The organism is Ascidiaceihabitans sp., from assembly GCF_039986515.1.
Lineage (GTDB): Bacteria > Pseudomonadota > Alphaproteobacteria > Rhodobacterales > Rhodobacteraceae > Ascidiaceihabitans.
Map to the genome: position 1 here is coordinate 1 of NZ_JBDWQO010000019.1, position 56,291 is coordinate 56,291.

Consider the following 56,291-nt stretch of genomic DNA (forward strand, 5'->3'; position numbering starts at 1 on the left):
GACGCGGCGCAAGGCTGAAATGGCCATCTTCGAATACATCAACGGCTTCTACAATCCGCGTCGCCGCCACTCAGCACTGGGCTGGAAAAGCCCTGTCGCCTTCGAACGAAAGGTGGCTTAAACGAGCACTTGGGGCGGCACGAAACCGCGACAGGTCCAGTTTCAGCACTTCGCTTTCCACCCAGCCGACGCGGTTGGGGCCGAGCTGTACCCTTTTGGGAAACTTGCCTGCCTTTTCCAGTCGAGCCACGTGTTGTGGCGAATAAAGAACCAGCTCCTTCAGTTCGGGTTTTGATAGTATCCTCATCACAATGTCTCCTTAAGAAAGGAGCATCGCGATGCCCCGGTTGCGGTTACCCACGGGCCGAGGAATTTTAGGATACTGGAATCATGGCTGAACATGCAACGACACAGCAGCGCATGTATTGAGGTGGCCCAAAGGGTGGCTCAAAACTAAATACTCCACAGAACCAATTGAAATACATAATATTTTTATGTGAAGTGGTGCCCCCACACGGACTCGAACCGCGGACCTATTGATTACAAATCAATTGCTCTACCAGCTGAGCTATAGGGGCACTGGGGCGTCGTTTAAGGGAAGTTTTCGAACCGCGCAAGACGAAAAATGCACGGACTTTGATGGTTTTATTAACCTGTAAACCAGATATAAGAAATATTAGGTTCAGCAGGGTAAATTCACGCAAAATGCAACTGGTTCTTCACACTGGCGCACACTTCACCGAAGAAGAACGGCTCATGAAGTGTTTGTTGCGCAACACAAGCATGTTGTCGAAAAAAGGCGTCGTTGTCCCTGGTCCAAGCAGATACCGCAAATTGCTGAAAGAAATTCTGAATGCATTGCAAACAGCACCCGCCTCGGATGCTGCAAGGGACGTGGTTCTTGACGCAATCTTGGACGATGAAACGGCTGACCGGGTTGTTCTAAGCCATCCCTTTATTTTCGGAGCGCCGCGTGCGTCTGTGTATCGTGGGATGATTTTCCATAAAGCGCCTGAGCGGATGCAGCATTTTTGCGATTTGTTTCCACACGATGACATCGAAATGTTCATAGCGATTCGCAATCCGGCAACATTGCTGCCTGCGCTGTTACAACATTCGCCGAAACATGACATGGCCAGCTTCATCGGCGGGACCGATCCGCGCATGGTGCGTTGGTCGGAGACGTTGACAGCCATTCGCGAAGCGGCTCCACGCCTTTCTATCACTGTTTGGTGCAATGAAGACGCGCCTTTGATTTGGTCACAGATCATTCGCGATATGACAGGCCTTGAACACGGTGAAAAAATTACGGGCGGTTTCGATTTACTCAGCAGTATCATGAGCGATGAGGGCATGAAGCGTTTCCGAACCTACCTAAAAACCCACAAAGGCATGTCAGAAATGCAAAAACGCCGCGTTATAGCGGCGTTCTTGGATAAATTCGCTTTGGAAGACGAGATCGAAGAAGAGCTGGACGTCTACGGTTGGACAGAAGCCCTGATAGACGAGATGAGCGACATCTACGACGAAGACGTCCTGGAAATTCAGCGCATTCCGGGCGTTACTATGATAACGCCCTGAAACTGCACGATTACCCCATGCCCAAGGCTTCTTTGTACATTTCAAGCACCGCTTCTTCTTCGGCGATGTCGTCTTTGTCGCGTTTACGCAACGCAATCACCTTGCGCATCACTTTTGTGTCGTAACCACGTGCTTTGGCTTCAGCCATCACTTCTTTTTGCTGTTCGGCAAGGTCTTTCTTTTCGGCATCAAGCCGCTCTACCCGTTCGATGAACTGGCGCAATTCGTCAGCGGTCACGCGGTAGCTTTCGGCGTTTGTGGCGGTGTCGGTCATGGCCTTGGTTCCTTTGTCGAATAACTCTGTGGCAAGGGCTTCGGGATACCGCCCTGTCCCAGTCGGGGCAATGGGTGATCTTGCCCCAATGTATGATTTAGGATAGCCCGCCCGCATGGAAACAAAAACTCTATCTCTGTTCGACGGCATTATTTGGGGCGGCGCATGCGTCTCAATCGTCGGTTTGGTTGGCATTTTGTGGTGCATCGTAAAGGTGGCTCGCGCAAAACGTGCTGATCTAGACGATGAGGCGCTGCAATCGGTGATGCAAACTGTTCTGCCTATGAATCTCGGCGCTTTGTTTTTGTCCGTGATCGGGCTGATGATGGTCGGCGTCGGAATTGCATTTTCATAGATTTTGAGACGTCCATGGGCCAGTTGAATGGCTCTGGACAGAGTGTCGGTGGAATTGACGCAACCCGGGCTTGCCACCAAGAGGTCAGCATAAAACCTGCTTTCGCAATTCAGCAGATGTAACACCTTGTGTGACGCAAGCTTGGCCTGTGGTTGTTTCAGGTAGTCTATCGGGGCAGCTTTTTATTCTTGGTCAGGATCAACACCCGCAAGAAACAAGGGTTTTTGAACATTTGAGCAATCTGAGCTTGGGCACCATTTTTAGCAGCCGCTCTGACGGGTATGATCTTGGCGTCAAAAATCAGTGTGCAACTGGACACCCATCCGTCAGGGACTTAAAATACCGGAATGGATATACGTGAAATCACCCCCGCCTATAGTGTCGCGCCGCAAATCGACCTGAACGATTTCCCAGCGATCGCCGCCGCAGGGTTCAAAGCTGTGATTTGCAACCGCCCAGACCCTGAGATCCCGCCAAGCCATCATGCCGCCGAAATGCAAAAAGCGGCCCATGCAGCCGGTTTGGTCTTTTATAATCTGCCGTTGACGCATCATACGATGACGGCCGAAGTCATCGCCCAACACATGGCCTATGCGGAAGAAAACACACCCGTTCTGGCGTACTGTGCGTCAGGTACCCGTTGCACGGTTGCTTGGGCGTTGGGATCTGCGGCAAAAGGCATGGATATTTCAGAAATTCTGACAAAATCAAGTGCTGCAGGCTATGCACTGGATGCTTTGCGCCCATCGCTTGAAGTGGCCGCCGCCCAATCTTGAAAAACGTTAAAACTGCTTTTTCAAACGGTGCGCTGGGTCAGCCAACTTATGTGGCCCCGGTTTCACCTTGGCCGCAGCACTTATCCTGTTTTCGTCAGATCAGCGAGATCAGGAAGGCTGGCCAGATCAGGCAGATCGTCCAATTCAGGCAATGCATCTACTTCGGGCACCACATCGGGAAGAGTTGCTAAGTCGGGCAAATCGTTCAGGTCTGGCAATTCCGTCAATCCCGGGTCTTCTGCGGATGGCAGATCGTTTAAATCCGGTAATTCAAGTGCTGCTGGCGCCGCATCCGGTGTGGGTGCAGGCAGCGTTTCAATCATAGGCGGGCTCATATCCGGAGCGGCGGGTGCATCTCCACTTCGTTGTTTGGTTCCAGGCAATGCTTCTATTTCAGGCAGGTCCAATCCCGCACGGTCTGCTGTTCGGCGGCGTGGCTGGGATGCATAAATCGGTTCTTGTTTAAGTCGCATAGCGCGGGTGCCTTCGACTTGTCCCACAATTCCGCTGCCGATAACGCGCCCCGTCAATGTTGTGATATTTGCCTCTGGAAAGCCATTTTGTGGCAGTTGTAAGACGTGTCCCACCTTAAGGGCTTCCAAGTCCATCAAAGGCATTGTCAGTTTACAGACATCTACCCGCAACTCAGCAGGAACGGACAAAACAGCGTCACTCAAAGAAGAGGCCTGTTCGGGATCACCATCTGCATCCTGCGCACCCGCGTCAGAGGACATCGCATCGAAATCTTCAACCACGGGCAAGATAAGCACCATCTGCCCCTGTCGGACCCCACCGGCCATATCCAACGTCATCCGAATGACATGAAACTCGGGGGCCTCCAGCCACATGCTAAGAATGCGGGCTTCATCGGCCCGCGCCCCGAAAGCAAACCCCGACATCATGGCCTGTTCTTCTTTCATCTCCAGCTGGGGTGGCACGCGTTCAAACAAGGCATCTACCAACGGTGCGCACATCGCGGCATCGGTTGACGTCATTTTTCTGGCATCATCCAAGGGGGCCGAAACCAAAGACATCGTTTGTTGTTGGATTAACCCGCCAACAATATCCGCACCAATCACCACACCGCCACGCGTCCGGTTGGGACCATCCAAAGCGGCTAAAAGGGACTGTTCATCCAAAAGTTCCAAACAACCATCAAGGTCACGTTTTTCGGAAACGATACCAATCACTGACATCGACATATCGAAAATTTCATCGGCAATCTTTGCTACGGTCAAGCGCAAAGCCTTGGCTGCGGTCATCGCCCGCGCCTGATGCTCTTGCAGCCCGACAGACGCTTTGCGCCGCAGGATGGTTTGTGTTTCGCTTGAACCCATCGCCTCCGCCCGTTTTCCGCGGGATGCTGTTATGGCACCAGATAAACCACCATTCGTTACCATCGGATTTAAGCGGTTCATTTTAAGCAAATTTGTTTGCTCAAAAAATGACGCCTATTGTGCTGCCAAAGATTCTGCCTGGGGCAAACGCACGACAAAACAATTGCCATCAGGAATAGGTTCGTAAAAAATCGCACCTTGCAAACGAGTCATGATTTCGCGGCAAATTGCCAACCCAAGGCCTGCTCCCTTGCCTTCCTGGTCGTTAATTCGCGCAAATTTTTCAAAAATCACATCCCGGGCGTTTCCCGGGATTGGCGTTCCGTTGTCGCTGAAGCGCACGAATGTTCCGTCCGCGTCTTGTTCGACGTCTATTGTCAGTTCGGGTTGCGGGGCTGTGCAGTATTTATGCGCATTTGTAATCAAATTGATGAAAACCTGCGCAAGCCGGTCCAAATCAGTATGCATCACAACATTTTCGCGCGCCCGGTGCCGTGTCACGATCAGTTTCTGGCGTTGGCCCACGCCACATGTGACCACTGCGTGTTCAATCACATCGCCAAGTGACCCTACACTTTCATTAAGGCTAACCTGCCCGTTCTCCAGAACACTCAAGTCCAGCAAATCATCCAACAATCGCGTCAGGCGAATGGATTCGACATGAATAATTGACGCGTATTTTGTCTGTTCGGACGGGTCCAAACCATCTGTGTCACGCAAAATCTCGGAAAATGAGCGGATCGAGGTCATCGGCGTTCGCAGCTCGTGACTGATCTGGCTTAAAAATGCATCTTTTTGCACCGACAACTGCGTCAACTTGGCGTTGGCATTGCGCAGTTTCCGCGCTGTTTGGCTCAGTTCGGCCGATTGCTCTTCCAGCCTGTTGGAATATTCCAACATCTGCGCAGATTCGTCGGCCACCGCCATCAAGTCTTGCACCGACACAGTTGCCCCCCCCACAAGCTGGCCTATCATGGCGTGCGCGGTTGCGGCCCCGACCGATGCAGAAAGTTCGCGTTCCAATCGCTGCAAAAAGTCAGGTGTAGGTTCGGGCAAAAACCCTTGAACCCCTTGGGTCCGCGCCACATCCCGAAACAGGGTTTGTGCTTCTTTTGCCCCAAGAATACGCTGGGTCATAATCATCAAATCTTCACTTTCCGCCACCGACGCGGACCACCCCTTGGCCTGACCGGAATGCGCAAAAACATTCACGAATTGCGCCCCCTGCAACCGTTCCAACGGTGTTGGAAATGACACCAATGAACCCAGAATAAAGGCGATAATATTCAGCGCCATAGACCAGATAACTGCATGGACAGTGGGGTCGATCCCCTCAATGCCAAACAAGGCATGGGGTCGCAAAACATTCAATCCCAGCGCCCCCTGTTCGAACACCGCGCTGCTGATCAGACCATCACTGCCGAAACTGGGAAGAAACGACGTAAAGCTCCAGACGGCAAACCCCGTCACCAGTCCGCACATCGCCCCGATGCGGGTGGCGCCACGCCAAATGATACCGCCCAGCATGGCAGGCAAAAACTGTGCAACGCCGACAAATGAAATCAAACCAATGGCGGCCAAAGCCCCGCCGCCCCCCGACAAGCGATAGTAAAAGTAACCCAGTGCAATAATCACCAGAACTGACAGTCGCCGCGACAGGATGACCACGTGGCGCACGTCGCCTGACACAGTGGCCCCCTGCCCTTGTGCAGACAAATAAATCGGCATCACCACGTGGTTGGACACCATCGTAGACAAGGCCAAAGTCGCCACGATCACCATGGACGTGGCAGACGAAAACCCCCCCAAAAAGCTGAGCATCGCAAGTGTGTTTTGCCCCTGCGACAAGGGTACAGTCAGAACGAAAAAGTCAGGGTTGCTGCCTGCGGGCAAAAGATCCAATCCGACGACCGCGATTGGCACAACAAACAAGCTCATCAGCATAAGGTACAGCGGAAAGGCCCAAGATGCTGTTTGCAGGTGTCGTTCATCGTCGTTTTCAACCACGAGAACCTGAAACATGCGTGGCAGGCACAGGAATGCAGCCCCCGCCAAAGCCGTCAATGCCGCCCAGCGGCTGCCATCCATTTGCCAAGCTCCGATGGGGGACGCGTCGATACGCGCCATCATTTGCGACGGGCCACCGGCCACCCCCCACACAACAAAAACACCAACAGCCAGCAGCGCCAGAAGTTTCACCACAGCTTCCACTGCGATGGCCATAACAACCCCGTCATGGCGTTCGTTGGCATTGAGGTTGCGTGTCCCGAACAGCAAGGTGAACAAAGCCAAGCCAAGGGCGATCCAAAAGCCTGCCGATATCTGGTTCATGCCCGCCTGCGCGCCCGACGTCGCCGTTTCAAAAGGGTCGGCAAAAATGGACAATGACGTGGTCACCGATTGCAATTGCAAAGCAATATAAGGTGTGACGCCTAAGACAGCCATGATCGTCACCACGATGGCCAACGCATTGGATTTACCGTAACGCGACGAAATCAAGTCCGCGACCGATGTCGCGCGCTGCGCACGGCCGATCCGCACCAGTTTGCGCAACACCCACCACCAGCCAATCATCACAAGGGATGGGCCCAGATAGATCGTGACAAACTCCATCCCTGACCGCGCAGCGTAGCCCACAGCGCCGTAGAACGTCCAACCTGTGCAGTAGATGGACAAGGACAACGTATAGACCAGCGGTGATCTTAACCAAGGGCGGCGGCCCTTGGATGCGGCCCGTTCCGCCAAGAAAGCAATGCCAAACAAACCCGTCACATAAAGCAGACACACCCCGATCAGAAGATTGACGCTTGCCATCAGCTGTCGGTGTCCGGCGCATGGATGCGGGCCACATCATCACGTGTCATGCGCCACAAGGCAGCCGACAACACGATCAAACCAAGCCACACCCAAAATACGTATTTGATCGCACTGGACAGTGTTGTCTGCACAGGTTCACTGTCCAAAGCACCTTGCGGCCCTTCAGCCCAAAGCAATGGAACCATCCAAAGCAGTGCGCCCAGAACAGGGGTCAGCCGTATCGCGTCCATCATGCGGCGCTTGCGATAGCTGCGCCGATCCAGAAACACAGGCGGCGTATTCTTGTCAGCCATCAGCCGAATAAACCCGCATCAAATCGCGCACAGCGTTCAGCACTTCGGTGTTGGAAAAGGGTTTTGTCATGAAGCGGCTCACACCAGCCTCTTCGGCCAAGGCGCGATCTCGCATTTGTCCGCGTGCCGTCAACATCAGAATAGGCAAGTCCCGGAATGCATCGTCGCTGCGCAATTCTGTCAGGATATCCATACCACTTTTGCCGGGTAACATGTGATCCAGCACAACCAAATCCGGGGAAAGTTCGTGCACACGCGCCACAGCTGTTGCGCCGTCCACATGTGTGTCGACACGCCATCCGTCACGGCTCAGAAGAAAGCTCACCGCTTCGATGATGTTTGGCTCATCCTCTACCAGCAGCACATGCTTGCCCATCGCGGCGTCTCCTCCCCAAAAGAGCACGTTTCCATCAATTGAAACTATCGCCGCTTTTATGCGTCATGTCAAAACGCGTTAGAAGCCTTCGCTCAAGATTGAAGGCTCACGGCGCCCGGGGCAGGCTCTGCGGGCACACACACGGCATGTCGAGCCAACGTGCAAAGGCGTTTGGGTCCCGTTTTGGTGTCCGCCTTTACCTTCGTTCGATCCGCTTCCATGCTTTAAACGATCTTCGCGATTTAATGTTGCGGGCAAGATCAGCATCATGCCCTGCACCAAAGGCGGGGTGTTATACCCGGCAGGCTGCGTTTGTTCTGCCACGGCATAACACGAAAACTCTGCATTGTTGCGTCCGACCTGTTGAACGGCATGCGACACAAAGACCCCCGGCGTCGCGATCGCCTGAAACATTGGCCAAAGCGGACAAGCTGCCCCAAAACGCGGCAGTGCAAAATGGTCAATAGGTTTGCGCACAAGCAAACTGCCTGCCCTGTCACATGCAACAAATCCGGATACCAAATCCGGCAACGTGGCCAGTCGGCGCAAAATAACAGACGCAGGCGCATTGAAGTGATGCGCCAGCTGCAAGGGGTCTGGCCCCAGATCTGCACAAGCCTGTTGCAGTGCCCCCAGATCAACCAGACGCGCATCGCGTTGCATTTGCTTCAATATCCCCAAAGCAATGTGTCTACCCGCCATCGAGGTCAGCTGGATTGCGTCTTCGATCAAAGCTTCCGGGGTTTGTGCGCCACTTTCCAAAGACGCAAAATGATAGCCATGTTCGATCAAAAACGCGTCGACTTCTTCCTGCGGAGAACTGGCAAGATCCGACCCATCCTGACCATCCGTTGCATCCAGATACCCAACCAACGCTTTGGAACTGTCTGACAATCGCCGACTGTCTTGATCGATATTGTTGTGAAACCGGTCGCGCCACTCGTCTGAAATGTCTTTGCTTTCCGCCAGAATGGAGGCCGTTGACCGGATGGCAGCGGCCGTTGACAAAACCTCGTGCAGGGACGCGGCAAGTTGGGGATCATGGGCCAGACGGTCGGTCAAAGTTTCTATCGTGCGTTCCAACGCATTCACGCGGCGGTGTGCGCCTGCCAAAATTTCGGCCCACCCCGGAAACCGGCCCGCAAATTCGTCCGCACGGTCCAGTTCGGCGTCCGATATTGCGTTGCCCACGGCAGCTTCACGTAATGTGGCGATCAAAGCGGCCTCTGCACCTTCGCTGAGGGCTGCGGGTTCGACCCCAAGGGCTGACGCAATGTTGACCAGCAGTTTGCCGCCGATTCTCCGGCGATTGTGTTCAATCAAGTTCAGATAAGACGCGGAAATGCCAATTTCACGGGCCAAATCAGCTTGCCGCATGCCCGACATGGTCCGTCTTTCTCTGATCCTGCTTCCGGTTAGCCCTTCACGTGCCATTGCCTTCTCCACTCAAATCTTGCGTAAACCCTGCCTTTTCAACAACTTTCTGCAACGCGGCATAAAATTATTTACAAGGTATACCGAGGTATTGTGCAAATATTTACAAAATAATCGTGATTTTCAAGGGACTTATTGCGCAATTTACGCAAAGCAAGCGATAACCGCTTTGCATGTAAAATGCGTGCCCAGACACGGCTGAGGAGGCGTTGTCCGGGCTAATCAATCCATGGGAGGATATTTATGTCCAATTCAAAAATCACACGTCGCTCCGTGCTGAAGACTGGTGCAGTTGCTGGTGCGGGTCTCGCGCTGCCAACATACCTCAGCGCTGACGGCCACGCCTACACAAACGCGCCACAAGGCGACACTGTGACACTGGGCTTCAACGTGCCACAGTCCGGTCCTTATGCCGACGAAGGCGCAGACGAGCTGCGCGCATATGAGCTGGCTGTTGAGCACCTGAACGGCGAAGGCGACGCCGGGATGATGAACACGTTCTCGTCCAAAGCCCTTAAAGGCAACGGCATCTTGGGCAAGAAAGTGACATATGTCACAGGCGACACGCAGACAAAGTCTGACGCAGCGCGCGCATCTGCCAAATCCATGATCGAAAAAGACGGCGCTGTGATGATCACAGGCGGCTCTTCTTCGGGTGTTGCTGTTGCGGTTCAGGCGCTTTGCCAAGACGCAGGCGTCATCTTTATGGCTGGCCTCACGCACTCCAACGACACAACGGGTAAAGACAAGCGGGCCAACGGTTTCCGTCACTTCTTTAACTCATACATGTCTGGTGCGGCTTTGGCGCCGGTTCTGGCGGCGAACTACGGCACAGACCGTAAAGCGTACCACCTGACAGCTGACTACAACTGGGGTTACACCACGGAAGAAGCGGTTCGCTCTTCCACAGAAGCCATGGGTTGGGAAACAGTAAACGCGGTGAAAACACCACTGGCGTCCACTGACTTCTCTTCCTACATCGCGCCAGTTTTGAACTCCGGTGCTGACGTTCTGGTTCTGAACCACTACGGCGGGAACATGGTGAACTCGCTCACAAACGCCGTTCAGTTCGGTTTGCGTGACAAGTCCATCAACAACAAGAACTTCGAAATTGTTGTTCCTTTGTACTCTCGCCTGATGGCGAAAGGTGCGGGCGCCAACGTTAAGGGCATCTTTGGCTCTACAAACTGGCACTGGTCCTTGACGGATGAGGGTTCCAAAGCCTTCGTTAAGTCCTTCGGCACCAAGTACGGCTTCCCACCATCGCAGGCGGCGCACACATGCTACGTGCAAACAATGCTGTATGCGGATGCATGTGAACGTGCGGGCACATTCAACCCTTGTGGCGTTGTTGAAGCGCTTGAAGGCTTTGAATTCGACGGCATGGGCAACGGCAAAACGCTGTACCGCGCCGAAGATCACCAGTGCTTCAAAGACGTTCTGGTTGTGAAGGGTAAAGAGAACCCAACAAGCGAATTCGACCTTCTCGAAATCGTTGAAGTCACACCAGTTGAGCAAGTGACATACGCGCCAGACCACCCACAAGTGGCAGGCGGTTCCTTGGGTACATGTAACCCGGGCGCATAAGCGTAACACTTTGAGGGCGGGACTGGTTTCCGCCCTCTTCTTAAGCGGCATTTCAAAGCCGATCTTTCCCGATTTTCGGCCATAAAGGGCCGGTCTTTCGCTTCATGAGGGTGGCACCATGGACGCAATAGTCTTGCAAATTCTAAACGGTCTGGACAAAGGATCCGCGTATGCGTTGATCGCTTTGGGCCTGACCCTGATCTTCGGCACATTGGGTGTTGTGAACTTCGCACATGGTGCCTTGTTCATGATTGGCGCGTTCTGCGCGGTGACCCTCAGCCGCATCCTGACCTGGAGCCACATCGTGGTGGACGAAAGCCAAAAGGACTTCCTGGGCAACCCGCTCAAGGTCGAAGTCCCTTATCTGTATGACTGGTTTGGACAAGCCACCGGAGATGTCATCATTGATTGGGCCGTGCCACTGTCCATTCTGTTCTCGATCCCCGTTATGATTGCCATTGGTTTCATCATGGAACGTGGGTTGATCAAGCACTTTTACAAACGCCCCCACGCGGATCAGATCCTTGTGACATTCGGCCTTGCCATCGTTTTGCAAGAGGTCATCAAGTATTACTATGGTGCCAACCCGATCCCGACACCGGCGCCTGCCGCCTTTGCGGGATCCTATGATTTTGGATCGCTTTTGGGCTTTGATCCCAACACAATCATCTACCCTTACTGGCGTTTGGTTTACTTTGCCTTTGCCGCAGTCATCATTGGGGCCGTCTTCGCCTTCTTGCAGTTCACCACCTTCGGGATGGTGGTGCGTGCCGGCATGGCAGACCGCGAAACCGTTGGCCTGCTGGGCATCAACATCGACAAACGCTTTACCATCATGTTCGGCATCGCGGCCGCCGTCGCGGGGCTTGCGGGTGTCATGTACGCCCCCATCAATTCGCCCAACTATCACATGGGCATGGACTTTCTGGTTCTAAGCTTCGTGGTTGTTGTTGTGGGCGGCATGGGGTCGCTTCCGGGGGCTGTTCTTGCGGGCTTCTTGCTGGGCATTCTGGAAAGCTTTGCATCCATGTCTGTCGTGCTCGAGATCGTGCCCGGCATCAACCAAATCATCATTTATCTGGTGGCAATCATCATTCTGCTCACACGCCCCCGTGGTCTCATGGGCCGCAAAGGCGTGATGGAGGACTAATCACATGCTTGGACTTAACAAAAAAGACTTCGGCCTGCTGATCATCGTGGTGATCCTTGCCCTCTTCGCACCCTTCATCCTGAACCCCTTCCCTGAAGGCTCTGCCATGGCGCAGTTCAACGCGGGCTACCCCGATTTGATGCAGCGTCTGGTGATCTTTGGCATCTTCGCCATCGGGTTCAACATCCTCTTTGGCCTCACGGGCTACCTCAGCTTCGGCCACGCCGCCTTCTTGGGTGTCGGTTCCTACGCGGCGATCTGGATGATGAAGTTGCTGACAATGAACGTCATCCCGGCCATCGTCATTTCGGTTGTCATCGCAGGCCTCTTTTCCCTGCTGGTCGGTTGGATTTCGCTGCGCCGTTCCGGCATCTACTTTTCAATCCTGACACTGGCCTTTGCGCAAATGTCCTATGCCCTCGCTTATTCGGTTCTGACACCGATCACAGGCGGTGAAACGGGATTGCAGCCAAAATACACAGACCCACGTATCCTTGACGGAGCTGTGCCACAGGGCCAGACCCCACGCGCCAACCTGTTCGGGCTGGAAATGAACAGCGGGTTTCAAATGAACGTGGGCGATTGGGTGTTCACCTTTAACGCAGGCTACTATCTGGCCGCAGTGTTGATGGTTGTGGCATTCTACATGTCGATCCGCATCTTCCGCTCGCCGTTTGGCATGATGCTGCGGGCTGTGAAGTCCAACCAACAGCGCCTAGACTACACCGGTTTGAACTCAAAACCCTACACACTGGCGGCCTTTGTAATTTCCGGCATGTATGCGGGTTTGGCGGGCGGTCTACTGGTGGCCATGGACACGCAAGTGGGCGCCGAACGCATGTTCTGGACGGCCTCGGGCGAAGTCGTGATCATGACCATTCTCGGGGGTGCTGGTACTTTGATTGGCCCCGTTCTCGGCGCTGGATTGATCAAATACATGGAAAACATCGTGTCCAAGATCAACAAAGGCATTCTGGAACAGTGGTTTGCCTTCATGCCTGACGGCATCGAAGACTTGCTGGTCACTTTGGTCTACCCGTTCATCGGCAAAGGCTGGCACCTGACGCTTGGCCTTGTGTTCATGCTGGTTGTCATCTTCCTGCCTGGTGGCTTGGTCGAAGGCGGACAACGCATTGCGGGTATGTTCCGTCGCAAGAAATCCGACCCCTCCACGCCTGACGGCAAAACCACACCTGCGGAATAAGGACGAAATCAATGGGTATCCTTGAAGTTAAAAACGTCAACAAACGCTTTGGTGGCCTGCAGGCCTTGGGTGATGTAAACCTCAGCGTCGCCGAAAATTCGGTCCATGCGATCATCGGGCCAAACGGGGCAGGTAAATCCACATTGCTGAATTGTCTTGTGGGCAAGCTGATCCCTGACACGGGTTCTGTCATGTTTGACGGTCAGTCCGTGCTGGGCCGCAAACCCTACGAGATCAACCAGATGGGAATTTCGCGCGTGTTCCAAACGCCTGAAATCTTCGGTGATCTCAGCGTGTTGGAAAACATGATGATCCCGTGCTTTGCAAAGCGTGACGGTGCCTTTCACCTCAGCGCCATCAAGAACATGATGAAAGACAAAGAAATCATCGACACAGCCGAACACATGCTGGAAGACATGAACATGGCCGACAAACGCGAAATGCACGCGGCGGCCATGTCACGGGGCGACAAACGACGCCTCGAGATCGGCATGTGCCTGTCCCAAGAACCCCGTCTGTTGCTTTTGGACGAACCAACCGCTGGCATGGCGCGCGCAGACACAAACAACACCATCGACCTGCTGAAACAGATCAGCGACGAACGTGACATCACCATCGCCATCATCGAACACGATATGCACGTGGTGTTTTCCTTGGCCCAGCGCATTACCGTGCTGGCCCAGGGCACGCCCTTGGTCGAAGACACACCTGACAACATCAAAGGTCACCCCAAGGTGCGCGAAGCGTATCTGGGCGAGACACAAGACGCGGCATAAGGAACACTATCATGAGCGCAAGCAACGCAAATCACGCGACCAACGCGCCGGCCTTTTTGTCCATCTGGGACATGCACGCCTACTACGGCGAAAGCTACATTGTGCAGGGCATTAACTTTAACGTCCATGAGGGTGAAATTCTTGCCCTCTTGGGCCGCAACGGCGCTGGCAAAACGACAACCCTACGTGCGATTGCCCGCATGGACGACCCACAGGTAAGCCACGGCGAGATTTGGTTGGACCACCAACCATTGCACACCATGTCCAGCTACCAAGCCAGCCAAGCGGGTCTGGGTCTGGTCCCTGAAGACCGTTCGATCATTCCCGGCCTAACGGTCGAAGAAAACCTGAAGCTTGCGCAGATCGCCCCCCCTATCGGCTGGTCCATCGACCGCGTCTACGACCTGTTTCCGCGCCTGCGCGAACGGCGCACCCAAGAAGGGGTGACACTGTCGGGTGGTGAACAACAAATGCTCGCAATCGCCCGCGCACTTTGCCGCGACATCAAAGTTCTGCTGTTGGACGAACCCTATGAAGGGTTGGCGCCGGTGATCGTGGACGAGATCGAAAAGACGCTTTCGATCATCAAAGAACAGGGCATCACAACCATCCTTGTCGAACAAAACGCGGTGCGTGCCCTAAAGCTGGCAGATCGGGCGGTGATTCTGGACACAGGGGGGATCGTTTTTGACGGTCTTGCCTCAGAAGTGCTTGAGAACGAACAGTTGCGGGCAGAGTACCTCGCAATCTAGGTTAACGTTTCTCAACCTGAACGCGAAAGCCGCCCCTCATTCGGGCGGTTTTTTGCATTATTTACTACGCCTGATTGAATTATTTCCATTGTTGAAACACTGACTGTTTGCAGTCGCTTTCCCCAACAAATTAAGGCAAAATTGCGGCATATTTTATACATAGATAATTTTGGGGAAATATTATGCCAGCTTTTGATGACATCACGATTGACCGCAATGGATTGCAAATCCTTCCAACAGTTACAGTGAACGCCAGCTTCACCGACACTCTGGTTCTGGACGGCGATAGTGCCTCGGGCTTTTTCGACGTCACCGGTTCTGACGCTTTGATCGAGGTCGAAACAGTCCTGACAGGATCGCTTGTGTCCTTCGACAACACATTTAACGTAGTCCTGAACAGCGGTGCAATCATCGGGGAAAACGGGCGGATCTCACTGCTTGGGACAAACACCCAAATCGTCATCAACGTAGGTGAAATCGACGTGCCTGTGCTGTTTGGCGGTGGCGAAGGGTTGATCGGAAACATCGGTGTCATGAACGGTGACATTCGCATGGGCGCAGGCAACGACACATTTATCAACCATATCTTTGATCTGGAAAACCCCGACACATACGGTTCGGTCACCGGGCCGTTGCGCATGGGGTCTGGCGACGATCTGGTGCAAAACGCGGGCTCAATGGGGCGCGTTTTTCTGGGCAGCGGCAATGATCTTTACGTTGCGATCAATCCGATTGGCGATGACAGCTTGGATTTCAGCGCGGTCAACGCATCTGCAATCATCGTGCGCGGTGGCATAGGCAACGACGAGATACGCGGCGGTGAGGCGAATGACCTGTTTTATGGTGATGCCAACAACGACACATTGCGGGGCCACGACGGTGACGACAAACTGGTCGGCGGCAACGGCAAAGACCTGTTGCAAGGCGGAAACGACAACGATCGCCTCATGGGCAATGACGGCCGCGACAATCTTCAGGGCGGCAATGGCGATGACACGTTGAACGGCGGAACCGGACAGGACCGGATCAACGGCGGACGCGGTGAAGACCGTTTGGTTGGGGGATCCGGGGCGGACGTCTTCGTTTTCCGCGGCGACAGCGGCGAAGATGTCATAACCGATTTCGACACCGGGGCTGAGGTGGTGAATTTGCAGGTTGTAGCGCAAGGGACTGTTGGATGGTACGGCGATGCCGACGTGCTGGATTTCGTGACCTATGCAGATGGCAATGCAGTGCTCGACCTTTCCGGCCTGTACCAGACGTTCAACACCTTCTACGGGGCCGAAATTCTGTCCAATGCGGACGGAATAGAAATCACGTTCCTGAATGTCACGCCCGACAGCTTGACAGGCGACAATTTCTGGACACCTCAGGACGCACTGCCGCCCGTAGAGGTCGTAGACCTTCTTTGATTTGGGACGGTGGGTGGGGCGACTTGAGCCAACGGCTCAAGAGCGTCGCATCAGCCGGTCCCGTAATTCTGTTTTAAGAACCTTGCCGTAGTTGTTTTTCGGCAAGGCATCTACAAAGACATAAGCCTTGGGCGCTTTGAAGTTTGCAATAGATGCGCGGCAGGTTGCATCCAGCTCAGCTTGTGTTGCGTGCCCCACGACAAAGGCCACAACCTCTTCACCCCAATCGGGATGGCGCCGCCCTACAACAGATGCTTCAACGACGCCTGAATGTTGTAGCAACACCTCTTCGACTTCACGCGGGTAAATATTGGACCCGCCGCTGATGATCATATCCTTCGAGCGGTCTTTCAGCGTCAAGTATCCGCAAGCATCCAAAACACCGATGTCACCGGTCATCAACCACCCATCACGCAACGCCGCATCAGTCGCTTGCCGGTTGCGCCAATAACCAGGCATCACCGGCGCACCGCGCACCATAATCTCACCCTGTGTGCCCACTGGCAAAACTTGACCTTGTGCATCGCCAATGGCCACCTCGACACAAGATTGCGCACGCCCAACAGATGCCAAGCGCACAGCCCACTCAGGGTGGGTATCGTTTGCTAGGTCTTCACGTGGCAGAACCGTTATCGCCATGGGGCATTCGCCCTGGCCGTAAATCTGCACAAAAACATCACCAAACACCGACCGCGCCTTGAGGATATCCGCCACATACATCGGGGCCCCCGCATATACGATCGTACGCAATCCGCGCCCGTCTTGCCCCGTTGCTTGCGCGTGGGCCGTCAGGCGCGTCACGATGGTGGGGGCTGCAAACATATGGGCGCGGCCAAAGTAATCCGCCAAATCCAGCACCTCTTGTGCCTCAAAACCAGCCGACGCAGGGCAGACGTGCCGTGCGCCCTTTTGTACGTGCATCACAGCATAAAGCCCTGCACCGTGGCTCATGGGGGCCGCGTATATAGTGGCATCTTCTGATGTGACCTGATCCACATCCGACTGGTACGCATAGGCCATCGCCATCAACATACCATGTGTAATTTGCACGCCTTTAGGACGCCCTGTCGTGCCAGACGTATAAAAAAGCCACGCCAAATCATCGCGATTGCGCGATACGACATCGATGGCTTCGCCTTGCGGCACTTGCTTGGTGACGTCAATCACCGGCACCGCCGTTTGAACCTTTTGCAAAACGCCCGTTTGCGCCGCGGCGCAAATCGCCAACGCACAGTCGGAGTGATCCAGAATATAAGCCGCTTCTTGACCATGCAGTTTCGCATTTATCGGAACGGCCACAGCACCTGCATACCAAATGCCATACAGCGCAATCAGGTATTGCGGCACATTTGGCATGAACACGGCCACACGGTCCCCCGGACGCACCCCTTGTTCTTTCAGCCAGCCCCCAAAGCACGCCGCTGCGTCATGAAACTGGTCGTACCGCGCGACTAGCGTTTCCCCCAGAAACAACGCAGGCGCCGCAGCCGACTTTTGCGCCATTCGCGCCAACCAAAGCCCTAGATTCACTGCAAAGCCTCCCCTTCGATTGCCAACACCCTTACACGATGGGAAACCCGTGCCTATATTCACCGCATCACGGCGCTTTCCTTAGGTCAACCCTTGCCCTATAACCAGCCCGCGATACCCCATAACCATCAAGGTGCAGGGACAGGCACCAATAGGGAAAAGGCTGAGGAAGAATGGCGAAAAATACCCGTGACGCAGATGTAGCATTTATTCAGGCACTGGCAGAAGTGCTGCGTGAAAATGATCTGGCTGAAGTTCAAGTGAAACGTGAATACGGCGAATCTGATTGCCTGAATGTTCGGGTCAGCCGCCAAGTGGCCGTTGCCCCTGCAGTGCAACACATCGCGGCAGCACCAGTGGCCGCAGCGCCTACAGCGGCTCCAGCCGCCGCTGCTGCAGCACCACAAGATGATCCGGCCTCTGATCCAGGCGCCGTCACGTCACCGATGGTGGGCACAGTCTATTTGCAGGCCGAACCGGACGCCCCGTCTTTTGTATCTGTCGGCGACACCGTGGCCGAAGGCGACACACTGTTGATCGTGGAAGCCATGAAAACAATGAACCACATCCCCGCTCCGCGCGGCGGTAAAGTGAAACGCATTCTCGTCGACGATGGCGCGGCTGTGGAATTTGGCGCACCACTCGTCATCCTCGAATAAGGGGCGATCCATGTTCAATAAAATTCTGATCGCCAATCGCGGCGAAATTGCATTGCGCGTCATCCGGGCCGCCCGCGAAATGGGCATCGGTTCCGTGGCCGTGCATTCCACCGCAGACAGTGACGCCATGCATGTGCGTATGGCCGACGAAAGCGTGTGCATCGGACCGCCTGCGTCTCCGCAGTCCTACCTGTCTATTCCGGCCATCATCGCGGCATGTGAGATCACTGGGGCAGAAGCGATCCACCCCGGATACGGTTTCTTGTCCGAAAACGCCAACTTCGTGCAGATCGTCGAAGATCATGGCCTGAAATTCATCGGCCCCACCGCAGAACATATCCGCGTCATGGGCGACAAGATCACCGCTAAAGACACCATGAAGGAATTGGGCGTGCCGTGCGTTCCCGGATCCGACGGCGGCGTGCCAACATTGGCCGACGCACAACGGATCGGCGAAGAGGTCGGGTATCCCGTTATCGTCAAAGCCACAGCAGGTGGCGGCGGCAAAGGCATGAAAGTGGCACAAACTGCCGCAGACATGGAAAGCGCCTTTATGACGGCACGCGCCGAGGGCAAGTCGAACTTCGGCAACGATGAAGTCTACATCGAGAAGTATTTGACCACGCCACGCCACATCGAAATTCAGGTTTTTGGGGATGGCAAAGGCCAAGCGGTCCATTTGGGCGAACGCGATTGTTCATTGCAGCGCCGCCACCAAAAGGTCTTTGAGGAAGCCCCTGGGCCTTCGATCACCCCCGACGAACGTGCGCGGATTGGCAAAATCTGTGCTGATGCCGTGGCACGGATCAACTACATCGGCGCCGGTACAATCGAATTTCTGTATGAAAACGGCGAATTCTATTTCATCGAGATGAACACCCGTTTGCAGGTGGAACATCCGGTGACAGAAGCCATCTTTGGTGTCGATCTGGTACGCGAACAAATCCGCGTGGCCGAAGGCTTGCCAATGTCGTTCACGCAAGATGAATTGGAAATCAACGGCCACGCCATTGAAGTTCGCATCAACGCAGAACGCTTGCCCAATTTCGCGCCCTGCCCGGGCAAAATCACACAGTACCACGCCCCCGGAGGGCTTGGGGTCCGCATGGATTCGGCGCTGTACGATGGCTATTCAATCCCACCCTACTACGATAGCTTGATCGGCAAATTGATCGTGCACGGCCGCGACCGCCCCGAAGCCTTGGCGCGCTTGAACCGTGCCTTGGGTGAATTGATCGTGGACGGTGTCGATACCACTGTGCCGTTGTTCCATGCACTTTTGCAAAACGGTGATGTCCATTCCGGTGACTACAACATCCACTGGTTGGAACACTGGCTGGAAAGCAATTTGCAAGCCGGGTGACTGCGCTCACCCCAGATATCTTGTTGCGCGGCTATGGGATGGGCATCTTTCCCATGGCCGAACATCGTGATGATCCTGAGGTGTTTTGGGTCGATCCCAAAAAACGTGGCATCTTGCCAGTTGACGGCTTTCATATCTCGAAATCACTGGCCAAACACATGCGACGCACATCAATGGTCGCGACCATCGATCATGACTTTGAAGGCGTGGTTGACGGATGTGCGGACCGGGTCGACACATGGATCAGTGGCGAAATCAGACAGCTTTACCTGCGATTGTTTGAACGCGATCATGCCCATTCCTTGGAAATCTGGGAAGACGAGATGCTCGTGGGTGGGGTATACGGTGTTGTCTTGGGGGCTGCGTTTTTTGGCGAAAGCATGTTCTCACGGCGGACAAACGCGTCCAAAACAGCGTTGGCTTGTTTGGTCGAAGCCTTGGGACGCGGCAATTTCAAATTGTTCGACACGCAATTCATCACAGATCATTTAGCGTCGTTGGGCGCGGTCGAAATCAGCCGCGCACAATACCACCAGCGGCTTCGGGATGCGCAGTACAGCAAAGCCAGGTTTTTGCAGCCTGTGTCACCTCAGGATGTGGTGCAGCGCATGACCCAGACGTCATAACGCGAATGATCCATAGCACTGAGTGCCGGGGCCGATGCAATCATCCAGCCGGAAAATACGGCACCTGATTTGCCAGTTTCGGCGATTTCCAGAGCAGCAAAGGCGTTGCCGGACGGATTGCCCACCGGATAGCGGCAGTCGCGCAAGGCAATGTTAAGACTACCAAAAGCGACGGCTGAACCCGATTTGATTTCGATGTCTTTGGTGGTCCCGTTGATCTTGTCCAAACCCCGCAAAACAGCACCAGAAGCGCTTGTTGTTTGTTGTTGTGCATGCCCTGCGGTGGCCAATACAGCAATCAACAAAGACAGGCGCAGGATCATTCTGCGTCACCGCCGCTGACAAACTTCAACAGAAGCGAAATCAAGCTAACCGCCCCTTGGGTATCCGTAATCTCGGCACCTTCTTCGAAGTTGAAAGGCGATCCACCCGGAACGATTTCAATAAAGTTACCACCCAGAAGACCTTCGGATGCCACTACAATCGCACTGTCATCAGGGATCTCGACGCTTTGTTGTACATTCACAGTGGCGTCAGCACGGAACGTTTGCGTGTTGAGCGTCACATCTGTCACGGTGCCCACTTTGACACCGGCCAAACGCACATCCGTGCCGACACTCACCCCCTCGATGCTGCGAAAGCTTGCTGTGAGTGGGTAACTGTCTGACGGGCCGGATACGCCCGCCAATTGCGTCGCGTAGATTGCAAAACCTATTGCAGCGGCCAAAACGATACCGCCAACGGCCACTTCAGTTGTATTTTCCGCCATCGTTTGCCCCTTGAGTGATCCGCCTTATTCGGGCGTCCACGCCTCATAGTCATCGCGTGATTTGGGTTCGGTGCGGCGAATAGATCCAGATGGAGCGTAAGCCAAAGCCGTCCCAGTCAGGTTCTCCTGATGCGGCTTTTCCCATGATTTGCGTGGCAACGGTTTGTCTGTTGGGGGTTCGTCCCATGTGCGGTGCAACCAGCCATGCCATTCAGGATCGATCCGTGATGCTTCGGCTTCCCCATTAAAGATGACCCAGCGGCGGGCATCATCATGGGTCTTGTAAAAGATATTGCCTTGACCATCCTCGCCAACTTTCACGCCTTTGCGCCAGGTGAATAGCTGTGTGTTCAAAGTCTGCCCGTTCCACCATGTCACGGCGCGCAAAGCTGTTTTCAGAAGTCCCATAGGTGCCTCATATCTGGTTACCTTTGATATGGTTTATTTTTGACGCCGCGTCCAGAGGTGGCTAAGCCATCAAAGCGGGCATGCACGCAAGATTTAGCGCATTTTCTCTTTGCAAAAGATAAACAACGGCATCAGTTGGGCAAAAGAGCAGTGACTTCAATCTCAATTTTTAGGTGCGGCGCGATCAGCCCACATTCAATCATGGTCGCAGCTGGCGGGTTTTCCCCAAAAGACGTGCGCAGCATCGGCCAGCATGGCTCAAAATCCGATGCCTCAGGAAGCATGTAAGTCACACGCACAACATCAGCCATTGAAGCGCCGGCTTCCTTTAATGCGGCTTCAATCGTGGCCAAAGCAGATGCGCACTGGCTTTGGACGTCGTCTCCCGCTCCGGTCGTTCCCGCAACATGAACAAATCCGCCTGCAACAACGGCACGACAATACCCGATCTTTGCTTCGAAGGGCCCGCCGGAATGAATACGTCTAATTGTCATGATCCGTTTTCTTTTCGCTTAAAATATCCTGGGGGCTTGGGGGCAAAGCCCCCAACCAAAACACGTCTGGAAAACTCTATCCCGCAGAGGCAGGCTCTTTTTCTGCATCTGCATGGATCATCAAAGGTGCCGCATCCGAATTTACAGCTTCTTCATTCACCACAACTTCAGTCACACTTTCCATGCCTGGCAGTTCAAACATCGTATCAAGCAGAATTTCTTCCAGAATTGACCGCAAGCCCCGCGCACCCGTCTTACGTTCGATCGCCCGTTTGGCAATCGCGCTTAGCGCATCTTCCGTGAATGTCAGTGCGGTGTCTTCCAGTTCAAACAAACGCTGATATTGCTTCACCAAGGCATTTTTGGGTGCCGTCAGAATGGTAACCAATGCATCTTCGTCCAGATCTTCCAATGTCGCCAAAACAGGCAAACGGCCCACGAACTCAGGAATGAGACCGAATTTCAGCAAATCCTCTGGCTCAAGATCTGTGAAGATTTCACCCACACCTCGGACATCATTGTCACGCACGTCCGCGCCAAAGCCCATCGCAGACCCCTTACCGCGCGCCGCGATAATTTTATCCAAACCAGCGAATGCACCGCCACAAATGAACAGGATATTCGTTGTATCGACTTGCAGGAATTCCTGCTGCGGGTGTTTACGTCCACCTTGCGGCGGCACAGAGGCCACAGTGCCTTCCATCAGCTTCAAAAGCGCTTGTTGTACACCTTCACCAGACACGTCGCGTGTAATGGAGGGGTTTTCAGACTTGCGTGTGATCTTGTCGACTTCGTCGATGTATACGATGCCGCGTTGCGCCCGTTCCACATTGTATTCGGACGCTTGAAGCAACTTAAGAATGATGTTTTCGACGTCTTCCCCGACGTAGCCGGCTTCGGTCAGGGTTGTCGCGTCTGCCATTGTAAACGGCACATCAAGAATGCGCGCCAAGGTCTGAGCCAGCAAAGTCTTACCACAGCCCGTTGGCCCCATCAAAAGAATGTTGGATTTTGCCAGTTCGATATCACCGCCCTTTTGCGCGTGATTCAGACGTTTGTAGTGGTTGTGAACAGCAACAGACAAAACGCGTTTGGCCATGGCTTGCCCGATCACATAGTCATCCAGCACTTCGCAGATGTCTTTTGGTGTCGGCACACCGTCGGTCGCCTTCAAGCCAGAGGCTTTGGTTTCTTCGCGGATGATGTCCATGCAAAGTTCGACGCATTCATCACAAATGAACACAGTCGGCCCAGCAATCAGCTTGCGCACTTCGTGTTGGCTTTTGCCGCAAAAGCTGCAGTAAAGGGTGTTTTTGCTATCGCCGCCGGAGTTCGTTGCCATTGTCACTCTTTCAGGGTTTTACCCGTTTAGTCTTACGTCTGGTGCGCCATACCGAAATGGTGGCCACACCCAAAGGCGCGTTTTACGCTGGTCTGGACCAGCTTAGGCCAGCCCCGACAGGTCCACAATCGCAAAATGGATGCAATCGCGAACATGACCTGTCGCAGCGCCGGGCGCTTATTCCGCGTCGTCACCGTCTTTGGCACGGTTTTCGACGATTTCATCGATGTGGCCCCATTCTTTGGCTTCTTCGGGGGTCATCCACAGATCACGATCCAAAGCCTTCTGAACTGTCTTCAAAGGTTGGCCAGAGTGCTTTACATACAATTGATACATCCGTTCGCGTGTACGTTCGATGTGGCGCGCAGAGATCAGGATATCTTCGGCTTTGCCCTGTGACCCGCCAGAGGGTTGGTGAATCATCACTTCGGCGTTGGGCAACGCAAACCGCATTCCTTTTTCGCCGCCAATCGCGATCAGCGACCCCATAGAGGCTGCCATGCCACAAATCAGTGTCGACACTTTGGGGCGGATATACTGCATCGTGTCATAAATGCTCATGCCCGCCGTCACTTCACCACCGGGCGAATTGATGTACATGCTGATATCCTTGGACGGGTTTTCCGCTTCAAGGTGCAGCAACTGCGCGACAATCAGATGGCTCATGCCACTGTGGATCGGACCGTTAACAAAAATAATCCGCTCTTTCAAAAGCCGCGAGAAAATGTCGTAGGCGCGTTCGCCCCGGCTTGTCTGTTCCACCACCATGGGGACCATTGTGTTCATATACGTGTCGATGGGATCGTTCATGGAATGCCTGCCTGAATTACCGTCGTGCTGGACCATACCAGCCGCGACCTTGCCTGAATGTTAGTATTGCCTTTCGGGACCTGCAAGGGGGGCCGAACGGTTGATCTGTTTTCAAATCGTTTTACCTGCCAGAGCATGACAAAAGTGTTAACAGAATTCACCCCGACCCGCACCGCAGCCCTGACCCGTTTGGCCCGTTTCGTGCCCCACGCCGGGCGCGATTACACAAGCAAACGCAACTATGATTTGGGCGCAGGTCGCCACATCCATGTATCGGCTTTATCGCCCTACCTGCGCCACCGCATTTTGACCGAGGCAGAGGTCTTGGAAGCGGTTTTGGCCCGGTTTTCGCTGTCCAGCGCCGAAAAGTTCATTCAGGAAGTCTTTTGGCGCACGTATTGGAAAGGATGGCTGGAACTGCGCCCCACGGTCTGGCGCGACTACCAGCACGGTGTGATGCGCCAAATGGACGCCGTGCACACCCAGTCGGGTCTGCGCGACCGTTGGGAGGCAGCCTGTATGGGCGACACAGGCATCGCGTGTTTTGACGCATGGGCCAATGAATTGGTCACAACCGGATACCTGCACAATCATGCGCGGATGTGGTTTGCCTCAATCTGGATTTTTACCCTAAAGCTGCCTTGGGAACTGGGTGCGGATTTCTTTTTGCGACATCTTCTGGATGGCGACCCGGCCTCTAACACCTTGTCGTGGCGATGGGTCGCAGGCATTCAGACACCGGGCAAAACCTACCTGGCCCGCCCCGACAACATCGCAAAATACACCGAAAGGCGGTTTCAGCCACAAGGGCTTGCCCCCCATGCCGATGCGCTGCACGGCGCGGAAAAACCCGCGCCCCTGCCCCTGCCCCATCTGACCGAACCCGCCCCCGCAAAGCGCACCGGTCTGGTTTTGCACAACGACGATCTAAGCCCGCAATTCGTGCTGGACCGCGTCAAAGGCGTCGATGCAACGCTGTGTCTTGAAACATCCCAAAGGCTTAGCCCCTTGGCCCCTGCCCCCCATGTGATTGACTTTGCGAAGACCGCAACACAAGATGTGACCACCCGTTGGGCCGGGCAACTGGGCACGCTGTCCCACGGGCAAAGCGCCGAAGACATCGAAGGATGGGCCAAAGACAATGGCATTGAGCAAATTGTGACAGCCGTGGCACCGGTGGGCCCGAATGCAGATGCTTTGGCGGCGGTCAAATCTGTGCCGGTGGTCCGCGTGCGGCGGCCCTACGACACAGCCGCTTGGCCTTTCGCCACCCACGGTTTTTTTAAATTCAAGGAAAAAATCCCCAAACTGATCGGCTACCTGAATGGGGTTTCTACCACTGATTGAGCGACTTTTCGCCAATTCGTCACACAGCTGTTACGCCCCTGTTACACGAATCCACGACCCATGCGAGCATCGACCATACGCCACGTCACTGTCAGTCGCAGCTTGAGGACATGAAATGAACCGCAACGACATCATCAACGATCCCGAAATCGGCAACAAAGCAGAAGCTTATGAAGCCTTTGACGACATTCCCACAAACCCCAACCTGTCCAACACCATCGGTGATGTGATCAATGCCCGCTATGGCCGTCGCGATGTCTTACGTGGCGCTTTGGGGGTGTCTGCCACCACTGCCCTGTTCGGTACATCCGCGCTGATCGCGCCATCGCATGCAAATGCCGCAACAGACACAAGCAGCCGCTACAGCTTTGATGAACTGGCTTGGGGCAACGATGAAACGCATCACATTGCAAATGGCTACAACGCGGATGTTTTGCTGCGGTGGGGGGATCCGATCACGGCCGACGCCCCTGATTTCGATGTGATGAACCAAAGCGCCGAAGCACAGCTACAACAGTTTGGCTATAACAATGACTACGTGGGCTTCACCGCGCTGAACGACGAAGGCACACGTGGATTGCTGTGTGTGAACCACGAATACACCAACGAAGAGGTGATGTTCCCCGGCCTTGGCCGTCAGGACCGCGACGGGTTCAAAGGCATGACCAAAGAGCTCATAGACATCGAAATGGCAGCGCATGGCGGATCAGTGGTCGAGATTGCCCAAGACGACGCCGGCACATGGGCGCTGGTCAAAGACAGCCAGTACAACCGCCGCATCACGCCGTTGAACACACAAATGACCATCGACGGGCCAGCCGCAGGCCACCCCCGTATGAAAACCAACGCCGACCCCGAAGGCATGACCGTCATCGGCACGGTCAACAACTGCGCAGGGGGCATGACGCCTTGGGGCACCTACCTGATGGCCGAGGAAAATTTCCATGGCTATTTCTGGACCGATGTTGTGGACGCAGACGGCAAGCCCGACATTTCGGCACATGCGGACGCCGCCAAAATGAAGCGTTACGGCGTGCCCGGGCGCTGGTACGCATGGGGTCAGCACCACGACCGCTGGAACATCGACAAAGAACCCAATGAGCCGAACCGCTGGGGCTGGATCGTCGAAGTCGACCCGCGCAACCCCGACGCCAAGCCGATCAAACACACAGCTCTTGGCCGGTTCCGGCACGAAGGCGCGGAAACCACAACATCTAAAGACGGGCATCTGGTGATCTATTCGGGCGACGACAACCGCTTTGATTACCAATACAAGTATGTATCCAAAGGCGTCGTCAATGACGAGACGGCTGTGTTCGGGTCCTCGTTGTTTTCGGACGGCACACTTTACGTGGCGCGCTTTAACGAAGATGGCGTGATTGACTGGCTGCCATTGGTCCATGGCACAGGGCCGCTGACTGCGGAAAACGGCTTTGACAGCCAAGCAGATGTGATGATCGACACGCGGATCGCCGCAGACCTGCTGGGCGCCACCCCAATGGACCGTCCCGAAGACGCACAACCCCGCGGCGATGGCACAGCCTATGTGATGCTGACCAACAACAACAAACGCAAAGCGGGCGATGAGAATGCTGCCAACCCGCGTGCCGCGTCTGATTTCGGGCATATCATCGAGATCAAGGAAGACAATCAGGACCACGCAGCCACCCGCGGCACATGGTCTATCTTGGTCAAATGTGGCGACCCCGAAGTGACCGAAGTCGGCGCCCAGTGGAACCCTGAGACATCCGAAAATGGCTGGTTCGGATCCCCTGACAATTGCGCAATTGATGCAGACGGGCGGCTTTGGGTGTCAACGGATCAAGGATCGAAGTGGGGCAAAACAGGCAAGTCCGACGGGCTTTACGGCGTTGAAACCGAAGGCGATGCGCGCGGCACCTCAAAGCTGTTTTTCCGATGCCCTGTGGGCGGTGAATTGTGCGGACCCTATTTCCACGACAGCGGTGAAACACTGTTTTTGGCGGTGCAGCACCCCGGAACAGACGGCACCAAGGACCTAAAAGGGTTTGAACGGAACTCAACCTTTGAAGACCCTGCTACACGTTGGCCTGACTTTGACCCCGCCATGCCGCCACGTCCATCGGTTCTGGTTGTGACCAAACAGGGTGGCGGGAAAATCGCTGTTTAAGTTTCATGGATTAAGTTCCATGCGCAAACTAAGAAGGGCAGCCCCAGTAGGCTGCCCTTTCCAATGTCTGCATGCCCGATATTATTCGAACTGGCTTGCAACGTTGTCAGCAAAGGCAGACACCACCGCCGCATAGTATTCATCGCTGTCCACCGCCACATATTTCGTGTCGAAGCCATCGGGGTAGAATGCGACAACTTGCTCTGCCGTCTCCGACAAGTCATACGTTTTGTACTTCTTGCCTTCGATGCCGGTGTCGTCACCGTGCAGCAGTTGCACGCGGCCCGCCAATGAACTTTCGGCTTGGCCGGTCGCGCTTTCGAACGAAATGGCAAGGGCCACTTCGTCGATGTCGATTTTGACCGTCATGCCATCTTCGTCAATGCGGTCATTCAGGCGCAACACAAGGGCAGCGGCCAAATCGGTTGGCAATTCGGACCAGGCTTTGGCGGCCTCGTAGGTTTTGATGGCGTCCAGATCCACGTCGACCTCTACGTCGCTGATCGTTGTCGTGGCAGCCAAAGAACCAGCTGTCAGCGTTGTCGCCAGTGCGGAAGTCATAAGAATGCGTTTCATCGTGTCGTCTCCCTCTATTAAGCCCGTTTGTGTTCGGGTATGGTGAGACAACGGCGCACCCCAACAAAAGGTTCCAAAAACCTCTGAACTTCTTTGAACGCGGATTTGAAAGGCTGTCCCAATGGCTCAAGAAAAACGCCCCGACATCAAGACACTGACATCCGGCGTCGGGTTGAAACGCTGGTATTGGTTAAAATCTGAATTGTTGGCTGAAGCACGGCGCTTGGGGCTAAAAACAACAGGGCAAAAATTTGCAATTCTGGACAGGATCGCACATTTTCACGACACAGGGTCCAAAATCGCCCCAACAGACGTGGCCCCCAAAACCTCATCCAAATTCGACTGGCATTGCGCGGAACTGACACCGGATACGGCGCTGACGGACAGTTACAAAAACACCCAGAACGTGCGACGGTTTTTCAAGTCGCAGGTGGGGGACACATTCAAGTTCAACATCGAATTCATGGCTTGGATGAAAAACAACACAGGCGCCACCTTGGCGGATGCGGTGGCCGAGTACATGGCCATGAAGTTGCGCGAGGCCGATCCTGAGTATGAAAGCATGATCGCACACCACAACCAGTTCAATCAATACACCCGCGATTTTTTAGGCGACAATCCCAGGATGGGCCTGTCCGACGTGCGCCATTTTTGGGCCCTCAAGCGTGCCCTGCCCTCGGACGACGGCCGCCACGTTTATGAACGCAGCGACCTTGATCTTATCTGAGATCTTACCTGACGGGCCGCAATCAGTCTCTTAGGCAATTCGCCAAAGAAACAGACAAGGCTCGGATGGTTTCAAAGTAGTGGTCTGGTCCAAGTGGCACATCAAAGCCGATTGGGTCCAGTTCACCGACGCCAACGTCAGGTGCCACGGCGGAAATCCAGTCGCGGTTTTCGGCAGGTTCGGTGAACACGCATTTCGCTTGTGTCTGTTCAATGGTGTTGCGGATTTCGACCAGTCGCTTGGGGCTGGGGCTTTGGGCATCAGAGGCCGCGATTGCGCCGACAGCTTCAATGTCAAAATGCGCCTCGAAATAGTGATAGGCATCATGAGACACGACGAAAGGAATACCTTTGATCGGGGCCAGACGGGCGCGGACATCCGCGTCCAACTGCGCAAACCGGCTGGAGGCATTCGCGGCGTTTTGCAAGTAGACGGCTTTGTTGGCGGGGTCCGCTTCGGCCAATGTCGCCGCGATCACAGCCACCCAGTTTTGGGCATTGTCCGGATCCATCCAGACGTGCGGGTCTTGGCCATCCCCATGTGCGTCGTGATGATCATCATCGTGATGGGCTTCGTCGTTATGCGTCTCGTCGTTATGCGCTTCATCGTGGCTTTCGTCATGCGTGTCCGCATGATCTGCATGCCCATCTTCATCATGCCCATCCGCATGCTTATCATCATGATCATGATCATCATCATGTTCATCTTTATGATCGTCCTTATGCTCTGCTCCGTGATCGTGATGGTCATGCGCTTCAAACGTAGCGCCCTCACGAAATGGCATCGTCTTGGTGGCCGGGTCCGTCATCACATTCACAACCAATGCATCAGCGGCCAACGTATCGACGGATTTCTCAAGCCAAGGCGTCAGATCGGGCCCTATCCAGAACACAACGTCCGCTTGATCCAGCGCGCGTGCCTCGGACGGGCGCATGCTGTGATCATGTGGCGATGCGGTTTGTGGCACAATCAGATCCGGCGCACCAACGCCTTCCATAACCAGCGATACAAGACTGTGAACAGGGGCGATGTCGACGGCAACACGCACATCTTGCGCATGGGCGGACAGCGGCAGGGCAGCTGCTATGAAAGACAGGGTTTTAAGACGCATGGGTGAAGTTTCCGATGTTATAAAGTAACGATGCGCCTCTTGCTAGAAGATATGTTATATTATATCAACCCTTCAAATTGGAGGACCCAAATGCCCCTAGGCTTTGAACACCACAATCACAGCGCGTGTATTTCGGACACTTTGCAGCGGGCCGAAGTGCATTGCCGGGAAGCAAATCTAAACTTTACGCCAGTGCGGCGGCGGGCTTTGGAAATTCTGTTGCAAGAACACCGCGCCCTCGGGGCCTATGATCTTTTGACTGAGCTTGCGGCAAGCGGCATGGGCAAACAGCCCCCCGTTGCCTATCGCGCTTTGGACTTTTTGGTGTCCGCCGGTTTCGCCCATAAGATAGAACGATTGAACGCCTACATTGCGTGTTCGCATCTTGGATCGGATCACGCACCGGCGTTCCTGATATGCCGCAATTGCAATGCCATCAACGAAGCCAATGCAGAGTTGGCCAATGGCCGTCTGGGGGACGCCGCCCGTGCCGCAGGGTTTCAGATTGAACGTACTGTGGTTGAGGCCCTTGGGTTGTGCCCAGCGTGTCAGGACGCCCCATGACACCCTTGATAGAGGCGCAAAACATGACGCTGCGCCTGGGCGGCAAAATCGTTTTGCGCGACGTGGATTTCAGCATTGAAAAAGGCGAAATTGTTACCGTTGTCGGCCCCAACGGATCAGGCAAATCCACTTTGCTGCGTGGATTGATTGGTGCTTTGCGCCCCATGCAAGGCAGCGTGGTCCGGCAGTCCGGTCTGCGCATCGGATATGTGCCGCAAAAGTTGCATGTGGACACCACATTGCCGTTAACCGTGAAGCGGTTTTTGAACATTCCCAAACGCTTGGACGCGGATATTATTTCTGACGCCCTCACCCGTGCCGGTGTGGTCGAGCAGGCGCAGACCCAAATGTCCCAGCTGTCAGGCGGACAGTTCCAGCGCGTTATGCTGGCGCGCGCACTTTTGACAAAACCCGACATTTTGATCCTGGACGAAGCCACACAAGGGCTGGACCAACCCGGGGCCGCCGCATTCTATCGCCAGATCGAAGATGTGCGCAAAGATCTTGGCTGCGCGATTTTGATGGTCAGCCATGATTTGCATGTTGTGATGGCGGCTTCTGACCGTGTGTTGTGCCTGAACGGTCATGTCTGTTGTGAAGGGACCCCTGATATTGTGGCGTCGGCGCCAGAATATCGCGCGTTGTTTGGAACCGGCACACAAGGCGCGTTGGCGCTGTACCGCCATCATCATGATCACAATCACGAACATGTTGGCGCCCATGAGCACGCCCATGATCATGGTCACACCCATTAAGACGCGAGCTGGAAATTTTGAACTATTTAGATGATTTTATGGTGCGTGCTGCGCTGGCCGGTGTAGGTGTTGCCTTGGCAGCAGCACCCTTGGGATGTTTTGTTGTATGGCGCCGGATGGCCTATTTTGGTGATGCCACAGCCCATGCGGCCCTGCTGGGGGTTGCCCTTTCCCTTGCGCTGGATGGTCCCATTATGGTCGGTGTTCTTGCGGTCGCATCGGTGGTTGGTGTGTGTGTCACGTTTTTATCGGGACGTGGGCTGGGCGAAGATACCATCCTTGGGGTTCTGGCCCATAGCCTTTTGGCTGTCGGCCTCGTGGCCGTTTCCTTCATGAGTGGCGTGCGTATGGACCTTATGGGATTTTTAATGGGTGACATTCTGGGGGTCTCAAAGACGGACCTCGCGCTGATTTGGGGCGGTGTGGTGGCGATTCTGGGCGTCATGATCTGGCGCTGGAACGCGTTGCTGACGGTGACCCTTAACCCTGATCTGGCACAAGCCGCAGGGCTGAACAGCCGGCGCGAACAGCTTGTGTTGACAGTCGCTTTGGCTGTTGTTGTGGCTGTGGCGATCAAGGTTGTGGGAGCTTTGCTGATTTCGGCGTTGTTGATCATTCCCGCAGCCGCTGCCCGCCCGCTGGTGCGCACCCCCGAGGCAATGGCGATCATGGCCGCAGGGCTTGGCGGTGTGGCCGCATTGGGGGGCTTGGGTGCTGCGTTCCAATGGAACACGCAAACGGGGCCAACAATTGTGACGCTGGCCGCCATTTTCTTTGTTGTCAGCCACCTGATCGGGGCGTTGCGCCGCCGTTAGGATCAGGTCCCTAGGTGACGCGGCTGCGTTGTTTGTAGACCGGATTGTCCCACAAATCGCCGTTGATCACCTCTGCGATGTGTTCCACCGCCGCTGTGACATCCACGGCGTCCACATACAGCGGCGTAAAGCCGAAGCGCATGATGTTGGGGGCGCGGAAATCGCCAATAACACCACGCGCAATGACGGCCTGCATGGCCGCGTAGCCTTCTTTGAACGCAAAGGACACCTGACTGCCACGCGTCGCAGAATCGCGTGGACTTGCAAGGGTCAAGGCGGGCACTTGGGCTTCGATTTCTTCGATAAACTGTTCTTGCAGCGCGATGGACGCGCGACGCAGTTCCGCCATGTCGACACCCTCCCAGACTTTCAAAGCCTCTTCCAAAGACGCCATCTGGATCACGGGCGGTGTCCCGACGCGCATCCGTTCGATGCCCGGTGCGGGGCGGTAATCAAGGTCAAAATCAAAGGGGGCGTCATGGCCCAACCATCCCGCCAAAGCAGGATCAACCTGATCGGCCAAATCAGAACGCACGTAGATAAACGCAGGCGCACCCGGTCCGCCATTCAGATATTTATAGGTGCAGCCAACGGCAAATTCACATTGGCATGCTGACAGGTCAACAGGCACAGCACCGGCTGAATGCGCAAGATCCCATATCATCACGGCACCTGCGGCGTGGGCCGCCTTGGTCACTGCATCCATATCGTGCATGCGCCCTGTGCGGTAATCAACCTGTGTCAGCATCACAACCGCCACGCTGTCGTCGATAAAGTCTGTGATATTTTCCGGGGCTTCGGTGCGCAGGCTGTAGCCGTCGTCCAGCAATTTCGTCAGCCCGTCCACCATATAAAGATCTGTGGGAAAGTTGCCGGTATCCGACAAGATCACTTTGCGTTCGGGTCGCATTTTGATTGCGGCAGCAACGGCTTGAAACACTTTCACGGACAAGGTGTCGCCCATGGCGATTGTGCCTTCTGGTGCCCCAACAAGCCCCGCCACGGTGTTACCAACGGCGCTGGGTTGCGCCATCCATCCGGCCGTGTTCCAACCTTTGATCAGCATCTCGCCCCACTCGTCCGTCAGCATCGCAGCCACCCTTGCCGGCACCGACTTGGGCAAAGGTCCAAGCGAATTGCCATCAAGATAAATGATGCCGTCTGGCAGGTGGAATTGATCTTTGCGCAAGATAGAGGACATGGGTGTCTCCCGTTGAATGAATATGCTTTAAGCCTAAAGTATAACTACCGGCTTGCAACGAAAAACGCCAGTGCCGCAAGGAAATCCGCGTTCAAGACCGCAACCCACGCAGCTTATGCCGCCGACCAAAGCGCCAACCCCACAACCAACAGCATGGACACTGCCATAGCCACATTGATGCGGCGCTGGATCACATGCGGCAGGTTCAAAGCATGCAACGTCACCCCCGCCCACAACCATCCTACATGCAAAGGCACCCAGATCAGATTGTAGATTACGATTTTGACCACAACCTCGAAGGCCAAAGCCTGCGGGAAAATGACAAAGCCCGAAAACAATGTGGCCGTCACGACGTAGGCCTTGGGATTGATCGGTTGCAAGGCCAATCCGTTCCAGAACCCCAAAGGTTTGCTCGGATCAATAAAGCCTATGCGACTGCCTGCGCTTGCAACACGGTATGCCAAATAGACCAGATACCCCACCGACGCCAACAAAAGGCCCGTGCGCAACCATGGGATTGCAAGACCAGCCGCGGCAATGCCGGAAATCACCAGCACCATCACGATGTGCCCGCCCACAAACAGCCCCGCAATAAACGCCAGCCCCGGACGATACCCGTAAGCCGCCCCAATTCCAGCTGTGGTCAACACGCCCGGACCGGGGGTCACAATCAAGAAGAACACGGCCAAGGCGAATTCGATCATTCAGGCGTTACCTTGTAGGGGGCGAGTGTGTCCCAAAGGAATTCCACCCCTGTTCCGGGGGTGTCCGGTGCAACAGCGTGGGCGTTCCGGATCACCAGCGGGCGCGTGGTATAGCGGTCGATGGGGAAGCTGTGCACTTCAAGCCACCCCCCATGAGCCTGCGACGACACAAGGCTGACATGCAGTTCCTGCATTCCATGTGAACACACAGGCACATTAGTGTTCCGGGTCAGTGCCGCGACCTGCAACCACCCCGTGATCCCACCACAATTCGAAGCATCAGGCTGGATGAACCCCAATTCGGACTGCGCCATCGCCATTTCAAATTCATGGATGGTATGCAGGTTTTCCCCCATGGCGACGGCCATTCCGGTGGCCTGCGTGATTGCGGCGTAACCTGCGTAATCGTCTGGAATTATAGGTTCCTCGAACCACAGAATGTCTTGATCTTTCACGGCCTGTGCAAGGCTGATCGCCTGATCCACCGTCATCGAATAATTCGCGTCGATCATGAATTTCGCGTCCGCGCCGATTTGTTTGCGCACAGCTTTGATACGCGTGACATCTTCGTGTTCGGTTGGTTGGCCGATTTTGATTTTTACCGCATTCAGGCCTGCGTCGAGATAGCTTTGCACATGCGACAATAGTTTTGGCAAAGAATAAGCCAGATCGATCCCGCCCCCGTAGGCTTTGCATGTGTTGCCATGTCCACCCGCCATTTGCCAAAGCGGTTTTCCTGCAGACTTTCCACGCAGATCCCACAACGAAATGTCGATCGCCGAAATTGCAAAGCTTACGATCCCACCGCGCCCGACATAGTGCATGTGCCATTGCATTGCCTCATAGATCGCTTCGACACGGCCTGCGTCTTGCCCGATCAGCCACGGCCCAATATCATGTTGGATCATTGCCTGCACCGCATGACCGCCACGCCCACCTGTGTAGGTGTACCCGGTTCCCTGGGCGCCATCCTCCAATGTGACTGTCACTGTCACCAGTTGGAAGTGACTGTGATCCCCGTGTTTGGCGTCCACCAACACCTCATCCAGCGGGACATTGAACAAACACGCTTCAACAGATTTGATTCTGGACATCCTGAATCCTTCGCTGTGTCCTTTTTTGTGATCCGAGACAGGGGGGCTCTGCCCCCCGCCGGCTGCGCCGCTTCCCCCCGGGATATTTTTGGCGAAAAGAAAATGGGGTCACATATCGGCACATTCCGGCACCGGCGTCAGCGTTTTGCCGTCTTCAAGATGCTGCAACAAGTTGTCCACTGTCAGTTTTCCCATTGCCGCGCGTGTTTCGACCGTGCCACTGCCCACGTGCGGCAAAAGCACCGTACGAGGGTGATCGCGCAAAGCCTGCGGCACTTTGGGTTCTTGCTCGAATACATCCAGACCGGCCCAGCCAAGCTTGCCGGTTTGCAGCGCTGTAATCAGCGCATTCTCATCGACGACCGACCCCCGAGACACATTGATCAGCGTCCCGTTTGCCCCCAGCGCCTCCATAACCTCTGCGTTGACGATCTTGTTCGTCGATGGTCCGCCCGGTGTGATACAGATCAGCACATCAGCGTCTCGGGCCATGGCCGTGAGGTTATCGTAGTGAGTGTATTCCACGTCCTTTTTGGTGCGCGTATGGTAAATGATCTTGCTGTTCCAGGGTGCAAGCTTATCGGCAATTGCTTGCCCGATCCGACCCAGCCCAAGAATACCTACCGTTTGGTTGTCGGCAGACCGCGTCAACGGCGCGTTCCCTTCGGTTTCCCACGCACCGTCACGCACGTAGGAATCGTCGCGCAGGATTTCGCGGTAACACGCCAGCATCAACAGCACAGCCGTGGTCGCAACTTCGGCATTCAGCACATTGGGGGTGTGGGTAACAACCACGCCACGCGCTTTCGCCGCTTGCACATCGATGGCATCATATCCAACGCCATAACAAGAGATCGCCTGCAAGTTCGGTAAACTGTTCATGATGTCGGCTTTCACACCGTCGTGCCCGTTTGTGATGATATGAGTGATCTTTGCGGGATCGTGGTCTTCTAAAGAATGTACCGTAAATGCCGCTTCAAGCCGCGCTTTCATGGCCTCGGTCACGCCGCCGATTTGTAAAAGCTCAGCCATCCTGGTCGACCTTTTGTGTTTGCTGACCCAAGCCTTCGATTTCAAGCGTCATGACGTCGCCTTTGCTGAGATAGACCGGGGTGGGCTTGATCCCCATTCCAACACCCGGGGGTGTGCCTGTTGTGATGATGTCACCTGGATGCAGCGTGAAAAGCTGGCTGAGGTGTTCGATGATTTCCGCAACGCTAAAGATCATCGTCGCGGTGTTGCCGGTCTGCATACGCTTGCCGTTCACATCAAGCGACATGGCCAGGTTTTGCGGATCGGGCACCTCGTCGCGGGTCACAAGATAGGGGCCGGTGGGGCCGAATGTGTCGCAGGATTTACCTTTGGTCCATTGTCCGGTCAGCTGGGTTTGGAAGTGCCGTTCAGAGACATCATTGACGATGCAATAGCCTGCCACGTGATCCAAGGCGTTGTCTTTGCTGACATACTTCGCTTCTTTTCCGATCACGACGCCCAATTCGACCTCCCAATCGGTGTGGGTTGATCCGCGAGGCATCACCACATCGTCGTTGGGTCCGACAATGGCGGAATTGGCCTTGAAAAACAGGATCGGGTGTTCAGGGATGGCGGCACCGGTTTCGGCAGCATGGTCAGAGTAATTAAGACCGATGCACAGGAACTTGCCAAAATTACCGACGCAGGCCCCGATGCGCGGGCTGCCTTCAACAGCGGGTAACGTTGCGGGGTCAATTTTGGTCAACTCGGCCAGCTTGGCATCGCCCAGCATATCACCGTTGATATCATCAACATGCGCCGACAGATCACGTAGCGTGTCGCCATCCATCAAACCGGGTTTTTCAGCGCCTTTTGCGCCATAGCGTACAAGTTTCATGTCAGCTCCTTAATGATTGTCGCGCGGCATGTATTTGCGCGAAATGTCTTGGTATTTGGTGGCGCCTTTGAGGGTCATGCCCTCATCAAAGCGGCCGACTTTTTCGCGGAAGAACTCTTGCCATGGGGATTGGCTTTCCGGCACACCGTATCCTCCGTTTTCAAGCAAAACCCTTGCGCGGTCTGCCAATTCGTCCAGCGGCACCAACATGTCGGCGGTGCATTTGCGCAGGTCGATGCGCACTGTGTCGCCCGTTTGCAAAAGCGCCAAACCACCACCGTCAGCGGCTTCGGGGGACGCGTTCAAAATTGAAGGCGATCCAGATGTACCGGATTGTCGCCCGTCCCCGATGCAAGGCAGCGCGTTTATGCCCTTTTTCAACAGGTATGACGGGGGACGCATGTTCACGACTTCGGCGCCGCCCGGATAGCCCTTGGGGCCTGCGCCGCGCATAAACAGAACACAGCTTTCGTCAATATTTTCCGATGGGTCGTCGATGCGGTGGTGGAAATCTTCTGGCCCGTCAAAAACCACCGCGCGCCCTTCAAAGGCATCGGGATCGTCGGGGTCGCTGAGGTAGCGGGCGCGGAACGCATCCGAAATCACGGACGTCTTCATGATCGCGGAATCGAACAGGTTGCCCGACAAGTTGATAAACCCCGCAGCTTGCATCAAAGGCGCCGCCGCCGTTTTGATCACATCGTCGTTCTGTGTGCGGGTTGCGGTGCAGTTTTCGCCCATGGTTTTACCATTGGCTGTGATCGCATCCGGATGCGGCAACAGATTTGCCGCAATCAATTCACCGACAACAGCCGGCACACCGCCTGCATGTTGATAATCTTCGCCAAGGTATTTGCCCGCCGGCTGAAGGTTAACAAGCAACGGGATTTCATGGCCGATTTTCTGCCAGTCATTATTGTCCAAAGCCACATCAAGGTGGCGGGCAATACCGTTCAGATGAATAGGCGCGTTGGTGGACCCGCCGATGGCAGAATTGATGACAATTGCGTTTTCAAACGCCTCGCGCGTCATAATATCCGAGGGGCGCAAATCTTCCCACACCATGTCGACGATGCGCTTGCCAGTGTTGTAGCTCATTTGACCACGTTCACGGTAAGGCGCTGGAATCGCCGCACTTCCCGGCATTTGCATCCCCAAGGCTTCGGCAAGGGAATTCATCGTGGTCGCCGTGCCCATGGTGTTGCAATAGCCCACTGACGGGGCCGAGGCGGCGGCGATGTTCATGAATTCATCATCGTCAATCTCGCCTGCGGCCAGCGCTTCGCGCGCCTTCCAGATCACGGTTCCGGACCCGGCCCGTTCGCCTTTCCACCAGCCGTTCAGCATCGGCCCGACCGACAGGGCAATCGCAGGAATGTTAACGGTCGCGGCGGCCATCAGCAGCGCGGGCGTGGTCTTGTCGCAGCCGATGTTCAGCACGACACCGTCCAGCGGATACCCGAACAGCGTTTCGACCAAAGACAGATAGGCAAGGTTGCGATCCAGCATCGCGGTGGGGCGTTTGCCGGTTTCCTGAATAGGATGAACCGGCACTTCGATGCACGTGCCCCCTGCCGCGATAATGCCGTCGCGCACACGCTTGGTCAGTTCCAGATGGTGGCGGTTGCAGGGCGACAAATCTGACCCGGTTTGCGCGATCCCGATGATCGGCTTGCCAGATTGCAGCTCTTCGCGGGTCAATCCGTAATTCAGATATCGCTCCAGATAGAGCGCTGTCATTTCAGGGTCTTCCGGATTGTTGAACCATTTGCGCGAGCGCAGATTTTCAGGTTTCATTTTGGTCATTGGCCGCTCCAGCCTCCGTCGATGATATGAGTGTGACCTGTGGTAAAGGCACTTTCGTCGCTGGCCAGATACACCACAAGATGTGCGATTTCTTCGGCGCTTGCCACGCGCCCCATGGGTTGGCGGGCCACAAACTGCGCCATGGCCGCATCATAGCTACCAAGTTCTTCGCCCAACGCCGTCACACGGTCATGCCAGCTTGGGGATTCAACGGTGCCAGGGCAAATGCAATTGCAGCGAATGCCCTGCTTGATGTAGTCCACCGCGATGGATTTGGTGAGCCCCACAACAGCCGCTTTGGTTGTACCGTACACAAAGCGATTGGGCGCCCCAATAATGCTGCCCAAAGCCGATGACATATTGATGATAGACCCGCTGCCACGGTCCAGCATCCCCGGCAATGCCGCCTTCACCGTACGCACCATTGAGCGCACATTCAGATCGAAGGCAAAGTCAATTTCATCCTCGGACGCATCCAGAATTGTACCGTGATGCACGAAGCCCGCGCAGTTGAACAAGATGTCCGGCTGAGCCGTTTGTACCCCTGCCAAAACACTATCGCTGTCCAAGGCATTTAGTTCGAAAATTTCGATATTTTCGTGATTCGCGCTCCGAATCGTGGAAAGCGCATCCATGTTTACATCCGTGGCAAAGACGTGAGCACCTTGTGCTGCCATAGCCAGCGCAGACGCCCGTCCAATCCCTTGCCCAGCGGCCGTCACCAAAGCACGCTTTCCCTTAAGCCTTTGATTCATATCAGTATCCCTGTTCCGACCTTCGGCAATCTGTCCAAAAACCGGACCCTGCCCCTACGGAAATATTCGTGAACGAGGAAAGGAATTTCACCGTAAGGGCTGGTCCCCTTCCCGCATTTTGTTAGCGTATGACACAGTTATGGCTTTGACCATGGCATAGATTTGGGAAGGAAAGCGTCATGGCGCAGAAACGAAACATTGCCTTGATCGGAACCGGCCTGATGGGAGTGCCCATGTCGCTTAATCTGATGGTGGCGGGCCATGATTTGACCGTTTGGAACCGAACGCAATCGCGGGCGGCCCCTGTCGTGGAAAACGGTGCCCGCTGGGCCGAAAGCGCAGCCCTTGCCATAGCCAAGGCCGACGTCCTTATCACGATGTTGTCCGACGGTTTTGCAGCACTGGCATTGCTGGAAGATGCAGAGTTCTTAGCGCAGCTGACACCGGGAAAAATCTGGTTGGACATGTCCAGCACTAAGCCAGAACATGCCCGCACACTGTCCTCCCGGCTGTCTCCAATGGGGGTGGCGTTCATGGACGCGCCGGTGTCGGGCGGCACCAAAGGGGCGCAGGCCGCGACATTGGCGATCATGGCGGGTGGGTCTGCGGACACTTTTGATGTGCTGCGCCCCGTTTTTGACGCCATGGGTCGCGCCGTTCATGTCGGACCGGTTGGAAGCGGACAACTGGCAAAACTGGCCAACCAGACCATCGTCGCCGTGACAATCAGCGCGGTTGCCGAAGCCATGCTGTTGATCGAACAAGGCGGCGCAGACCCTGCCGCAGTGCGCGACGCGCTGAAGGGCGGCTTCGCAGACAGCATCATCTTGCAACAACACGGTGCGCGCATGTCAGCCGGCGATTTCGCCCCGGGCGGTCTTTCCAAGTTCCAGCGCAAGGATTTGGATAATACATTGGCCGAAGCCGCGACCTTGGGTCTGGAACTGCCATCGACCCAAGCCGTCCGTGATCGCTTTGATCACTTTATTGAACACATGGGGGGCGCTGATCTGGATCACTCGGGGCTTTATCTTGAACTTAAAGCACGCAATGGAATGCCATCATGACAACTGTATTGATCTTGGGCGGCGGCGGAATGATTGGCCAGAAACTGGCCCGCAGCCTTACGACTTCTGATGTGACTTTGTTCGACATCGCCTTTCCACCTGATGGCGCACCGGGACAACAGATCACCGGCAACATTGCTGATCCTGCAACGGTCCAAGCTTTGGCCGCGCGGCGACCGGATGTGATTTATCATCTCGCCGCCATCGTCTCGGGCCAAGCCGAAACCGACTTCGAGATGGGTTGGGATATCAACATGATGGCCATGTGGCATCTGTTGAACGCATTGAAGGCAGAGCATGACGCAAGCAACGGGATATATGTCCCAAAAATTGTGTTCACCTCTTCCATCGCAGTATTCGGGGCCCCCTTTCCCGAAAAGATCGACGATGATTTCCTGACGGCCCCACAAACAAGCTATGGTGCCCAAAAGGCAGGGTGCGAGCTGATGGTGTCGGACTTCAGCCGCAAGGGTTTTGTAGATGGGATTTCGTTGCGCCTGCCTACGATTTGCGTCCGTCCCGGTGCCCCCAATGCGGCTGCGTCGGGATTCTTCTCAGGTATTATTCGCGAACCACTGAACGGCGTGCAGGCCCCTTTGCCTGTTCCAGACACTGTGCGTCATTGGCATGCCTCGCCACGCGCGGCAGTTGGGTTCCTGCGCAAAGCGGCCCAGTTGGACACAGAGGTGTTGCAAGGGCGCAGAGCATTGAATTTGCCCGGAATTTCAGTGACAGTCGCACAACAAATAGAAGCGCTGCGCCGTGTGGCAGGACAGAATGCCGTGAATTTAATCCAACCGGCACCGGATGACGCGATCATGGCCATTGTGCGTGGATGGCCTCAGGATTTCGCTCCACACAGGGCGCAGGCCTTGGGGTTTGAGGCCGAAGACAGTTTTGATGAGATCATAAAGGTCTACCTCGAAGATGATTTTCAAAAATAGACCGTGACTGTGCAGAGTACTGGCCACCTCTGCGGCGCGGAGCAATTTATGAACATTCGGCCCGGATTTGACGAATAATTAAACATGCCCGTGCAACAAAGCCTGTGAAAAGCTGCTATGGAAGCGTTCTGGGCAACACCGGAGCACTTAGTGAACATCTAAAATAGATTCGCAGCACAAGTAGAAAGGCTGTGGCGCATGTTGGCAATACTCGGCGACAACTCAAAGAATTTCATTACATCCAAAGCAACGGGGCAATCGCAAATCCATATCCGGGTCAAGGCCGGCGATGACGATGTAACACTCAGATTTGACAACAACTTGTATGTGCCAGCCCGACAGAATGAAGTGAACGCACACCATGTTTACGGGTGCTGCGGGCGCGACACATTTCGATTTGAAAACACAAGCAACGTCACCCAAAGCAACGCACGCGTTGTAGGGCGCATCGACGACTTCGACCCGTCACAAGATCGCATTGTGGTAGACGGGCGAACCGTTGATCTGGCGAACCTGCCAAACAATGTTCGCATTGTAGCACATCAGGATCAACAATGGATCCTGATCAATGGCAACATACTGTATGCCCTTGAAGGTGCGCGGCGCGACGACGGACCGGATGCCGACAGCGAAGAACGCCATTTTATCGATTGGCCATCCGCATGGCTGAATGGCGTACCGTCTTCCGCAGATGTGCCTTGGGTGGACCCAATGAATTTCGTGCCCGCCTCTGCGTACATCCCAGGTGCCCGCCTGATTTACGGGCCGCAACAGAACCCGAAAGGGTCAAACGGCGCAGATCATATCTTTGCGGAAAAGAACCCCGGTCGGACGGATCAACTTATTAAAGGTAATGGCGGAGATGACGTGATTGATGCAGTGCAGGGTCATGACACCATCTATGGTGGTGACGGTCATGACCGTATCGCAGGCGGCACAGATCGCGATCTTGTCTTTGCAGGATCGGGGAACGACATTGTTTGGGGCGGCACTGAAAATGACGTCCTGAAAGGGCAAAACGGCAATGATTCTCTTTATGGCGGCAGTGGGCGGGATGACTTGTCTGGCGGATCGGGCAATGACTTTACCTATGGGCAGGCCGGTGATGATGTGTTGTCCGGACGCGCTGGCAATGACCGCATGGCAGGCGGCGATGGCAACGACAGGATTGTGGGCGGACATGGCAACGACGTGATGCGTGGCGACAAAGGCAACGACAAAGTCTTTGGTCAAACGGGTGATGACACGGTGATCGGGTGCAATGGTGCGGACCTGTTGGATGGCGGCGCGGGACGGGATCTGATCAATGGCGGTTCCGGCAATGACACGCTGTTTGGCGGCGATGGCAACGATCTTATGAACGGCAATAAGAACAACGACAGCCTACGCGGAAACAAAGGCGCCGACACACTGATTGGTGACGCTGGTGACGATGTTCTGCGTGGTGGGTTTGCGGCAGATACCTTCGTGTTTTCAACAGGTCACGGGCAGGACATCATTCGGGACTTTAACGTTGATCAGCGCGGCGAGGTCATTGATCTGTCGGCGGTGGGCAGCGTCAATCACTTTGCCGATTTGATGGACAACCATGTGTCTCAAGGCGCAACCGGTGTTTTGATCGATACCGGCGGTGGCAATAGCATTCTGCTGCAGGGGGTCAGTTTGAACGAATTGGACCGTGATGATTTTATCTTCTGACGGGTGGTCTCGGGATCAGAGTTTTGCGTCCTCACCCAGGGTTTCGCCAGTCAGATGACGCGCCAGATGATCGTGAATTTTCTGTCGCGTCAGGGCCTCGTCCCCTGACAAGGCGGCGGCCAAAATTTCCTGATGATGTTCGATGTTTTTTGAAATGAACCCGAACGACCGGTCCGCCACCATCAACTGCTGCCGAAACCGGCCATAGACGTTGGCATGCAGGTCTTTCAATGTGACCGACCCACAAGCAGAAATCAGGGTTTCGTGAAATTCGCGTTCTGCGTCAAACCAGATATCTTCAAACGCACCCGTGTCATCGGCGGCATGGATGCGCCGTTCGATATGGCTCAACTGGTGATGTGCTGCGGTCAAACGGGCTTCCCATGCGACGCCCCCGTTTCGAATTGACAAAACCGTGCCTTCGCCTTCCAGCAACACACGCATGTGCGTCAATTCCGCAAGAATACCTTTCGACCGTTCAGGCACACGAAATCCGCGCTGGTCCTGAAAGGTCACCAAGCCTTGAATGGACAGCCGGAACAATGCTTCGCGGATCGTAGAGGCAGAGCATCCGTATTCGGCACGCAGATGTTCCGCCTTAAGTTTCGCACCATGCACAAAGCCGTTGGCGATCAGACGGTGACGTAAAGCGTCATAAATATCAATATCTTGCGTCATATCCCCACCTTCCAGCCATTCTTACAGTAGCATCAGAATTTCAACAATATACAAAAATCTCGAAATTTTTAGTGAATTTAGTTTTTTCTTGGCAGACAGAGATTCAATCTCTACCGTTCTCGTAGCGTGACTCGGAATGGGCATCAAAAGCCCGACTTAAGACGCTCTACGTCTGGGAGGACAAAATGAAACTATTCAAAACTGCGGCCACCTTGGCCGTCGCTGCGGCCCTGACCGCGACAACGGCGTTGACCGCCACCGCAGAGACAACAAGCCTGCGCATCCAAACGCATTTTTCGCCTGAAACACTGTCGGGCAAAATGGCCAAAAAATTCGTGGACGATGTGCAAACAATGTCCAACGGCGAAATCCAGATCGAGATGTTCTATTCCTCGTCTGTTGTAAAATCCGTCGAAACCTTTGATGCCGCTGCAACCGGCATTCTGGATTGTGACATGACCGGAGGCGCATACCAGACTGGTAAAAACCCCGCCTTCCAATTCGCAGGCGACCTGATGGGCGGCTACCAGAACCCCTATCAGCAAATGGCATGGCTGCTGCACGGCGACGGCCGCGCGGCATTGAACGGTTTGTACAACGGCTATGACATGGAATTCATCGGCTGGTGGATCCCCGGCCCTGAATCGCTGGCGTCCACAAAACCCATTCGCAGCGTCGGTGACTTCAAGGACTGGAAATTCCGCTCCCCCCCCGGCTTGGCGACCAAAGTATTCGCCAACCTTGGCGCTTCGCCAATTGTGATGGACTTCAACGAAATCTTCACGGCTCTTGAGACGGGCATTATTGACGGCGCAGACGCGGCGAACCTGACCAACAACGTGGGCTTGGGTCTGTACGACATCGCCGAACACACAAACTTCCCCGGCTTCCACTCAATGCCTGCTGACCACTTGGCATGCCGCAAGGACGTTTGGGATGCGATGCCTGCGCACCACAAAAAGATTATGGAAGTCGGCATGGACAGCTTGGCCTTGCACAACGCAACCAAGAACGAAGTCCAAAACGCACAGACCGCCAAGGACCTGCGCGCCAAAGGTGTGAACCTGTACGAATGGACGCCCGAGGACCTGCAAGTTTACCGTGATGCGGTTCAAAAAGGCTGGACTGAATTTGCCACCACGCCTGAAGCCAAAGCTTTGTTGGAAAGCCACATCGCCTTCCTTAAAGACATGGGCGCCATGAAGTAAGCCTTTCTTGGCCAACAAGAAAATCGGCGGCAGGGCTTTGCAAAAGGTCCTGCCGTTTTCCCTAAAAGAGCTGCCATTTTGATGAAAATCACCCGCGTCACATCCCACGTCTTGCGCTATGACATGCCCGAACGTCTGGGGTATTCGCAGCAGTATTACGCCCAGCGCACGGCCCATTTGATAGAGGTCGAGACCGACGAAGGCGTGACCGGTTGGGGTGAATGCTTTGGTCCCGGCAATATCGCTTTGGCCAACAAGGCCATCGTTGAGCGCGTCATCGCCCCCATGATTGTGGGGATGGATCCGATGGACCGCGACGTCATCTGGCACAAAGTTTACAACCTGATGCGGGACCACGGCCAAAAAGGCATGCCCTTGCAGTCTTTGTCAGGCGTGGACATCGCCCTTTGGGACATCGCGGGCAAGATCGCAAACCTGCCTTTGCACAAATTGATCGGCGGAGCGCACCGCACGTCTGTCCCCTGCTATGGCTATGGCATGATGTTGCGCGAAGAACCCGTGGCCGCCCTTGCTGACCGTTTCACCGACGAAGCCGCCGCCATCAAGGACGCGGGCTTTGCCGCCACAAAAATGAAAGTGGGCTTTGGCCCCAAACCCGACGTGCGCCTGTGCGAGGCTGTGCGCAAAGGCATTGGCGACGATTTCCGGTTCATGGTAGATGCCAATCACGCCTACACGACCTCAGATGCATTTTATGTGGGCCGTGCGCTCGAAGACCTAGACGCCTATTGGTTTGAAGAACCCATCGCCCCCGAGGATCTGGATGGATACCGCGAATTACGCGCAGGCTTAAGCGTCAACATTTCCGGCGGTGAAGCCGAATTCAACCGCTGGGGCTGGCGTGCCATTTTGGAAAACCGCGGTCTCGACATTGCGCAACCCGAAGTCTGCGCCTTGGGCGGTGTGTCTGAATATTTGCGGGTCTTGGCCCTGTGTCATGCCCATTTCACGCCCGTCATCAACCACGTCTGGGGCAGCGCCATAGCCGTCGCCACCAATTTGCAATTGCTGGCTGCGATGCCTCCCCTGCCCGGAGGCTTGCATCCGTGGGAACCGATGTTGGAATTCGATACAACCGACAACAAATTCCGCGACCAGTTGCTGACGCACCCTTTGGACATTCAGGGCCAGGTGAAAGCCAATGCAGGGCGCGTGGCGATCCCCGATGGCCCGGGCATCGGCGTGCAACCGGATCGTGATTTCATCAAACACTACACATGGGATGCGTAATCCGGTGATACGCAACACACCCGTGGAAGGGGGACCGACATGACACAGTCAAGGGCACAGGCCAACAAACGCGCCATGAAGTCAGGGTCGCTCTGGGAATGGTTAATCCCTTTCGCCTTCTTTTTCTGCATATCTTTCATTGTCTGGCAGTTGCCTGCCTTCTTTCTGGATTGGATCCCACCACAAAATGAATCGCTCTACGGCCAGATCGATGCGTTGTTTGCCTTGTATGATATTGTCGATGCAGGCAGCTTGTTCGGCGGGCATATCGACATTGTCGATATGACGGCTTTGATCCTCATCCCTGTGTTTGGCGTATTGGGTGTTATGACTGTCCGCCGCGCTTCGATTGAAAACGAAACGGTCCGTGCGATCGACAAAATCGCAATCTTTCTGGGCCGCGTCACCATGATGATGATCCTGACGCTGACAATCGTCATGCTGTACGAGGTGTTTGTGCGCTACGTCGTTGAACGCCCGACACTTTGGGCCAATGAAACCACGCTTTGGATTGCCAGCTTTGTGTTTTTGCTGGCAGGTCTTTACGCCATGCAGCAACGCAGTCACATCCGCATTGTCTTGCTGTATGATGCGGTGCCGCGCAATGTGCAGCGTGTGTTCGACACGATTTCCACAATCCTTATCCTTGTCTTTGCCGCCGCCACCGTCTTTGGCAGTTACAAATACGTCTTCTTCAACAAACTGTACAAATGGGAGCTGTATGGATCGGCCTTCAACCCGCCGATCCCTGCCACCTTGCAGCCCATGGTGCTGATCGTCATCACGTTGGTCGCCATCCAAGCCGTCATCAATCTGATTTCTGACTGGAACCTCGACCCCGAAGTCCTGCGCACCCCCGAGGTCGATCTGGACGAAATCGAAGCCATCAAAAAATCATTGGGTGAAAAATAATGGATATCGGTACGATCTCACTGATCTTGATGGTCGCATTGATTGCCCTTTTGGCGATTGGTATGCCCTTGGGTTTTGCGTCGGCTGTACTGGCTGTTCTGGTGCTGGTTCTGCGCTTTGAACCAGACCTGATCCTGGCCCCATGGACCTTCGGGGACGGCATGCTGACCGCCAAACCCGGTTCAGGCGCGTTGAATTTGCTTCAGAATAAAATTTACGGGCTGTTGACCGATTATGTTCTGATTTCCATTCCACTTTTCATCTTTATGGCCGCTTTGCTGGAACGCTCAGGCGTTGCCAAAACCATGTATGACAGCTTGTCGATGTGGCTGAACAGAACACGCGGCGGCATTGCCATTGTCACTTCGATCATGGCGGTAATCATGGCCGCAATGTCAGGCATCATTGGCGGCGAAGTCGTGTTGCTGGGCTTGATCGCATTGCCGCAAATGCTGCGTCTTGGGTACAACCAGAACCTCGCCATCGGGGTCATTTGCGCATCCGGATCGCTGGGCACCATGATCCCGCCGTCCATTGTGTTGATCATCTACGGACTTATCACCGAAACTTCGATCAAGGCGTTGTTCACGGCGTCCTTCCTGCCGGGATTTATGCTGGCGTCGTTTATCATTCTCTACATTGTCATCCGCACACAACTGCGCCCCGAAGACGCGCCCTTGCCAGATCCCGAACCGGGCGATCCGGTAGGCCGTGAAAAGGCGGGGTTGTTTCTGGCCCTTTTGAACCTGTTGGTCGTGGCTGGAACCGCCCTATTGTGCCTGCGCGCCGGCTACATTGAGTTTTCAGGCCAGAACGCCGCCAACGACGGAGATGCCTATTCCTTAGCCTCACTTTGGCATTTTTACATGTTGGGAACCTTGTCGCTGATCAGCTTGGTCGCCGTGTTCTTTGTGTTCGGCAAAGACCGATCCGCGCGATCTTGGGCGCTTGGCAAGGGTTTGGTGCCGCCGATTATTGTGATCGGGGTCGTTTTGGGGTCAATCTATGGCGGCATTACAGGCATCACAGAAGCCGCGGGCATGGGCGCTTTGGCGGTCTTTATGATTGCTGTACTTTTACATTACACCACCCAAGAGTGGATTGATCTGGTGCGCAGTCGCGCGTCGCGCATTGCCATGACCGTAGGCTTTGTCATTGCACTATGCATCTTCATTCCAATGATCTTCTTTCCAACAACAGAATTTGTTGGCGAAATTCGTTTCGCCATTCTGTTTGTCGCGATTTTCGGTGCTATTTTGCGGATTGAAGAGATGCGCGATCTGCTGTGGGACGCTTTGGTACGGACGCTGAAATCCACAGGCACAATCATCTGGGTCACAATTGGTGCTGCCGCTTTGGCCGGGGCCTACACCGTTGCTGGCGGCCCGAATTACATCGCCAACCTGATCATCGGGGCCGATTTGCCGACTATGGGCATTATCCTAACGATGATGCTGATTTTGCTGTTTATGGGGGCTTTTATGGACTGGGTCGGCATCGTGCTGCTGATTATCCCGGTGTTCTTGCCCATTGTTTTGCGCTTGCCCATCGAGGAAATCGGCGTCTTCGGCCAGCTTGAACCACAACATGTGGCGATCTGGTTCGGGGTCGTGTTCTGCATGAACATGCAAGTCAGCTTTTTGTCGCCGCCCTTCGGACCCGCCGCGTTCTACCTCAAATCCGTGGCCCCGCCCCACATCAGCCTCACCGATATTTTCAAAGGCTTTTTACCCTTTATCGCCATCCAGTTGTGCGCATTGACAGTATTGCTGCTGTACCCGCCAATCATCGCGATTTTGCTGTAGGAGCAGCCGTTATGCTAACACCAGCGCAACTTCAGCAGTTTGAGACCCAAGGGTATGTGGTTGTCGAAGACCTTTTGCCTGCGGATGTGCTTGAGGCTGTGAAAGTCGAATATGCGGCCCTTTTGGATAACCTGTATGCGCAGTGGCACAAACAGGGCTTGGTGCCCGCATCGGAAAACCTTGATTTCTGGGGCAAACTGCTTGCGGCTTATCACGCGCGGTGCGATTATTTTCAGCCGATGGATATATCGTTGCCCGGTGACCAAATCGCGGCAGACACACCGTTTCACTTTGGACCGGCCATCTTCGACATGCTGACTGCGGGTCCACTTTTGGACGCCATAGAGCAGTTGATCGGCCCCGAAATCACATCCAACCCCATTCAGCATGTGCGCATCAAGCCCCCGGCAACAGAATTACAGAATGGCGAAATTCGCGCCCATATCACGGCAACGGACTGGCATCAGGACCGCGCGGTGGCACTGGAAGACGCAGACGCGACGCAGATGGTGACTGTTTGGCTTGCGATCACCGATGCCACGGTCGAAAACGGCTGTTTGCAAGTGCAGCCTCAGGTCCCCGATCAAACGATACTGCCGCATTGTCCGCGCACACAGACGGGCATCGCAGACGGTTTCATCGATGCCGCGGGGGCCATGCCTTTGCCCGTCAAAGCAGGTGGGGCCGTCTTGTTTCATCCCCTGACGCCGCATGGATCTTTGCCCAATACCACGGACGGGTTTCGCTGGTCCTTTGACATCCGGTTTCACAAAACGGGGCAACCGTCAGGGCGTCAACATTTCCCCGAATTTGTGGCGCGGTCACGCAGCAATCCTGCATTGGAACTGCGCGACTGGCAGGCTTACAAATCCTTATGGGAAGACGCGCGTGCCCGCCTTGCGACGCAACCACACACTCCGATCCACCGCTGGCAATCAGACGCGCCATATTGTGCGTAAACTTTAGGAATTCCTATGGACTTTGTACGCCTTGATCCTGCTGACAATGTCGTCACAGCCACCCACGCCCTAGAGGCTGGCGTGACGGTCGAGAACATTGAAACACGCGCCCTGATCCCGTCCGGCCATAAGATCGCGACGGCCCCCATTGCCACAGGTGAAGCCGTGCGCAAGTACAACCAGCTGATCGGCTACGCCAGCGCAGATATTGCGGCAGGCGATCATGTCCACACCCAGAACGTCGACTTCAGAAACACGCAAGCCGCCTATGAATTCGGCACGGACTTGCGCCATGTTGTGCCCGCCAAAGGTGATACCTTTATGGGGTACAGACGTGAAAACGGGCGCGTGGGAACACGCAACTATATCGCCATTGTGACCTCGGTGAATTGCTCTGCCACGGCAGCCCGTATGATCGCAGACCATTTCACGCCGGACATGATGGCTGATTACCCCAACGTCGACGGGGTGGTTGCATTTGTGCATGGCACAGGATGTGGCATGGGCGGCGATGGCGAAGGTTTCGAGGCATTGCAGCGTGTTATGTGGGGTTATGCCAAGCATCCGAACCATGCGGGCGTGGTGATGGTCGGTCTGGGATGCGAAATGAACCAGATCGATTGGCTTCTTGAAGCATACGGCCTGAAACAAGGCCCCTTGTTCCAGACTATGAACATCCAGAATGTCGCGGGCCTGCGTCAAACGGTGGAATTGGGCATCAAAAAGGTCGCGGCAATGTTGCCTTTGGCCAATGAATACACCCGCACCCCCTGCCCTGCGTCCCATTTGATGGTGGCATTGCAATGCGGCGGGTCCGATGCGTGGTCCGGCATCACCGCCAACCCCGCGTTGGGCCACGCGTGCGACTTACTGGCGGCGCAGGGCGGCACAGGTGTGTTGGCCGAAACACCCGAGATTTACGGCGCCGAACACTTGTTAACGCGCCGCGCCCATGACCGTGCCACAGGTGACAGGCTGGTCGGCCTGATCCGCTGGTGGGAAGACTACACCAGCCGCAACAAAGGTTCGATGGACAACAATCCCTCGCCGGGCAACAAAGCTGGCGGTTTGACCACGATCCTCGAGAAATCATTGGGGGCCGCAGCCAAAGGCGGCACCACACCATTGATGGGTGTGTTCAAATATGCCGAACCTGTCACCGCACATGGGTTTACGTTTATGGACAGCCCAGGCTACGACCCCGCGTCCGTGACAGGGCAAATTGCAGGGGGCTGCACATTGGTGTGCTTCACGACAGGGCGCGGATCGGCATTTGGATCGAAACCGGCCCCCACCATCAAAATCGCAACCAATTCCGAGATGGCCACGCGCATGGTCGAAGACATGGACGTTGATGCAGGCACCATTCTGACCCAAGGCATCAGCATCGAAGAAAAAGGCCGCGAGATTTACGAGATGTTTCTGGCCGTGGCCTCAGGCGCACACAGTAAATCCGAAGCGCAAGGATTGGGTGACTACGAATTCGTGCCTTGGCAAATCGGAGCCACGATGTGAAACGGATTTTGGTCGTTGGCGGCGGATTGATCGGCAGTCGCCACGTGGAGGCGGTGCTGGCACATGAGGGCTGCGAACTGGTTGGGCTGGCGGATCCGGACATGTCTATTGCGCCGCATGTGCCGCGGTTCGCTTCCATGAAACACGCGCCTGACGATGTGGATGGGGTCATCATTGCAACGCCAACCGGTTTGCATGGTGCGCACGGGTTAGAGGCCGCAATGCGTGGCTGGCACATGTTGATCGAAAAGCCCGTGGCGGAAACACTGGACGAGGCAGAAGCCCTGCAAGCTGCTATATTTGCAGCCGATGTCAGTTCGTTGGTGGGGCACCACCGGCGCTATCACGCGCCTGTGCAACAGCTGAAGTTCCTGCTTGCTGAAGGCGCTATTGGCACAGTTGTTGCGGCCAATCTGATCTGGGCCATGCGCAAACCCGATGCGTATTTTCAAGGCAATTGGCGCACCGCGGGGGGCAGTCCCGTGATGATCAATCTGGTGCACGACATCGATATTTTGCGCTTTGTTGTTGGTGAAATCGCACAAGTCAGCGCACTTGCCGGCACCGCTTTGCGCGGTTCAGAGCGGATCGAAAGCGGCGCTGTCGCACTTTTGTTCGAAAACGGAGCAACTGGCACAATCAGCTTTGCGGACACCACTCCAAGCCCGTGGGGCTTTGAAGCCGGTACCGGCGAAAACCCGAACATCGGAACCACAGGGCAGGATATGATGTGGATCATGGGCACCGCAGGCGCGGTCAGCTTTCCGTCCATGACACTTTGGGGTGGCACAGACTGGGGCAGCCCTGCGCAAGTTCAGCCTTTGGTGCCAAACCATAATGTAATGCCGCCTTTGGCGGCGCAATTGGATCACTTTGTGGCCGTGATGGATGGGGCAGACCCGTTGATTGATGTGGCTTGTGCTACACGATCCCTGGACATCGCCCTGCAAATCGAAACCCAGTTGATCCAACAAAAACAGTAAATACCACTCGACAAAAGGAACATCTCATGACGCAACCCTCTATCGGATTTATTGGCCTTGGCCTTATGGGCGCAGCTATGGTCGGGCGTTTGCAAGACAAAGGCTACGCCGTCACCGTCACCGCCAACCGGTCACGCCCAAATATTGACGCGGCGGTTGCGCGCGGCGCAACCGAAGTGGCCACGGCGCGTGATGTGGCCGCCGCCAGCGATATTGTGATGTTGTGCATGGACACATCTGCCAGCGTCGAAAGCCGAATGCGCGGTGCTGATGGTGTCATCGCAGGGTTGAAACCCGGTGGAACCGTCGTCGATTTCGGAACGTCTTTGCCCGGATCCACCCGTGCTTTGGGCGCCGAAGTAAATGACGCCGGCGGCACCTATCTGGATGCCCCTTTGGGACGTACCCCCGCCCATGCCAAGGACGGATTGCTCAATATCATGTGTGCTGGCGACAAAACGGCATTTGACGCGATTGAACCCACTCTCAAAGACCTTGGCGAAAACGTGTTCCACCTTGGTGCTCTTGGTGCAGGCCACACCATCAAGCTGATCAACAACTTCTTTGGGATGACCGTGGCCAACGCCATGGCCGAAGCCTTTGCAATGGCCGATGTCGCAGGCATCGACCGCAAACAGATGCACGGCGTTATGGCGGCAGGCCCGCTGCATTCAGGCATGATGGACTTTGTTGCAGCCTACGGCGTTGACAAAGATCCCACCAAGCTTGAATTCGCCATTAAAAATGCGGCCAAAGATGTCGGGTATTACGCCCAAATGGCCCAAGATGCAGGCGTAGACAGCATCATGTCAAAAGGCACGCTTTGTGCATTAGAGCAAGCCCGCGATACAGGCCAAGGCGACGATATGGTCAGCCAGATTGTCGATTTTTACGCAAAACGCTTCAACGGCTGACCCATGGTTGTCGCCGCCCAAGCCATTGAAGACAAAGCCCGCCTTGGCATCATTATGATGCTGGGCGCGTGGTTTATGTTCTCACTGGTGGACACCGGTGCCAAATGGCTGGCGGTGGCGGGTTTGCCTGCATTCCAGCTCGCGTTTATGCGCTATGCGGGTCATTTTGTGATTTCCTTGGGCATCATCGCCAAAGACGGCCTGAGCGCTGACCGCTTCGCCACCACCCATGTGGGTTGGGTCTTGCTGCGCGCGGTGCTGTTGATGTCTGCCACCTTGCTCAATTTCTATATTTTACGCTTTTTGCCGCTGACCGTTGTGTCGGCCATCATGTTTTCTTCCCCCATCATCGTGTGCTTTTTATCGATCTATGTCTTGAAAGAACGTGTTGGGCCATGGCGGTGGGCTGCGATTATTCTGGGGTTTATCGGCGTTTTAGTCGTGGTGCGTCCATTTGATGAAAGCTTTCAGTTGGGCGCTGTGCTGGTGGTCTACAATGCAACTGCAATGGCACTTTATGCGCTGATCACACGCAAATTATCGGGCATTGTCGCTGTGGACACCATGCAGTTCTACACAGGCCTGATCGGCACAGCCTTTACCTTGCCTTTTGCCCTTTGGGCTTGGCAATCCCCGAATACACTGTGGGGGTGGTGCGTTCTGTTCAGCCTGGGTGCATCTGCCTGGCTTGGCCACCAATGGCTTACAAACGCCCACCGCTATGCCACAGCCAATACACTGATGCCCTACACCTATTCATTCATGATTTACGTCTCTGTGCTTGGATATGCACTGTTCGGTGACATTCCCGACAGCTACACACTGGCCGGGGCCGCGATCATCATTTGTGCGGGCCTGATTATTTGGAAACGGGAACAGACATGACCAAAATCGCCTGTATCGGGGAAGCCATGATTGAATTGGCCATGACCCAAGGCGCAGGCCGTGATTTTGCCGCGGTGGGTGTGGCCGGCGATACGTTAAACACCGCGATTTATATGCATCGGTCGGCCCCCGACATTCAGGTCGACTACATCACCCGCGTCGGCGACGATCCCTTTTCAGACAAGATCCGCAGCTTCATCGCGGCCAACGGCGTCGGAACACAACGCATCGGACGCGTGCGCAATGCCTCACCGGGACTGTATGCCATTACAACAAATGAATACGGTGAACGTGCTTTTACCTATTGGCGCAACGCCTCACCTGCCCGCACACTTTTTGCAGGTGGCGACTTTAGCGCGTTGGACGGATACGACGCGCTTTATATTTCAGGCATCACCATGGCGATTTTGCCCCATGCTGTCCGTCTGCAGCTGATCCAGTGGCTGCATGACAGCAACTCCGTTTTAATATACGACAGCAACTACCGCCCAAATCTTTGGGACAGCAGAAACAACGCACAAATGGTCACACGCGCGATGTGGGCCCGTGCCGACGTCGCACTGCCATCGATCGATGATGAAATGCTGTTGTTTGATGAGGAGGCCCATGAAACCGAAGCCCGCTTTGCAGCGTTTCAGGGGCGCGGCGCGCTAAAGCGCGGGGCCGAAGGGCCTATGTCTTTGGGTGAGCCCGTAACACAGACTTATCCACCCGCATCAGACGTCATAGACACCACCGCAGCTGGCGACAGCTTTAACGGGGCGTATGTGGCCGCGGTCCTTGCGGGTGCATCGCAAGCCGAAGCCTTGATGCGTGCCCATGAAATGGCCGCACTGGTGGTGCAACATTCTGGGGCTATTGTTCCCTTATAAGATGGCGCAGATCCTCCGCGCCGATCAATCCCAGCATTGCGCCCAGCGGATCATCGTTTTGCAATGCTGTCCGGATCGCGTGCGCCTGCGGGTCGTCCACATCGCCCTGCATCGCCGTGCAGTAATCCATCCACGCTTTGATCCCTGCCCCCGCCGCACCCGGTCTGCCCCGCGCCCGCAAAGAGGCCACCAACCGGTGAGGCAGTTTCTGGCTGCCATCCATCGCAATCTGCATCAACGCATGGGCCAGATGTGGATTGTCAAAACGGGCCAGCAGCGCCTTTGCGTAACGGGCCGATCCCGCTTGAGCGTCGGGGGGAAGCGTTTCTGCGGCTTGCGCCATCAATTGCTCTGCCTGCGTTCGCAATTTAGGGTCCGCAATAGCCTCATGCACATAAACATACCCTGCCAAAAGTCCCGCATAAGCCAAATAAGAATGGGCACCGTTCAGCATCCGCAGCTTGCGCATCTCGTGGGGGGCCACGTCCGGCACAATCTGCACGTCGGGCCAATTGGGACGCGATGCGGCAAAACGGTCTTCGATAACCCATTCGCGAAACGGCTCGGTCGGCACAACCATGGGGTCCCCCATGTTGCGCAGCGCATCCGTGGTGGCAGGGGTTATGCGGTCCACCATGGCGTTGGGAAATGTCGTTTGGGCGAAATTCACCACCACGCCGGCTGCTTGCGCAAATTGCGCGATACACCGCGTCAGCACATCACCATTGCCTTGCAGATTGTCGCAACTTAGCACTGTCACCGGGCTGTTGCGCCGCGCAAGGCCGCGCGTCAAATATCCGATGAATGTCTGCGGGACAAAGCCTTGCAGGTCGGATGCGATTTGCGGGTTGGACAGGTCGAGATGCCCCTGCGCGTCCAAACAGTAACCTTTTTCAGTGACCGTGGCCGAAATAATCTGAACCGCCGGATCAGCAACCGCTTGCAGCACCGCATTGGGGTTTTCAGCGGCGACCAGCACATCCCTAACCGCCGTAATCCGT

General features: G+C 55.2%; 57 protein-coding genes and 1 tRNA gene (1 of these 58 running past the window's edge). 32 read left to right on the plus strand and 26 right to left on the minus strand.

All coding sequences use genetic code 11. From position 1 onward, the window contains the following. Positions 1-121: IS3 family transposase (locus tag ABJL60_RS18840; RefSeq protein ID WP_348374141.1), on the plus strand; the 121-nt coding region annotated here is incomplete at its 5' end. Here ABJL60_RS18840 and ABJL60_RS18845 read toward each other — a convergent pair. Next, positions 71-307, minus strand: coding sequence for an AlpA family phage regulatory protein (locus ABJL60_RS18845; protein ID WP_348373969.1), 237 nt, complete (start codon positions 305-307; stop codon positions 71-73). The genes ABJL60_RS18840 and ABJL60_RS18845 overlap by 51 nt on opposite strands. A gap of 195 nt (positions 308-502) precedes the next feature. Next, a tRNA-Thr gene (locus ABJL60_RS18850) sits at positions 503-578 on the minus strand. 127 nt (positions 579-705) lie between these two features. Between ABJL60_RS18850 and ABJL60_RS18855 the strand changes: the two genes are divergently transcribed. After that, positions 706-1,581 (plus strand): hypothetical protein, encoded by an 876-nt coding sequence (locus ABJL60_RS18855; protein ID WP_348373970.1) that lies wholly within the window; start codon positions 706-708, stop codon positions 1,579-1,581. A gap of 10 nt (positions 1,582-1,591) precedes the next feature. Here the strand turns inward: ABJL60_RS18855 and ABJL60_RS18860 are convergent, their stop codons facing one another. After that, positions 1,592-1,855, minus strand: coding sequence for a DUF2312 domain-containing protein (locus ABJL60_RS18860; RefSeq protein ID WP_108828972.1), 264 nt, complete (start codon positions 1,853-1,855; stop codon positions 1,592-1,594). Positions 1,856-1,970: 115 nt separating this feature from the next. On the opposite strand from ABJL60_RS18860, the gene ABJL60_RS18865 reads away from it, so the two are divergent. Together ABJL60_RS18865 and ABJL60_RS18870 are read left to right on the plus strand one after the other, a co-directional pair. Continuing rightward, positions 1,971-2,210, plus strand: coding sequence for a hypothetical protein (locus ABJL60_RS18865; protein ID WP_348373971.1), 240 nt, complete (start codon positions 1,971-1,973; stop codon positions 2,208-2,210). Positions 2,211-2,557: 347 nt separating this feature from the next. Beyond that, a complete protein-coding gene (locus ABJL60_RS18870; RefSeq protein WP_348291509.1) occupies positions 2,558-2,986 on the plus strand; it encodes a TIGR01244 family sulfur transferase in 429 nt (142 codons plus the stop codon). A gap of 80 nt (positions 2,987-3,066) precedes the next feature. Here ABJL60_RS18870 and ABJL60_RS18875 read toward each other — a convergent pair whose 3' ends face one another. The 5 genes from ABJL60_RS18875 to ABJL60_RS18895 form a co-directional block, all read right to left on the minus strand. Beyond that, positions 3,067-4,323 (minus strand): FliM/FliN family flagellar motor switch protein, encoded by a 1,257-nt coding sequence (locus tag ABJL60_RS18875; RefSeq protein ID WP_348373972.1) that lies wholly within the window; start codon positions 4,321-4,323, stop codon positions 3,067-3,069. 114 nt (positions 4,324-4,437) lie between these two features. After that, positions 4,438-7,137: a sensor histidine kinase gene (locus ABJL60_RS18880; protein ID WP_348373973.1), complete on the minus strand. Its 2,700-nt coding sequence runs from the start codon at positions 7,135-7,137 to the stop codon at positions 4,438-4,440. Next, complete coding sequence (locus ABJL60_RS18885; RefSeq protein ID WP_348291503.1) at positions 7,137-7,433, minus strand: hypothetical protein; 297 nt, start codon at positions 7,431-7,433, stop codon at positions 7,137-7,139. Before ABJL60_RS18885 ends, ABJL60_RS18880 begins: the two co-directional genes overlap by 1 nt. Further along, positions 7,426-7,809 carry a response regulator gene (locus tag ABJL60_RS18890; RefSeq protein WP_348373974.1) on the minus strand — a complete coding sequence of 128 codons (384 nt, stop codon included), beginning with the start codon at positions 7,807-7,809 and terminating at the stop codon, positions 7,426-7,428. The genes ABJL60_RS18885 and ABJL60_RS18890 overlap by 8 nt, the downstream gene beginning before the upstream one ends. Before the next feature lie 78 nt (positions 7,810-7,887). Beyond that, entirely contained in the window at positions 7,888-9,243 is a 1,356-nt protein-coding gene (locus ABJL60_RS18895; RefSeq protein WP_348373975.1) for a short-chain fatty acyl-CoA regulator family protein, read from the minus strand. 243 nt (positions 9,244-9,486) lie between these two features. Between ABJL60_RS18895 and ABJL60_RS18900 the strand changes: the two genes are divergently transcribed. The 6 genes from ABJL60_RS18900 (at position 9,487) to ABJL60_RS18925 (ending at position 16,124) form a co-directional block, all read left to right on the plus strand. Beyond that, positions 9,487-10,830 (plus strand): ABC transporter substrate-binding protein, encoded by a 1,344-nt coding sequence (locus ABJL60_RS18900; protein ID WP_348291499.1) that lies wholly within the window; start codon positions 9,487-9,489, stop codon positions 10,828-10,830. Positions 10,831-10,948: 118 nt separating this feature from the next. Next, positions 10,949-11,980 carry a branched-chain amino acid ABC transporter permease gene (locus ABJL60_RS18905; RefSeq protein ID WP_108828981.1) on the plus strand — a complete coding sequence of 344 codons (1,032 nt, stop codon included), beginning with the start codon at positions 10,949-10,951 and terminating at the stop codon, positions 11,978-11,980. A 4-nt stretch (positions 11,981-11,984) separates the two neighbouring features. Beyond that, complete coding sequence (locus tag ABJL60_RS18910) at positions 11,985-13,184, plus strand: branched-chain amino acid ABC transporter permease (protein ID WP_348291497.1); 1,200 nt, start codon at positions 11,985-11,987, stop codon at positions 13,182-13,184. Between the two features lie 11 nt (positions 13,185-13,195). Next, positions 13,196-13,960, plus strand: coding sequence for an ABC transporter ATP-binding protein (locus tag ABJL60_RS18915; RefSeq protein WP_108828983.1), 765 nt, complete (start codon positions 13,196-13,198; stop codon positions 13,958-13,960). Positions 13,961-13,971: 11 nt separating this feature from the next. Beyond that, a complete protein-coding gene (locus tag ABJL60_RS18920) occupies positions 13,972-14,712 on the plus strand; it encodes an ABC transporter ATP-binding protein (protein WP_348291495.1) in 741 nt (246 codons plus the stop codon). A 182-nt stretch (positions 14,713-14,894) separates the two neighbouring features. Beyond that, positions 14,895-16,124, plus strand: a complete 1,230-nt coding sequence (locus ABJL60_RS18925; protein ID WP_348373976.1) for a calcium-binding protein — start codon at positions 14,895-14,897, stop codon at positions 16,122-16,124. A gap of 36 nt (positions 16,125-16,160) precedes the next feature. Here ABJL60_RS18925 and ABJL60_RS18930 read toward each other — a convergent pair whose 3' ends face one another. Continuing rightward, entirely contained in the window at positions 16,161-17,654 is a 1,494-nt protein-coding gene (locus ABJL60_RS18930) for an AMP-binding protein (RefSeq protein WP_348373977.1), read from the minus strand. Between the two features lie 173 nt (positions 17,655-17,827). Here ABJL60_RS18930 and accB point away from each other — a divergent pair, with 173 nt between their 5' ends. The 3 genes from accB to aat are packed head-to-tail and all read left to right on the plus strand — an operon-like array spanning position 17,828 to position 20,302. Continuing rightward, positions 17,828-18,313, plus strand: coding sequence for an acetyl-CoA carboxylase biotin carboxyl carrier protein (gene accB, locus ABJL60_RS18935; RefSeq protein WP_348291490.1), 486 nt, complete (start codon positions 17,828-17,830; stop codon positions 18,311-18,313). 10 nt (positions 18,314-18,323) lie between these two features. After that, complete coding sequence (accC, locus tag ABJL60_RS18940) at positions 18,324-19,676, plus strand: acetyl-CoA carboxylase biotin carboxylase subunit (RefSeq protein ID WP_348291488.1); 1,353 nt, start codon at positions 18,324-18,326, stop codon at positions 19,674-19,676. Next, positions 19,673-20,302: a leucyl/phenylalanyl-tRNA--protein transferase gene (gene aat / locus ABJL60_RS18945; protein ID WP_348373978.1), complete on the plus strand. Its 630-nt coding sequence runs from the start codon at positions 19,673-19,675 to the stop codon at positions 20,300-20,302. The genes accC and aat overlap by 4 nt, the downstream gene beginning before the upstream one ends. Here aat and ABJL60_RS18950 read toward each other — a convergent pair. From ABJL60_RS18950 to ABJL60_RS18975, 6 genes are all read right to left on the minus strand, one after another. Beyond that, positions 20,266-20,625: a DUF2155 domain-containing protein gene (locus tag ABJL60_RS18950; protein WP_348373979.1), complete on the minus strand. Its 360-nt coding sequence runs from the start codon at positions 20,623-20,625 to the stop codon at positions 20,266-20,268. The genes aat and ABJL60_RS18950 overlap by 37 nt on opposite strands. After that, entirely contained in the window at positions 20,622-21,071 is a 450-nt protein-coding gene (mlaD, locus tag ABJL60_RS18955; protein WP_348291481.1) for an outer membrane lipid asymmetry maintenance protein MlaD, read from the minus strand. Before mlaD ends, ABJL60_RS18950 begins: the two co-directional genes overlap by 4 nt. A gap of 24 nt (positions 21,072-21,095) precedes the next feature. Next, entirely contained in the window at positions 21,096-21,479 is a 384-nt protein-coding gene (locus ABJL60_RS18960; protein ID WP_348318593.1) for an NADH:ubiquinone oxidoreductase subunit NDUFA12, read from the minus strand. Positions 21,480-21,610: 131 nt separating this feature from the next. Continuing rightward, on the minus strand, positions 21,611-21,973 hold the full coding sequence (locus tag ABJL60_RS18965) for a RidA family protein (RefSeq protein WP_348373980.1): 363 nt from the start codon (positions 21,971-21,973) through the stop codon (positions 21,611-21,613). A gap of 76 nt (positions 21,974-22,049) precedes the next feature. Continuing rightward, a complete protein-coding gene (clpX, locus tag ABJL60_RS18970) occupies positions 22,050-23,315 on the minus strand; it encodes an ATP-dependent Clp protease ATP-binding subunit ClpX (RefSeq protein ID WP_108828993.1) in 1,266 nt (421 codons plus the stop codon). Between the two features lie 177 nt (positions 23,316-23,492). Next, positions 23,493-24,125, minus strand: a complete 633-nt coding sequence (locus ABJL60_RS18975; protein WP_348373981.1) for an ATP-dependent Clp protease proteolytic subunit — start codon at positions 24,123-24,125, stop codon at positions 23,493-23,495. Positions 24,126-24,260: 135 nt separating this feature from the next. On the opposite strand from ABJL60_RS18975, the gene ABJL60_RS18980 reads away from it, so the two are divergent. Further along, entirely contained in the window at positions 24,261-25,472 is a 1,212-nt protein-coding gene (locus ABJL60_RS18980) for an FAD-binding domain-containing protein (protein ID WP_348373982.1), read from the plus strand. A gap of 115 nt (positions 25,473-25,587) precedes the next feature. Next, the gene (locus tag ABJL60_RS18985; RefSeq protein ID WP_348373983.1) at positions 25,588-27,621 is read left to right on the plus strand and encodes a PhoX family phosphatase; all 2,034 of its coding nucleotides are present in this window, start codon (positions 25,588-25,590) and stop codon (positions 27,619-27,621) included. Positions 27,622-27,702: 81 nt separating this feature from the next. On the opposite strand, the gene ABJL60_RS18990 is transcribed toward ABJL60_RS18985, so the two are convergent. After that, positions 27,703-28,197, minus strand: a complete 495-nt coding sequence (locus tag ABJL60_RS18990) for a hypothetical protein (protein WP_348373984.1) — start codon at positions 28,195-28,197, stop codon at positions 27,703-27,705. A gap of 121 nt (positions 28,198-28,318) precedes the next feature. Here ABJL60_RS18990 and ABJL60_RS18995 point away from each other — a divergent pair, with 121 nt between their 5' ends. Then, positions 28,319-28,924 (plus strand): DUF6434 domain-containing protein, encoded by a 606-nt coding sequence (locus ABJL60_RS18995; RefSeq protein WP_348373985.1) that lies wholly within the window; start codon positions 28,319-28,321, stop codon positions 28,922-28,924. A 22-nt stretch (positions 28,925-28,946) separates the two neighbouring features. Here the strand turns inward: ABJL60_RS18995 and ABJL60_RS19000 are convergent, their stop codons facing one another. Then, positions 28,947-30,035, minus strand: coding sequence for a zinc ABC transporter substrate-binding protein (locus ABJL60_RS19000; RefSeq protein ID WP_348373986.1), 1,089 nt, complete (start codon positions 30,033-30,035; stop codon positions 28,947-28,949). 90 nt (positions 30,036-30,125) lie between these two features. Here ABJL60_RS19000 and ABJL60_RS19005 point away from each other — a divergent pair, with 90 nt between their 5' ends. From ABJL60_RS19005 to ABJL60_RS19015, 3 genes are read left to right on the plus strand one after another with little or no spacing between them, the layout of a single operon-like run. Then, entirely contained in the window at positions 30,126-30,599 is a 474-nt protein-coding gene (locus ABJL60_RS19005; protein ID WP_348289971.1) for a transcriptional repressor, read from the plus strand. Then, positions 30,596-31,354, plus strand: a complete 759-nt coding sequence (locus ABJL60_RS19010; protein WP_348373987.1) for a metal ABC transporter ATP-binding protein — start codon at positions 30,596-30,598, stop codon at positions 31,352-31,354. The genes ABJL60_RS19005 and ABJL60_RS19010 overlap by 4 nt, the downstream gene beginning before the upstream one ends. 17 nt (positions 31,355-31,371) lie before the next feature. Beyond that, positions 31,372-32,169, plus strand: a complete 798-nt coding sequence (locus ABJL60_RS19015; RefSeq protein WP_348373988.1) for a metal ABC transporter permease — start codon at positions 31,372-31,374, stop codon at positions 32,167-32,169. 10 nt (positions 32,170-32,179) lie between these two features. Here ABJL60_RS19015 and kynU read toward each other — a convergent pair whose 3' ends face one another. The 7 genes from kynU to ABJL60_RS19050 form a co-directional block, all read right to left on the minus strand. Next, positions 32,180-33,370: a kynureninase gene (kynU, locus tag ABJL60_RS19020; RefSeq protein WP_348373989.1), complete on the minus strand. Its 1,191-nt coding sequence runs from the start codon at positions 33,368-33,370 to the stop codon at positions 32,180-32,182. 113 nt (positions 33,371-33,483) lie between these two features. Next, the gene (locus ABJL60_RS19025) at positions 33,484-34,074 is read right to left on the minus strand and encodes a LysE family translocator (protein ID WP_348373990.1); all 591 of its coding nucleotides are present in this window, start codon (positions 34,072-34,074) and stop codon (positions 33,484-33,486) included. Next, positions 34,071-35,168: a mandelate racemase/muconate lactonizing enzyme family protein gene (locus ABJL60_RS19030; RefSeq protein ID WP_348373991.1), complete on the minus strand. Its 1,098-nt coding sequence runs from the start codon at positions 35,166-35,168 to the stop codon at positions 34,071-34,073. Before ABJL60_RS19030 ends, ABJL60_RS19025 begins: the two co-directional genes overlap by 4 nt. A gap of 108 nt (positions 35,169-35,276) precedes the next feature. Next, entirely contained in the window at positions 35,277-36,200 is a 924-nt protein-coding gene (locus tag ABJL60_RS19035; protein ID WP_348287620.1) for a 2-hydroxyacid dehydrogenase, read from the minus strand. Continuing rightward, positions 36,193-37,038: a fumarylacetoacetate hydrolase family protein gene (locus ABJL60_RS19040; RefSeq protein WP_348287622.1), complete on the minus strand. Its 846-nt coding sequence runs from the start codon at positions 37,036-37,038 to the stop codon at positions 36,193-36,195. Before ABJL60_RS19040 ends, ABJL60_RS19035 begins: the two co-directional genes overlap by 8 nt. Before the next feature lie 9 nt (positions 37,039-37,047). Further along, on the minus strand, positions 37,048-38,844 hold the full coding sequence (locus ABJL60_RS19045; protein ID WP_348373992.1) for an IlvD/Edd family dehydratase: 1,797 nt from the start codon (positions 38,842-38,844) through the stop codon (positions 37,048-37,050). After that, on the minus strand, positions 38,841-39,599 hold the full coding sequence (locus ABJL60_RS19050; RefSeq protein ID WP_348373993.1) for an SDR family oxidoreductase: 759 nt from the start codon (positions 39,597-39,599) through the stop codon (positions 38,841-38,843). The genes ABJL60_RS19045 and ABJL60_RS19050 overlap by 4 nt, the downstream gene beginning before the upstream one ends. A 179-nt stretch (positions 39,600-39,778) precedes the next feature. Between ABJL60_RS19050 and ABJL60_RS19055 the strand changes: the two genes are divergently transcribed. The 3 genes from ABJL60_RS19055 (at position 39,779) to ABJL60_RS19065 (ending at position 43,308) form a co-directional block, all read left to right on the plus strand. Then, the gene (locus tag ABJL60_RS19055; RefSeq protein WP_348373994.1) at positions 39,779-40,666 is read left to right on the plus strand and encodes an NAD(P)-dependent oxidoreductase; all 888 of its coding nucleotides are present in this window, start codon (positions 39,779-39,781) and stop codon (positions 40,664-40,666) included. Then, positions 40,663-41,610 carry a D-erythronate dehydrogenase gene (gene denD / locus ABJL60_RS19060; protein ID WP_348373995.1) on the plus strand — a complete coding sequence of 316 codons (948 nt, stop codon included), beginning with the start codon at positions 40,663-40,665 and terminating at the stop codon, positions 41,608-41,610. The genes ABJL60_RS19055 and denD overlap by 4 nt, the downstream gene beginning before the upstream one ends. A gap of 198 nt (positions 41,611-41,808) precedes the next feature. Next, positions 41,809-43,308, plus strand: a complete 1,500-nt coding sequence (locus ABJL60_RS19065) for a hypothetical protein (RefSeq protein ID WP_348373996.1) — start codon at positions 41,809-41,811, stop codon at positions 43,306-43,308. Between the two features lie 15 nt (positions 43,309-43,323). Here the strand turns inward: ABJL60_RS19065 and ABJL60_RS19070 are convergent, their stop codons facing one another. Beyond that, entirely contained in the window at positions 43,324-43,986 is a 663-nt protein-coding gene (locus ABJL60_RS19070) for a GntR family transcriptional regulator (RefSeq protein ID WP_348287634.1), read from the minus strand. A gap of 185 nt (positions 43,987-44,171) precedes the next feature. Here ABJL60_RS19070 and ABJL60_RS19075 point away from each other — a divergent pair, with 185 nt between their 5' ends. From ABJL60_RS19075 to ABJL60_RS19120, 10 genes are all read left to right on the plus strand, one after another. Beyond that, positions 44,172-45,194 carry a TRAP transporter substrate-binding protein gene (locus tag ABJL60_RS19075; RefSeq protein ID WP_348287636.1) on the plus strand — a complete coding sequence of 341 codons (1,023 nt, stop codon included), beginning with the start codon at positions 44,172-44,174 and terminating at the stop codon, positions 45,192-45,194. A gap of 81 nt (positions 45,195-45,275) precedes the next feature. Further along, on the plus strand, positions 45,276-46,445 hold the full coding sequence (locus ABJL60_RS19080; protein WP_348373997.1) for a mandelate racemase/muconate lactonizing enzyme family protein: 1,170 nt from the start codon (positions 45,276-45,278) through the stop codon (positions 46,443-46,445). Positions 46,446-46,484: 39 nt separating this feature from the next. Beyond that, a complete protein-coding gene (locus ABJL60_RS19085; protein WP_181364487.1) occupies positions 46,485-47,357 on the plus strand; it encodes a TRAP transporter small permease subunit in 873 nt (290 codons plus the stop codon). Further along, complete coding sequence (locus ABJL60_RS19090; protein WP_348373998.1) at positions 47,357-49,162, plus strand: TRAP transporter large permease subunit; 1,806 nt, start codon at positions 47,357-47,359, stop codon at positions 49,160-49,162. The genes ABJL60_RS19085 and ABJL60_RS19090 overlap by 1 nt, the downstream gene beginning before the upstream one ends. An 11-nt stretch (positions 49,163-49,173) precedes the next feature. Next, a complete protein-coding gene (locus tag ABJL60_RS19095; RefSeq protein ID WP_348373999.1) occupies positions 49,174-50,121 on the plus strand; it encodes a phytanoyl-CoA dioxygenase family protein in 948 nt (315 codons plus the stop codon). 15 nt (positions 50,122-50,136) lie between these two features. After that, complete coding sequence (locus ABJL60_RS19100; protein ID WP_348374000.1) at positions 50,137-51,636, plus strand: altronate dehydratase family protein; 1,500 nt, start codon at positions 50,137-50,139, stop codon at positions 51,634-51,636. Continuing rightward, complete coding sequence (locus ABJL60_RS19105) at positions 51,633-52,619, plus strand: Gfo/Idh/MocA family oxidoreductase (protein ID WP_348374001.1); 987 nt, start codon at positions 51,633-51,635, stop codon at positions 52,617-52,619. The genes ABJL60_RS19100 and ABJL60_RS19105 overlap by 4 nt, the downstream gene beginning before the upstream one ends. Before the next feature lie 26 nt (positions 52,620-52,645). Continuing rightward, positions 52,646-53,533, plus strand: a complete 888-nt coding sequence (locus ABJL60_RS19110; RefSeq protein WP_348374002.1) for an NAD(P)-dependent oxidoreductase — start codon at positions 52,646-52,648, stop codon at positions 53,531-53,533. A 3-nt stretch (positions 53,534-53,536) separates the two neighbouring features. Continuing rightward, a complete protein-coding gene (locus ABJL60_RS19115; RefSeq protein WP_348287650.1) occupies positions 53,537-54,418 on the plus strand; it encodes a DMT family transporter in 882 nt (293 codons plus the stop codon). Beyond that, positions 54,415-55,290, plus strand: a complete 876-nt coding sequence (locus ABJL60_RS19120) for a sugar kinase (protein ID WP_348374003.1) — start codon at positions 54,415-54,417, stop codon at positions 55,288-55,290. Before ABJL60_RS19115 ends, ABJL60_RS19120 begins: the two co-directional genes overlap by 4 nt. Here the strand turns inward: ABJL60_RS19120 and ABJL60_RS19125 are convergent. After that, positions 55,274-56,291 carry the 3' portion of a mannitol dehydrogenase family protein gene (locus ABJL60_RS19125; RefSeq protein WP_348374004.1) on the minus strand. It continues 179 nt past the right edge of the window, so 1,018 of the gene's 1,197 nt are visible here — the last part of the coding sequence; the start codon falls outside the window, past its right edge — the gene reads right to left on this strand; its stop codon occupies positions 55,274-55,276. The genes ABJL60_RS19120 and ABJL60_RS19125 overlap by 17 nt on opposite strands.

What these genes read in the sequence shown, in the direction of transcription:
- ABJL60_RS18845 (WP_348373969.1), bottom strand. Translation starts at nt 307, where the DNA reads ATGAGGATACTATCAAAACCCGAACTGAAGGAGCTGGTTCTTTATTCG.
- ABJL60_RS18855 (WP_348373970.1), top strand. Translation starts at nt 706, where the DNA reads ATGCAACTGGTTCTTCACACTGGCGCACACTTCACCGAAGAAGAACGG.
- ABJL60_RS18860 (WP_108828972.1), bottom strand. Translation starts at nt 1,855, where the DNA reads ATGACCGACACCGCCACAAACGCCGAAAGCTACCGCGTGACCGCTGAC.
- ABJL60_RS18865 (WP_348373971.1), top strand. Translation starts at nt 1,971, where the DNA reads ATGGAAACAAAAACTCTATCTCTGTTCGACGGCATTATTTGGGGCGGC.
- ABJL60_RS18870 (WP_348291509.1), top strand. Translation starts at nt 2,558, where the DNA reads ATGGATATACGTGAAATCACCCCCGCCTATAGTGTCGCGCCGCAAATC.
- ABJL60_RS18875 (WP_348373972.1), bottom strand. Translation starts at nt 4,323, where the DNA reads ATGGGTTCAAGCGAAACACAAACCATCCTGCGGCGCAAAGCGTCTGTC.
- ABJL60_RS18880 (WP_348373973.1), bottom strand. Translation starts at nt 7,137, where the DNA reads ATGGCAAGCGTCAATCTTCTGATCGGGGTGTGTCTGCTTTATGTGACG.
- ABJL60_RS18885 (WP_348291503.1), bottom strand. Translation starts at nt 7,433, where the DNA reads ATGGCTGACAAGAATACGCCGCCTGTGTTTCTGGATCGGCGCAGCTAT.
- ABJL60_RS18890 (WP_348373974.1), bottom strand. Translation starts at nt 7,809, where the DNA reads ATGGGCAAGCATGTGCTGCTGGTAGAGGATGAGCCAAACATCATCGAA.
- ABJL60_RS18895 (WP_348373975.1), bottom strand. Translation starts at nt 9,243, where the DNA reads ATGGCACGTGAAGGGCTAACCGGAAGCAGGATCAGAGAAAGACGGACC.
- ABJL60_RS18900 (WP_348291499.1), top strand. Translation starts at nt 9,487, where the DNA reads ATGTCCAATTCAAAAATCACACGTCGCTCCGTGCTGAAGACTGGTGCA.
- ABJL60_RS18905 (WP_108828981.1), top strand. Translation starts at nt 10,949, where the DNA reads ATGGACGCAATAGTCTTGCAAATTCTAAACGGTCTGGACAAAGGATCC.
- ABJL60_RS18910 (WP_348291497.1), top strand. Translation starts at nt 11,985, where the DNA reads ATGCTTGGACTTAACAAAAAAGACTTCGGCCTGCTGATCATCGTGGTG.
- ABJL60_RS18915 (WP_108828983.1), top strand. Translation starts at nt 13,196, where the DNA reads ATGGGTATCCTTGAAGTTAAAAACGTCAACAAACGCTTTGGTGGCCTG.
- ABJL60_RS18920 (WP_348291495.1), top strand. Translation starts at nt 13,972, where the DNA reads ATGAGCGCAAGCAACGCAAATCACGCGACCAACGCGCCGGCCTTTTTG.
- ABJL60_RS18925 (WP_348373976.1), top strand. Translation starts at nt 14,895, where the DNA reads ATGCCAGCTTTTGATGACATCACGATTGACCGCAATGGATTGCAAATC.
- accB (WP_348291490.1), top strand. Translation starts at nt 17,828, where the DNA reads ATGGCGAAAAATACCCGTGACGCAGATGTAGCATTTATTCAGGCACTG.
- accC (WP_348291488.1), top strand. Translation starts at nt 18,324, where the DNA reads ATGTTCAATAAAATTCTGATCGCCAATCGCGGCGAAATTGCATTGCGC.
- ABJL60_RS18950 (WP_348373979.1), bottom strand. Translation starts at nt 20,625, where the DNA reads ATGATCCTGCGCCTGTCTTTGTTGATTGCTGTATTGGCCACCGCAGGG.
- mlaD (WP_348291481.1), bottom strand. Translation starts at nt 21,071, where the DNA reads ATGGCGGAAAATACAACTGAAGTGGCCGTTGGCGGTATCGTTTTGGCC.
- ABJL60_RS18960 (WP_348318593.1), bottom strand. Translation starts at nt 21,479, where the DNA reads ATGGGACTTCTGAAAACAGCTTTGCGCGCCGTGACATGGTGGAACGGG.
- ABJL60_RS18965 (WP_348373980.1), bottom strand. Translation starts at nt 21,973, where the DNA reads ATGACAATTAGACGTATTCATTCCGGCGGGCCCTTCGAAGCAAAGATC.
- clpX (WP_108828993.1), bottom strand. Translation starts at nt 23,315, where the DNA reads ATGGCAACGAACTCCGGCGGCGATAGCAAAAACACCCTTTACTGCAGC.
- ABJL60_RS18975 (WP_348373981.1), bottom strand. Translation starts at nt 24,125, where the DNA reads ATGAACGATCCCATCGACACGTATATGAACACAATGGTCCCCATGGTG.
- ABJL60_RS18980 (WP_348373982.1), top strand. Translation starts at nt 24,261, where the DNA reads ATGACAAAAGTGTTAACAGAATTCACCCCGACCCGCACCGCAGCCCTG.
- ABJL60_RS18985 (WP_348373983.1), top strand. Translation starts at nt 25,588, where the DNA reads ATGAACCGCAACGACATCATCAACGATCCCGAAATCGGCAACAAAGCA.
- ABJL60_RS18990 (WP_348373984.1), bottom strand. Translation starts at nt 28,197, where the DNA reads ATGAAACGCATTCTTATGACTTCCGCACTGGCGACAACGCTGACAGCT.
- ABJL60_RS18995 (WP_348373985.1), top strand. Translation starts at nt 28,319, where the DNA reads ATGGCTCAAGAAAAACGCCCCGACATCAAGACACTGACATCCGGCGTC.
- ABJL60_RS19000 (WP_348373986.1), bottom strand. Translation starts at nt 30,035, where the DNA reads ATGCGTCTTAAAACCCTGTCTTTCATAGCAGCTGCCCTGCCGCTGTCC.
- ABJL60_RS19005 (WP_348289971.1), top strand. Translation starts at nt 30,126, where the DNA reads ATGCCCCTAGGCTTTGAACACCACAATCACAGCGCGTGTATTTCGGAC.
- ABJL60_RS19010 (WP_348373987.1), top strand. Translation starts at nt 30,596, where the DNA reads ATGACACCCTTGATAGAGGCGCAAAACATGACGCTGCGCCTGGGCGGC.
- kynU (WP_348373989.1), bottom strand. Translation starts at nt 33,370, where the DNA reads ATGTCCTCTATCTTGCGCAAAGATCAATTCCACCTGCCAGACGGCATC.
- ABJL60_RS19025 (WP_348373990.1), bottom strand. Translation starts at nt 34,074, where the DNA reads ATGATCGAATTCGCCTTGGCCGTGTTCTTCTTGATTGTGACCCCCGGT.
- ABJL60_RS19030 (WP_348373991.1), bottom strand. Translation starts at nt 35,168, where the DNA reads ATGTCCAGAATCAAATCTGTTGAAGCGTGTTTGTTCAATGTCCCGCTG.
- ABJL60_RS19035 (WP_348287620.1), bottom strand. Translation starts at nt 36,200, where the DNA reads ATGGCTGAGCTTTTACAAATCGGCGGCGTGACCGAGGCCATGAAAGCG.
- ABJL60_RS19040 (WP_348287622.1), bottom strand. Translation starts at nt 37,038, where the DNA reads ATGAAACTTGTACGCTATGGCGCAAAAGGCGCTGAAAAACCCGGTTTG.
- ABJL60_RS19045 (WP_348373992.1), bottom strand. Translation starts at nt 38,844, where the DNA reads ATGACCAAAATGAAACCTGAAAATCTGCGCTCGCGCAAATGGTTCAAC.
- ABJL60_RS19050 (WP_348373993.1), bottom strand. Translation starts at nt 39,599, where the DNA reads ATGAATCAAAGGCTTAAGGGAAAGCGTGCTTTGGTGACGGCCGCTGGG.
- ABJL60_RS19055 (WP_348373994.1), top strand. Translation starts at nt 39,779, where the DNA reads ATGGCGCAGAAACGAAACATTGCCTTGATCGGAACCGGCCTGATGGGA.
- denD (WP_348373995.1), top strand. Translation starts at nt 40,663, where the DNA reads ATGACAACTGTATTGATCTTGGGCGGCGGCGGAATGATTGGCCAGAAA.
- ABJL60_RS19065 (WP_348373996.1), top strand. Translation starts at nt 41,809, where the DNA reads ATGTTGGCAATACTCGGCGACAACTCAAAGAATTTCATTACATCCAAA.
- ABJL60_RS19070 (WP_348287634.1), bottom strand. Translation starts at nt 43,986, where the DNA reads ATGACGCAAGATATTGATATTTATGACGCTTTACGTCACCGTCTGATC.
- ABJL60_RS19075 (WP_348287636.1), top strand. Translation starts at nt 44,172, where the DNA reads ATGAAACTATTCAAAACTGCGGCCACCTTGGCCGTCGCTGCGGCCCTG.
- ABJL60_RS19080 (WP_348373997.1), top strand. Translation starts at nt 45,276, where the DNA reads ATGAAAATCACCCGCGTCACATCCCACGTCTTGCGCTATGACATGCCC.
- ABJL60_RS19085 (WP_181364487.1), top strand. Translation starts at nt 46,485, where the DNA reads ATGACACAGTCAAGGGCACAGGCCAACAAACGCGCCATGAAGTCAGGG.
- ABJL60_RS19090 (WP_348373998.1), top strand. Translation starts at nt 47,357, where the DNA reads ATGGATATCGGTACGATCTCACTGATCTTGATGGTCGCATTGATTGCC.
- ABJL60_RS19095 (WP_348373999.1), top strand. Translation starts at nt 49,174, where the DNA reads ATGCTAACACCAGCGCAACTTCAGCAGTTTGAGACCCAAGGGTATGTG.
- ABJL60_RS19100 (WP_348374000.1), top strand. Translation starts at nt 50,137, where the DNA reads ATGGACTTTGTACGCCTTGATCCTGCTGACAATGTCGTCACAGCCACC.
- ABJL60_RS19110 (WP_348374002.1), top strand. Translation starts at nt 52,646, where the DNA reads ATGACGCAACCCTCTATCGGATTTATTGGCCTTGGCCTTATGGGCGCA.
- ABJL60_RS19115 (WP_348287650.1), top strand. Translation starts at nt 53,537, where the DNA reads ATGGTTGTCGCCGCCCAAGCCATTGAAGACAAAGCCCGCCTTGGCATC.
- ABJL60_RS19120 (WP_348374003.1), top strand. Translation starts at nt 54,415, where the DNA reads ATGACCAAAATCGCCTGTATCGGGGAAGCCATGATTGAATTGGCCATG.